Annotated in this window: 42 protein-coding genes and 1 tRNA gene (1 of these 43 running past the window's edge); 13 read left to right on the top strand and 30 right to left on the bottom strand. The window is 65.6% G+C overall.

Features of this window, described 5'->3' with window-relative positions:
• A partial coding sequence (locus CRO22_RS19065) for a hypothetical protein (protein WP_217991909.1) occupies nt 1-474 on the top strand: 474 nt, incomplete at its 5' end.
• Here CRO22_RS19065 and CRO22_RS14960 read toward each other — a convergent pair.
• Both CRO22_RS14960 and CRO22_RS14955 read right to left on the bottom strand, forming a co-directional pair.
• Nucleotides 429-887, bottom strand: a complete 459-nt coding sequence (locus CRO22_RS14960; RefSeq protein WP_097070958.1) for a GNAT family N-acetyltransferase — start codon at nt 885-887, stop codon at nt 429-431. The genes CRO22_RS19065 and CRO22_RS14960 overlap by 46 nt on opposite strands.
• A gap of 82 nt (nt 888-969) precedes the next feature.
• Nucleotides 970-2,436, bottom strand: coding sequence for a hypothetical protein (locus tag CRO22_RS14955; protein ID WP_097070957.1), 1,467 nt, complete (start codon nt 2,434-2,436; stop codon nt 970-972).
• A 242-nt stretch (nt 2,437-2,678) separates the two neighbouring features.
• Between CRO22_RS14955 and CRO22_RS14950 the strand changes: the two genes are divergently transcribed.
• The 5 genes from CRO22_RS14950 (at nt 2,679) to CRO22_RS14930 (ending at nt 6,838) form a co-directional block, all read left to right on the top strand.
• The gene (locus CRO22_RS14950; RefSeq protein WP_097070956.1) at nt 2,679-3,185 is read left to right on the top strand and encodes a DUF1269 domain-containing protein; all 507 of its coding nucleotides are present in this window, start codon (nt 2,679-2,681) and stop codon (nt 3,183-3,185) included.
• 163 nt (nt 3,186-3,348) lie between these two features.
• Nucleotides 3,349-5,454, top strand: coding sequence for a mechanosensitive ion channel family protein (locus CRO22_RS14945; RefSeq protein WP_176518660.1), 2,106 nt, complete (start codon nt 3,349-3,351; stop codon nt 5,452-5,454).
• A gap of 65 nt (nt 5,455-5,519) precedes the next feature.
• Entirely contained in the window at nt 5,520-5,969 is a 450-nt protein-coding gene (locus CRO22_RS14940; protein ID WP_097070954.1) for a YaiI/YqxD family protein, read from the top strand.
• Between the two features lie 226 nt (nt 5,970-6,195).
• Entirely contained in the window at nt 6,196-6,675 is a 480-nt protein-coding gene (locus tag CRO22_RS14935) for a hypothetical protein (RefSeq protein ID WP_141399458.1), read from the top strand.
• Between the two features lie 86 nt (nt 6,676-6,761).
• Nucleotides 6,762-6,838 (top strand) — tRNA-Arg (locus tag CRO22_RS14930).
• Between the two features lie 128 nt (nt 6,839-6,966).
• Here CRO22_RS14930 and CRO22_RS14925 read toward each other — a convergent pair.
• Both CRO22_RS14925 and CRO22_RS14920 read right to left on the bottom strand, forming a co-directional pair.
• Nucleotides 6,967-7,386, bottom strand: a complete 420-nt coding sequence (locus CRO22_RS14925) for an META domain-containing protein (protein ID WP_097070952.1) — start codon at nt 7,384-7,386, stop codon at nt 6,967-6,969.
• Nucleotides 7,387-7,462: 76 nt separating this feature from the next.
• Nucleotides 7,463-8,314, bottom strand: a complete 852-nt coding sequence (locus CRO22_RS14920; protein ID WP_097070969.1) for a MerR family transcriptional regulator — start codon at nt 8,312-8,314, stop codon at nt 7,463-7,465.
• A gap of 113 nt (nt 8,315-8,427) precedes the next feature.
• Between CRO22_RS14920 and CRO22_RS14915 the strand changes: the two genes are divergently transcribed.
• The 3 genes from CRO22_RS14915 (at nt 8,428) to CRO22_RS14905 (ending at nt 10,972) form a co-directional block, all read left to right on the top strand.
• The gene (locus CRO22_RS14915) at nt 8,428-9,711 is read left to right on the top strand and encodes a 4-aminobutyrate--2-oxoglutarate transaminase (protein WP_097070968.1); all 1,284 of its coding nucleotides are present in this window, start codon (nt 8,428-8,430) and stop codon (nt 9,709-9,711) included.
• Nucleotides 9,712-9,714: 3 nt separating this feature from the next.
• The gene (locus CRO22_RS14910) at nt 9,715-10,179 is read left to right on the top strand and encodes an Lrp/AsnC family transcriptional regulator (protein WP_097070951.1); all 465 of its coding nucleotides are present in this window, start codon (nt 9,715-9,717) and stop codon (nt 10,177-10,179) included.
• 133 nt (nt 10,180-10,312) lie between these two features.
• On the top strand, nt 10,313-10,972 hold the full coding sequence (locus tag CRO22_RS14905; RefSeq protein ID WP_097070950.1) for a GcrA family cell cycle regulator: 660 nt from the start codon (nt 10,313-10,315) through the stop codon (nt 10,970-10,972).
• 116 nt (nt 10,973-11,088) lie between these two features.
• Here the strand turns inward: CRO22_RS14905 and CRO22_RS14900 are convergent, their stop codons facing one another.
• From CRO22_RS14900 to CRO22_RS14890, 4 genes are read right to left on the bottom strand one after another with little or no spacing between them, the layout of a single operon-like run.
• On the bottom strand, nt 11,089-11,481 hold the full coding sequence (locus CRO22_RS14900; protein ID WP_097070967.1) for a GFA family protein: 393 nt from the start codon (nt 11,479-11,481) through the stop codon (nt 11,089-11,091).
• Nucleotides 11,482-11,525: 44 nt separating this feature from the next.
• Nucleotides 11,526-13,040 carry a choline-sulfatase gene (betC, locus tag CRO22_RS14895; RefSeq protein WP_097070949.1) on the bottom strand — a complete coding sequence of 505 codons (1,515 nt, stop codon included), beginning with the start codon at nt 13,038-13,040 and terminating at the stop codon, nt 11,526-11,528.
• Between the two features lie 37 nt (nt 13,041-13,077).
• Entirely contained in the window at nt 13,078-13,263 is a 186-nt protein-coding gene (locus tag CRO22_RS19405) for a hypothetical protein (RefSeq protein WP_342745180.1), read from the bottom strand.
• Nucleotides 13,247-14,023 (bottom strand): glycine betaine ABC transporter substrate-binding protein, encoded by a 777-nt coding sequence (locus CRO22_RS14890; protein WP_342745179.1) that lies wholly within the window; start codon nt 14,021-14,023, stop codon nt 13,247-13,249. The genes CRO22_RS19405 and CRO22_RS14890 overlap by 17 nt, the downstream gene beginning before the upstream one ends.
• Before the next feature lie 103 nt (nt 14,024-14,126).
• Between CRO22_RS14890 and CRO22_RS14885 the strand changes: the two genes are divergently transcribed.
• Entirely contained in the window at nt 14,127-15,029 is a 903-nt protein-coding gene (locus tag CRO22_RS14885) for a LysR family transcriptional regulator (protein ID WP_097070966.1), read from the top strand.
• Between the two features lie 24 nt (nt 15,030-15,053).
• Here CRO22_RS14885 and CRO22_RS14880 read toward each other — a convergent pair whose 3' ends face one another.
• The 9 genes from CRO22_RS14880 to glpD all read right to left on the bottom strand — a co-directional run bounded on the left by CRO22_RS14880 (nt 15,054) and on the right by glpD (nt 25,392).
• Complete coding sequence (locus tag CRO22_RS14880) at nt 15,054-16,241, bottom strand: iron-containing alcohol dehydrogenase (protein WP_097070948.1); 1,188 nt, start codon at nt 16,239-16,241, stop codon at nt 15,054-15,056.
• Nucleotides 16,242-16,248: 7 nt separating this feature from the next.
• The gene (glpK, locus tag CRO22_RS14875; RefSeq protein ID WP_097070947.1) at nt 16,249-17,739 is read right to left on the bottom strand and encodes a glycerol kinase GlpK; all 1,491 of its coding nucleotides are present in this window, start codon (nt 17,737-17,739) and stop codon (nt 16,249-16,251) included.
• Nucleotides 17,740-17,858: 119 nt separating this feature from the next.
• Nucleotides 17,859-19,586, bottom strand: coding sequence for an ABC transporter substrate-binding protein (locus CRO22_RS14870; RefSeq protein WP_097070946.1), 1,728 nt, complete (start codon nt 19,584-19,586; stop codon nt 17,859-17,861).
• A gap of 44 nt (nt 19,587-19,630) precedes the next feature.
• Nucleotides 19,631-19,903: a DUF2160 domain-containing protein gene (locus CRO22_RS14865; protein ID WP_097070945.1), complete on the bottom strand. Its 273-nt coding sequence runs from the start codon at nt 19,901-19,903 to the stop codon at nt 19,631-19,633.
• 11 nt (nt 19,904-19,914) lie between these two features.
• The gene (locus CRO22_RS14860; RefSeq protein ID WP_097070965.1) at nt 19,915-20,718 is read right to left on the bottom strand and encodes a carbohydrate ABC transporter permease; all 804 of its coding nucleotides are present in this window, start codon (nt 20,716-20,718) and stop codon (nt 19,915-19,917) included.
• Nucleotides 20,718-21,590: a carbohydrate ABC transporter permease gene (locus tag CRO22_RS14855; protein WP_097070944.1), complete on the bottom strand. Its 873-nt coding sequence runs from the start codon at nt 21,588-21,590 to the stop codon at nt 20,718-20,720. The genes CRO22_RS14860 and CRO22_RS14855 overlap by 1 nt, the downstream gene beginning before the upstream one ends.
• Nucleotides 21,590-22,672, bottom strand: a complete 1,083-nt coding sequence (locus tag CRO22_RS14850) for an ABC transporter ATP-binding protein (protein ID WP_097070943.1) — start codon at nt 22,670-22,672, stop codon at nt 21,590-21,592. The genes CRO22_RS14855 and CRO22_RS14850 overlap by 1 nt, the downstream gene beginning before the upstream one ends.
• 10 nt (nt 22,673-22,682) lie before the next feature.
• A complete protein-coding gene (locus CRO22_RS14845) occupies nt 22,683-23,774 on the bottom strand; it encodes an ABC transporter ATP-binding protein (protein WP_097070942.1) in 1,092 nt (363 codons plus the stop codon).
• Nucleotides 23,775-23,823: 49 nt separating this feature from the next.
• The gene (glpD, locus tag CRO22_RS14840; RefSeq protein ID WP_245860994.1) at nt 23,824-25,392 is read right to left on the bottom strand and encodes a glycerol-3-phosphate dehydrogenase; all 1,569 of its coding nucleotides are present in this window, start codon (nt 25,390-25,392) and stop codon (nt 23,824-23,826) included.
• A 189-nt stretch (nt 25,393-25,581) separates the two neighbouring features.
• Between glpD and CRO22_RS14835 the strand changes: the two genes are divergently transcribed.
• Complete coding sequence (locus tag CRO22_RS14835) at nt 25,582-26,343, top strand: DeoR/GlpR family DNA-binding transcription regulator (RefSeq protein ID WP_097070941.1); 762 nt, start codon at nt 25,582-25,584, stop codon at nt 26,341-26,343.
• Between the two features lie 114 nt (nt 26,344-26,457).
• Here the strand turns inward: CRO22_RS14835 and CRO22_RS14830 are convergent, their stop codons facing one another.
• The 13 genes from CRO22_RS14830 to ptsP all read right to left on the bottom strand — a co-directional run bounded on the left by CRO22_RS14830 (nt 26,458) and on the right by ptsP (nt 41,644).
• Nucleotides 26,458-26,946 carry a helix-turn-helix transcriptional regulator gene (locus CRO22_RS14830; protein ID WP_097070940.1) on the bottom strand — a complete coding sequence of 163 codons (489 nt, stop codon included), beginning with the start codon at nt 26,944-26,946 and terminating at the stop codon, nt 26,458-26,460.
• Nucleotides 26,943-27,653: a cytochrome b/b6 domain-containing protein gene (locus CRO22_RS14825; protein ID WP_097070939.1), complete on the bottom strand. Its 711-nt coding sequence runs from the start codon at nt 27,651-27,653 to the stop codon at nt 26,943-26,945. The genes CRO22_RS14830 and CRO22_RS14825 overlap by 4 nt, the downstream gene beginning before the upstream one ends.
• On the bottom strand, nt 27,653-27,910 hold the full coding sequence (locus CRO22_RS14820) for a PepSY domain-containing protein (RefSeq protein WP_097070938.1): 258 nt from the start codon (nt 27,908-27,910) through the stop codon (nt 27,653-27,655). The genes CRO22_RS14825 and CRO22_RS14820 overlap by 1 nt, the downstream gene beginning before the upstream one ends.
• 256 nt (nt 27,911-28,166) lie before the next feature.
• Nucleotides 28,167-29,666, bottom strand: a complete 1,500-nt coding sequence (locus CRO22_RS14815; protein WP_097070937.1) for an aldehyde dehydrogenase — start codon at nt 29,664-29,666, stop codon at nt 28,167-28,169.
• A 15-nt stretch (nt 29,667-29,681) separates the two neighbouring features.
• On the bottom strand, nt 29,682-30,464 hold the full coding sequence (locus CRO22_RS14810) for an ABC transporter permease (protein ID WP_097070936.1): 783 nt from the start codon (nt 30,462-30,464) through the stop codon (nt 29,682-29,684).
• Between the two features lie 10 nt (nt 30,465-30,474).
• Nucleotides 30,475-31,344 carry an ABC transporter permease gene (locus CRO22_RS14805; protein WP_097070935.1) on the bottom strand — a complete coding sequence of 290 codons (870 nt, stop codon included), beginning with the start codon at nt 31,342-31,344 and terminating at the stop codon, nt 30,475-30,477.
• Nucleotides 31,341-32,441 carry an ABC transporter ATP-binding protein gene (locus tag CRO22_RS14800; RefSeq protein ID WP_097070934.1) on the bottom strand — a complete coding sequence of 367 codons (1,101 nt, stop codon included), beginning with the start codon at nt 32,439-32,441 and terminating at the stop codon, nt 31,341-31,343. The genes CRO22_RS14805 and CRO22_RS14800 overlap by 4 nt, the downstream gene beginning before the upstream one ends.
• 87 nt (nt 32,442-32,528) lie before the next feature.
• A complete protein-coding gene (locus tag CRO22_RS14795) occupies nt 32,529-33,581 on the bottom strand; it encodes an ABC transporter substrate-binding protein (protein WP_097070933.1) in 1,053 nt (350 codons plus the stop codon).
• On the bottom strand, nt 33,578-34,927 hold the full coding sequence (locus CRO22_RS14790; RefSeq protein ID WP_097070932.1) for a sigma 54-interacting transcriptional regulator: 1,350 nt from the start codon (nt 34,925-34,927) through the stop codon (nt 33,578-33,580). The genes CRO22_RS14795 and CRO22_RS14790 overlap by 4 nt, the downstream gene beginning before the upstream one ends.
• Nucleotides 34,924-36,075: a PAS domain-containing protein gene (locus CRO22_RS14785; RefSeq protein WP_097070931.1), complete on the bottom strand. Its 1,152-nt coding sequence runs from the start codon at nt 36,073-36,075 to the stop codon at nt 34,924-34,926. The genes CRO22_RS14790 and CRO22_RS14785 overlap by 4 nt, the downstream gene beginning before the upstream one ends.
• A 377-nt stretch (nt 36,076-36,452) precedes the next feature.
• Nucleotides 36,453-38,183: a PTS fructose-like transporter subunit IIB gene (locus CRO22_RS14780; protein ID WP_097070930.1), complete on the bottom strand. Its 1,731-nt coding sequence runs from the start codon at nt 38,181-38,183 to the stop codon at nt 36,453-36,455.
• 26 nt (nt 38,184-38,209) lie between these two features.
• Nucleotides 38,210-39,154, bottom strand: coding sequence for a 1-phosphofructokinase (pfkB, locus tag CRO22_RS14775; RefSeq protein ID WP_097070929.1), 945 nt, complete (start codon nt 39,152-39,154; stop codon nt 38,210-38,212).
• Between the two features lie 9 nt (nt 39,155-39,163).
• A complete protein-coding gene (ptsP, locus tag CRO22_RS14770) occupies nt 39,164-41,644 on the bottom strand; it encodes a phosphoenolpyruvate--protein phosphotransferase (RefSeq protein ID WP_097070928.1) in 2,481 nt (826 codons plus the stop codon).
• A 67-nt stretch (nt 41,645-41,711) separates the two neighbouring features.
• Between ptsP and CRO22_RS14765 the strand changes: the two genes are divergently transcribed.
• Nucleotides 41,712-43,160 carry an ABC transporter substrate-binding protein gene (locus CRO22_RS14765; protein WP_097070927.1) on the top strand — a complete coding sequence of 483 codons (1,449 nt, stop codon included), beginning with the start codon at nt 41,712-41,714 and terminating at the stop codon, nt 43,158-43,160.
• Nucleotides 43,157-43,640 carry the start of an ATP-binding protein gene (locus tag CRO22_RS14760; protein WP_097070926.1) on the top strand. It continues 2,189 nt past the right edge of the window, so only the first 484 of its 2,673 coding nucleotides appear in the window; the start codon lies at nt 43,157-43,159; its stop codon lies beyond the right edge, outside the window. Before CRO22_RS14765 ends, CRO22_RS14760 begins: the two co-directional genes overlap by 4 nt.

Below are 43,640 nucleotides of genomic sequence, written 5' to 3'. Positions count from 1 at the left end.
GACAAGGCGGCACAGATCCGGGTTGCCGATGAGGTCTTCGGCGGCACCGGCGGCGAGCGCTTCGTCGAAATGCTCGACCGGGGCGAGGCCAGCATCGCCGCGGTGATGAAGCGCGCCTCGGTGCTCACCGAAGAACAGATCGCGCAGGCCGATGAGCTCGACCGGCGCTATACCGCTGCACCTCGGTTAAGGTTTTGTGGCCTGTATAGTCGGACCAAGTCGTCGTGCGATAGCCGGTGGCGGCAGGCTTGCGCATCTCGACAAACTAACCCTATGGACTGCCAAACTGAATCACTCTCACCGACGTGTGCAACAACCCCGATAGGTCGCGGCGATCATGATCGCCTCGTGCTCGGCACGCTCAGCGGCCAGATACGAGTTCCCCCCCGTCCGCGCTGGCCTGGGTTGGTTTCCGGTTGCGTCGCGCGTCAGAGTTCGCGCGTCAAGAAGACCGACATCGGATCGGGGCGATAGCCTTCGAAAGGCGGGCAGGGCATAAAGCCCGCGGCCAGATAGAGCGCCCGGGCGGGGGAGAAGCTGTCCTGTGCGCCGGTTTCGAGACTGAGCCGGGCGAAACCAAGCCGACGCGCTTCGGCGAGCAGATGCGCAAGCATCGCCTGCGCCAGACCGCGCCCGCGCGCCTCGGAGAGCACATGCATCGACTTGATCTCGGCATGGCCCGCATCGATGCGCTTGAGCGCGCCCATGCCAAGCGCCACCCCTGCCTCGCGCAACACGTAAAACCAGATCCCCGGCGCGGCGAGCGCGGAAGCGGGCAACATATGGATCGATTCAGGCGGGGTGTCGGCCTGCATCGCCGCGGTGTGGCGCCGGTGCAGAAGCGCAAGATCCTCCTGCACCGGCGGTTCGAGAGTGATCGCGATCATCTTTGCCTCTGCCTCTGGCCCGGTTCGGGCAGATCATCGCCGCGCGCAGGCGGAAAGGAAAGACCCGCCCGCGCCAATTGGCTCAATGCAGGAGATCGCCCAGCGAGGTACCGTTCACATTCGGGATGCCCTCCGGCCCCATCTCCAGATCCCAGCGGAGCCGGCCCGCCGCCTCACGTCGGGCGATCACCTGCAGCGCAGTCAGCGCCAGCACCGCCGGAGCAACCTGTTCCGGATCCGGCGCCGTGCCGAGAGCAGCGAGCACATGCTCCATGCCGGTCATCTCGGCCGTCCCCTGCACCAGATCAGGTCGGCTTTGCGGGGAGAGCTTGCGCGCGAAAGCGCCCTCAAAATCGAGGCTGTAGGCAGGCCCGGCGATCCGGCTCGGCGCGAGGGTGAGGGCGAGCTTCCCGTTCGGGAAGAGCTGTTCCATCTGCGCGGCATCAGGCACGATGCCCGCCGCGTAATCGTTCAGAACGGCCTTGAGAAAGCCCATCGGATCATAGCCCGCGACGCCGAGATCCAGCCTGACATCGCGCGGCACGAGCGGCCCCGCCCAGGCGGGAACAACTGTGGCGGGAAGGCTCATCCCCTCGACATCGATCCTGTAGGTCAGCGCTGTCTGCGCCCCCGTGCCCGAATACGCGATCTCGAGCCCCGCGCGCGCCGCCCCGGCCGGGCCCTGCGGCAGAGCGAGCACCAGATCGGAAGTCTCACTGCTGGCCGCGAAGCTGTCGAAGAGCGGCATCGCCGCCGCGGCGGTGCTTGCGATCTGCCGCAACGCCGGCTCCTCTGCCGCCCCCGACAACCGCTGTGCCTGTGCCAGAAGCGGCAGGATCGCGGCCCAGCGCAGCCCCTCGATGCGGGTTTCGCTGTGACTTGGTCCGACCCGGAACGGCACCTGCGCGATCCCGGTGCCGATCGGCAACACCATCTCCTGCGTCATCGCCGTGTTGCTTGCGCTCAGGACAAGATCGATCCCTGTCCCGCCCGGCCGCGCAGTGCCGCTGGCATGATAGCCGGTGAGCCGGGTCGGGACGGTGGACGGCGTCTCGGCGCCAAGCGGCGCGGCGCCGCTCTGCACCATCTCGAGGGTTGCGAGATCCGTCTGCCAGTTGCGCAGGAAGCCCAGCGATTCGTCATAAATCCCTGCCAGCGCATAACCCTTGGCGGTGTAGTCGATGCGCAGCGTAGCGAGCGCGTTCGGGGCGACCACGATCCGCCCGGCCAGATCCTGCGGCGGCGCCACCACCTGCCACAGCCCGCCCTCCATCGGTTTGAGTTCGACCTCCCAGGGCGTCATCGTGGCAAAGAAAGGCCGATCCGGCCCTGCTTTGCCAGCCACGCGATCCGGCGCAAATGTCACGATGTAGTGGTCAAAGGCCGGTGTCACCACGATGCCCGGGCTTTTTACGCCAAGTGCTGCGCTGAGTTTCGCCTCAAGCGTCACCGCGCCCGGCCCGCTTGCATGCGGATGGTTCGCCCACCAGATCCCCCAGGCCAGCACCCCTGCGAGCGCCGTCCCCGTCAGCAATATCTTGCCATACATTCCCGAAACTCCCGCCAAAAAATTCAGCGAAATGGTGCGGCAGGCGCCCGGGTCTGTCCATCGCGCAAACTGGCGCGCCCCCGGCGGGGTGGTTCACCCAGGCGTGACCGCGCTGGAGGGAACCGCCCCGCCGCCTTGCGGGTTGAGGAGCCGAAGTTGGCACGCCCGCCGTCACCCTGAGGAGCCGCCAGCTCAGGAACGGAAGAGCGGCGGCGGCGCGGCCTTGGCAAAAGGAGAAAACGATGTCTGAACTGCTCGTGATCGGCTATGACGATGCCGAAACCGCCGAAGCGGCGCGCAAGAAACTTTTCGAACTCTCGAACGATTATTACGCCGATGTGGGCGATGCGGTGGTCGCCGTCGCCGATGCCGAGGGCAAGGTGCATCTGCGCCAGATGGTGAACCCCTGGGCGCTTGGCGCGATGTCGGGCTCGTTCTGGGGGCTGCTGATCGGGGTGATCTTCCTCAACCCGCTCTTTGGCCTGGTGATCGGCGGAGCGGCGGGCGCGGCCGCGGGCGCGCTCACCGATTACGGCATCCGAGACGATTTCATGAAGGAGATCGCGGCAACGCTCTCGCCCGGGCGCGCAGCGCTTTTCATGCTGGCGCGCAACCTCACTTCTGACCGGGTGATCACCCACCTCGCCGAATTTGGCGGTACGGTGCTGCGCACCAACCTCTCCTCGAGCGACGAGGCAAAGCTGCGCGAGATCTTCGTGCAGGCAAACAAGGTTCCGCACGACGCCTGAGCGCGCGAACCATGTTCTAACGCTGTCCCGAACGCGCCGAGGCCTTGCCCCGGCGCGGCTGACCCAAGCTCCGGCAGGAGATTGCATGCCACCATCCGCGCCCCGCCCTCCGCTCAAGTCCTGCTCGAACCTGGTCCCCACCCCCCCGGCAGCAAGACTGGGGATGGCACGCCTTCGGGCGGCAGGACAGCTTTGCGGCCTCCTGTTGCTGCTCAGCTTCGCGAGCGCCTCCCCGGGGGCGGCCCAGACCGTCGCCCAGACCGTCAAGGAGCACACCACCCCTGCCGCCGTTTCAGATCCCGCTTCCGGCAGGTTTGCCGAAAGCACCGGGGCTTCTGCCGCAACGCCTGCGGCCCCACGGGTCGAAGATCCGGTCGAGCCGCTCCTGCTGAACCGGATGCTCGATCTCGGCACCGGGCTTGCCGCGGAAACCCGGGCACAGTTGCACACGCTTGAGCGCGAGGGCAGCCAACTCTTCAGCACCGAGTATCGCGACCGGCTGCGCGCGGCTTTGGCCGCAGCCGATCTGGGGCTTCTGGCGCTCAATATTCTGGTGACGGTCGGCACCGCATTCGGGCTTTCAACCCTGCTGGCACCGTTACGCCGCCGCCCGCTTGCGGCCCCCGGAACGCTGGCGCAGGTCGGCGGCACGCTCGGCGCAACGTTCTGGCGGATTGTCGCGGTGGTGATCGCCTGGGCGGTAGGGCTTGGGCTGGCCACCTGGCTCTCGGCACTGACGGGGCCGCTTTTCGTTCTGCAGACGCTGTACCTCTCGGCCTTCGCCGTCTTTGGCCTCGCCCGCACCGCGCTTGCCATCGTCGCGAGCCCCGAGGCGCAAAGCGGGCGCAGCCTGTCCTGGGTCGATCCGGAACTGCAAAGCACGATCTACCGCGCCGCACTGATCCCGCTCGGCATCGTTACCCAGGGCATGCTTTTCGTGCTGCCCGCCCTGCGCGAGATTGCGGGGCTCGGCGTGGTGCGTCCGACCCGGGTGCTGATCGCCACCGCGGCGCTCCTGACCGCGCTCTGGGGGATCCACCGGGTGCTGCGCGCGATCCGTCGCGCGGCCGCGCCATCGCGGATCGCGCGCAACGCCCTTCTGGCGCGCCACCCCGGCCTCTGGGTCTGGCCCGCGGTTGCCGCCTGCCTTTATGCCTGGCTCGTCACCATCACCATGCCCGCGCTCGCCGGGCAGATCGTGCTGGCCGGGCTCGGCGGCACCGCGGCGGCGCTGATCCTGGCGGCGGCGGCGCTGCGGCTGCTTGCGCAAAGCGGGCTTGGCCGCAGCCTAGAGCCGGCCGCGCCCGCTTTCGGATCCGATCCGGATCAGGTCACGCTGCTGCGGCAGGCCGGGGCGGGGCTTGGCGCGGCGGCGCTCCTGGGGGGGGCGGCTGTTGCGCTCCTTTCCGGGTGGAGGCTGATCGACCCCGCGGCCCTGGTCGCAACCGGCGTGGTGCAGTCCGGGCTGCTGCGGACGCTCTCGGCGCTGCTCGTTCTTGGCGCGGCCTGGGCGCTCTGGCGCGGCCTCTCGACAGTTTTTGATCGCTGGCTCGTCGCCGCGCTGCCCGGGCGGCGCGAATTCAACCGCCGCCGCACCCTTCTGCGCCTCTTCCGCAATGCCTTTGGTCTCACCGTCGCGGTGATCGCGATCATGCTTGCGCTGGCGCAGCTCGGCCTCGATGTGGCGCCCCTTCTGGCCGGTGCCGGGGTCGTAGGTATCGCGGTCGGCTTTGGCGCACAAAAGCTCGTGCAGGACATCATCACCGGCATCTTCATCCAGATCGAGAATGCCGTAAACGAGGGCGATGTGGTCGAGGTCGCGGGGCTATCGGGCGGGGTCGAACGGGTCTCGATCCGCTCGATCCGGTTGCGTGCGCTCGATGGCACGCTCCATGTCGTGCCGTTCTCCGCGGTCACCACAGTCTCCAATATGACGCGCGATTTCTCCGCCCATGTGGCAAGCTTTGATATCGCCTCCGAGGCCGATCCGGAGGCGGTGCGCGCGGCGATCCTCGAAGCTTACGAACGGCTGCGCGCAAGCGATCTCGGCCCCGACTTGCGCGGCGAGATCGAGGTTCAGGGCATCACCGGCATGGCGGAAGGGTTTTACAGCTTCGGCGCCGTGATCCGCACCGCGCCTGCGGCGCAATGGTCCGTCGGGCGGCGATTCACCCAGATCGCGCGTGAGACACTCGCCCGGCGCGGTATCGCGAGCCCGCCCGCACCGCGCCGCATGCTGTTTCGCCCCGAGGGCGAAGCTGCGGCGTGACGCTATCCCTTGCCCCGGCGCGCCGGGCGCGGCAAGCTCGCCCCGAGCCGTGGAAGGAGCCGAAAATGGTGATCTATGTCGATGCAGACGCTTGCCCGGTGAAAGCCGAGGTCGAGCGGGTCGGCTCCCGTCACGGGGTGCGGATGGTGCTCGTTTCGAATGGCGGCCTTCGCCCCTCGGCCCATCCCCTGATCGAGACTGTGGTCGTGTCGGCGGGGCCGGACGAGGCCGACAAATGGATTGCCGCGCGCGTCGGCCCCGGCGATGTGGTGGTGAGCGGCGATATTCCGCTCGCGGCGAAATGCGTCGCCGCGGGGGCGCAGGTGCTCAAACCCGACGGCACCGAGCTGAGCGCCCAGAACATCGGCTCGGTATTGGCGATGCGCGATCTGATGGCGGATCTGCGCGCCGCAGATCCGTTTTTGCAAGGCCGGGGCAAAAGCTTTTCGAAAGCGGACCGCTCCGCCTTCCTTGACGCGCTCGAGCGTGTGCTGCGTCGGGCCGCACGCGGCTGAGAGCGCCTTCCGCCCCTATTTGATGCGTGGGAAACCGCAGCCAACCTTGCCGTCAATGATCGCCGCTCGACCTTCGATGACTGGGAACGCGAGGTGCTGTCACGGGCGCAGCAGAAGCCTGCTTGGCTGTTCGCCATCTTGGTCGGCCTGTCATCTGTGCTGCTTGAGCCGCTGGACATCGAAACGGGCACGGCGTTCAACGCCTACGCGGCTGGTGGACATCGACATGACGCCGTGGTTGCCGATCATCGCGGGCGATGCGGTCAACGAGTTCGAGGCTGTGCTGCGGCTGCACTACGGCACGGCAGGCCCTGAGTTTGTTCGGCGCGTGGCGGGCATGGTTGATCTGAAAGAGCGTCATGCGCGGGCCGCACGGGCGCTCTACGCGGGCGACGATCCGAAGCTGGGCCGGGCCGCGAACGCCTTCGCGCAGTTGAAGCTGACAGGCGAGATCATGGGCATCGACACGGCGGTCGTTGATCAGGTTTGGGCGCAGTGGTCGAGCGAGGTGCGCGAAGTCTTTGACGACGACTTGCGGATTGGCCGGGCGGTCTTGGCCTTCATCGAGCGCAACCTTCGGGTTTCGATCATGCAGTTGGCCGAAGGGGACGGCGACGATGATGGCTCACCGTTCGGCCAAGACGAGGGGGAAATCGGCAACTCCTATAAGGAGCGCGATGGCTGGTTTGACAGAGAGTTCGTCTAAGGGCATCCGCCGCCCAAGGCGAGCGCCCCCCGGCGCCCGGTCTCGACTTGCCCAACCGCGACCGACCGTTTAAACATCAATCTCGTGGCCCCGTAGCTCAGCTGGATAGAGCAGCCGCCTTCTAAGCGGCTGGCCGGGGGTTCGAGTCCTCCCGGGGTCGCCACCCGCAAGAAAATACGTTGTTTTATAATGGTTATTTCAAGCTTTTTACAGAAGGGACGGAACGTTTTACAGAGTTCCAGTCTTGTTCTGTTCCGGTTACCGCGGCGCGGTTGGGCTCTTCCGGCGGGGCTATTTATGGGCACGGATCAGCGGTCTGTTCTCAAGATCAGTGAATTCGAGCACTTCACCCGCAAGCCTGAGCCCACGCGCGCGACTCAGTGTCGAATGGAAGGCCTCTTCCACTGCCATCGTCGCGGGATCACACATCATGCGCGTGCCGACGAGCTCGCCCACATGCAGCAGGTTCTCGCGCATCGCCACCGGCCCCGAATAACGATTGCACCCCGAACTGCCCGCGATCAGCCCCGGCTCGGGGGAGGAGAGCGTCACATTCACCCCCTCGGGCACCGGCGCGCCGTCGATCTCAGTCACATGCCAGCTCACCGCGTGGTCGATGAGGTTGAGCGGGTCATTCGTGGATTTGGCTCCCTCGTCCTTGCATCCGGCAAGGGCAAGCGCGGCACAGGCGGCAATCAGGATCAGGCGCATGGGCTCTCCTTGTCTCGGCGGGACCAGAGTGGCCGGGGCGGGGGCGCATCGCAAGGGCCTCACGCAAAGGTGTGGCTCAGAAGGTGGGGGGCGTGTTGATCCAGATCACCACGGTGCGCCCGTCCGCGGCATTGGCCCAGGCATGCGGGCGGCGGCTCTCGAAATAGACCGAGTCGCCGGGGCCGAGTTCGTGCACCTCGACCCCGTCGAGCGTGATCCGGAAGCGCCCCTCCAGTACGGTGATGAATTCCTCGCCCTCGTGGCCGTAGCCGCCCTCCGAGGCCGCGCCGGACGCCGCCCCGGGGGCGAGGATGAAGCGGTGGCAATCCATCTGTCGCCGCCCCTCGGCCAGCACCTCGACCCGTACCCCCTCGACCGGCATCGGCCAGATCCGCGCCCGCCCGGCCCTCACCACCGGCTGGCCGACCTCTTCCTGCCCCGAGAGGCGCGAGACGGTGGTGCCATAATATTGCGCGAGATCGGCGAGCGTCTTGAAGCTCACCCCTGCCCCGGTGCGCTCAAGCGTGGAAAGGGCAGAGGCGGAAACGCCAAGGTTTTGCGCCACGGCTTCAAGCGTTTCGCTGCGGCTTTGGCGCAATTGGCGCAGCGCATGGCCAAGCGGTTCGTTGATGATTTCGGCCGGGGCGGGGGCGGTGCACTCGGCCTCAAGCGTGGCGCGGATCGCAGCCGGATTGAGCCCCGCCTCGCGGCGCAGGTAGGCGATGCGTTGAAGCTGCGCAACATCCGCTTCCGAATAGAGCCTTTGCCCCGAGGCGCGGCGCTGTGGCGCGATCAGGCCTTGCGTTTCCCACAGTCGCAGCGTCGAGGAGGCGACACCCGCCGCCCGCGCGGCTTCCGCCACCCGAAACATCGGCGCGGCACCGGAGTCCGGCTCCGGGGGGGCGGGGTCTGGGGATGAGTCGGTCATCTTTTCAGCCATAGAGGCAGAAGATGGCGGCAGCCACGGCATTTGCCAAGAATTTTCTTGCAGAAAAAATGCAAAGTGAGGATAGGATGGGCCATCTCGAATCGGAGTCCCTCATGACCGTGCAAACCTCCCCCGACCTCAGCCGCCGCCGCGCAGATGCCATCGCCAAGGGCGTTGGCGTGACGACGCAGATCTATGCCGAACGCGCCGAGAACGCCGAAATCTGGGACAAGAATGGCACCCGTTACATCGACTTTGCGGCCGGGATCGCGGTGGTGAACACCGGGCACCGCCACCCGAAGGTGATCGAGGCGGTGAAGCGCCAGCTCGATGCCTTCACCCACACCTGCCATCAGGTCGTGCCCTACGAGAATTACGTCACGCTCGCCGAGCGGCTCAATGCCGCCGTTCCGGGCGATTTCGCGAAAAAGACGATCTTTGCCACCACCGGCGCCGAAGCCGTTGAAAACGCGGTGAAGATCGCGCGCCATTACACCGGCCGCGCCGGTATCGTCGCTTTTGCCGGCGGTTTTCACGGCCGCACCTTCATGGGCATGACGCTGACCGGCAAGGTCGTCCCTTACAAGACCGGCTTTGGCCCGATGATGAACGATGTCTGGCACCTGCCCTTCCCCTGCCCGCTGCACGGGGTGAGTACCGAGGATGCGGTGGCCGCGCTTGAGCGCCTCTTCAAGGCCGATATCGAGCCCGCCCGCGTGGCGGCGATCATCGTCGAACCGGTGCAGGGCGAGGGCGGCTTCTACCCCGCGCCCGAAGGCTTCATGACGAAGCTGCGCGAGATCTGTGACAGAAACGGCATCGTGCTGATCGCGGACGAGGTGCAGACCGGCTTTGCCCGTACCGGCAAGCTCTTTGCCATGGAGCATCACGGCGTGGCCGCCGATCTCGTGACGATGGCGAAGGGCCTTGGGGGTGGTTTCCCGATCTCTGCGGTGACCGGCAAAGCGGACATCATGGACAGCCCCGGCCCTGGCGGGCTTGGCGGCACCTATGCCGGCGCGCCGATCGCCGTGGCCGCCGCCCATGCCGTCCTTGACGTGATCGAGGAGGAAGAGCTCTGCGCCCGTGCCGAACGCCTTGGCGGGCGGCTCAAGCAGCGCCTCGCCTCGCTCCGCGACGCGGTGCCGGAAATCATCGACATCCGTGGTCCCGGCTTCATGAATGCGGTCGAGTTCAACGTCGCGGGCACCGAGACGCCGAACCCCGATTTCACCAACCGGGTGCGCGAAGAGGCGCTCGCGCGCGGGCTGATCCTGCTCACCTGCGGCGTCTATGGCAATGTGATCCGCTTCCTTGCACCGCTCACGATTCAGGATGCAGTGTTCGAGGAGGCGCTCGACATCCTCGAAGCCGCGATCCTCGCGGCGAAGGGCTGAGCCATGTGGGGCGAGGCGTCGGGGGCGGACCGGCTCGACGAAACCGACCGGCGGCTGATCGCGGCGCTGCGCCGCGACGGTCGGGCGGCGGTTTCCGACCTCGCCGGGCAGCTCTGCCTCTCGCGCGCCACGGTGCGCGCGCGGATCGAACGGCTGATGGCGCGAGGCGAGATCTCGGGGTTCACCGTAATCACGCGCTCCGACATCGCCTCTGCGCCGGTGCGCGGGCTGATGCTGCTCACCGTGGAGGGGCGCGCGACCGAAAAGGTGGTGGCGCGCCTGCTGGGCCTGCCGCCGGTGCAGGCGGTGCATACCACGAACGGGCAATGGGATCTGATCGCCGAGATCGGCGCGCGCTCGCTTTCCGAGCTCGACGAGACGATCCTGCAAATCCGTCGCCTGGAAGGCGTCGGCCGGACCGAGACCAATCTGCAGCTCTCCTCCCGCCGCCCCGCCGCGCGATTCTGAGCCTGTCACCGCCGCGGCGGGCCTTGAATTCCCGCCGCGTTGCTTGTATCTCGCAACGTCCCGGCTAGAATGGGGCAAGACCGCCCGCGGGGCGAGAAGCGAGCCCTGCGGGCGTAAAAGCGAAGGTGTGCCGATGTCCTGGACCGATGAACGCGTCGAACTTCTGAAAAAGATGTGGACCGAGGGGCAATCGGCGAGCCAGATTGCCAAGGAGCTGGGCGGGGTCACCCGCAATGCGGTGATCGGGAAAGTGCACCGGCTGGGGCTTTCGAACCGCGTCGAAGGTGCGCCTGCGGCGGCTCCCGCCGCAAGCCCGGCGCCCAGCGCCCGGCCTGCAGCCGAACCGAGCCCTGTTGCCCCCGCTGCTGCGCCCGCGGCGATGAACGCACCGCGCCCCGAGCCGGAACCCGCCGAGACCGAACCCGAGCTTGAACCGGCCGCTGCGCGCCCCGCTGCGGCTGCGCGCCCCGCCCCCGCACCGCAGCCCGCCGCCCCCGCGCCGGCGATGCGCAAGACCGGTATCGTGCCCGCCGGCCAGCCGCTGCCGCCTCAGCCCTCGCTCAACGAGATCAGCCCCGAGACGCTCGCTTCGGTGCGCGAGGTGGAAAAGCGCTCCCGCAAGATCTCTCTGATGGAGTTGACCGAGCGCACCTGCAAATGGCCGATTGGTGACCCGGCGACCGATCATTTCTATTTCTGCGGCCTGCCGAGCCAGCCCGGCAAACCCTATTGCGAGGCTCATGTCTCGGTCGCCTTCCAGCCGATGAGCGCCCGTCGCGACCGCCGCCGCTGAGAGTCACCGTCTCTGGTCATCGGGGCGGAAAGGCTGTCCCCTCGGAGATGGCGGCCGCTTTGCGTGCTCTGGGCCATGCCCCAACCTGACCGGCAGGACGCCCCGGCCATGCCGCGTCAGCCTTTCTCCACCTCAGATATTGGCCGGTCGCGTTCGAACCCGATCAGGTTTGGAAAGGGCGGCAACCAGGCCTCGCGGCGGATCGTCCAGAGTTCGTAGCTCGGAAGGAACTGATCCGGGGCGTCGAGCGCTCCCAGATTGACCTCGGTTTCATCCCCGCTGCGACCAAAGACCGAACTGCCGCAGACCGGGCAGAAATGGCGGCCCTGATACGCCACCGTGGGCCCGTTCACCATCACCGCCTCTGCCGCGAAGATTGCTGAAGCGTGGAAAAGTGCCCCGTGATGCTTGCGGCAATCGCGGCAATGACAGAGCCCCACGCGCAGCGGTCGCCCTACCGCAACGATCCGCACCGCACCGCACAGACACCCGCCCTCGACTTGTTCCATCCGCCACCCCATTGCCGATGCGCTTTACCGGGCCCAGCCCCCGCTCATTCCCCGCGGGGATAGCGCTGGTTTTCCTCCAGCACGTTCAGGTCCATGTGGTTTCGCATATAACGTTCCGAGGCACGTTGCAGCGGTTGGTAATCCCAGGGGAAATAAGCACCGTTGCGCAACGCCTCATAAACCACCCAGCGCCGCGCCTGGCTTTCGCGCACCGCCGTGTCGAAGGCGGCGAGATCCCAGCGCGCCCGTGCCATGCGCATCAACCGGTCAAGCTCCGGGGCGTAATCCGCATCCGTCGCCAGATTGCACCGCTCGTGCGGATCGCTTTTGAGATCGTGCAGCATTGGCGGGTCGGCTTCGCAAAGCGTCAGCTTCCATCGTTCGTCGCGCAGCGCCACCAAGGGCGCGATCGAGCCCTCGGCGGCATATTCCATTGGCACCGGCCCGCGCCCGCCCGTGCCGGCAACGAGCGGCGCCAGATCCGCGCCATCGGTCCAGCGCGCGAGCGAAGTGATCTCCAGCCCCGCGAGCCCCGCAAGCGTCGGCACCACATCGAGGGTCGAGACCGGCTCGTCGATCCGCGCGGGCGCCCAACCGGGCGCCGCGATCATCATCGGCACCCGCGCCGAGCCCTCGTAAAAGTTCATCTTGAACCACAAGCCGCGCTCGCCCAGCATGTCGCCATGGTCGGAGACAAAGAGGATGATGGTGTTGTCCTCCAGCCGTCCGCGCTTCAGCACGTCAAGAATTTCGCCAATCTTCTCGTCGACGTAAGAGATATTGGCAAAATAGCCCTGACGGGCGCGACGCACGTTTTCGGCGCTGATGTCAAAGGCGCGAAAATCACAAGCCTCCATCAGGCGACGCGAATGCGGGTCCATTTCCTCAAACGGGATCGGCGGCAGTTCGGGGTCGCGCTCGGGGCAATCCTCGTAAAGATCCCAGAACTTGCGCCGCGCCACATAGGGGTCATGCGGATGCGTGAAGCTGACGGTGAGGCACCATGGTCGGTCATCGAGCCGCCGCGACAGGTCATAAAGCTTGCGCGTCGCGTGATAGGCGACCTCGTCGTCATATTCCATCTGGTTGGAAATCTCGGCCACGCCCGCACCGGTGACCGAGCCGAGGTTGTGATACCACCAGTCGATCCGCTCGCCGGGCTTGGTGTAATCCGGCGTCCAGCCGAAATCGGCGGGGTAGATGTCGGTGGTGAGGCGCTCCTCGAAGCCATGCAACTGATCGGGGCCGACGAAATGCATCTTGCCCGAAAGCGCGGTGTGATAGCCCGCCCGGCGCAGATGATGCGCATAGGTCGGAATATCAGAGGCGAATTCGGCGGCATTGTCATAGACCCGCGTGCGTGAGGGCAACTGGCCAGACATGAACGAGGCCCGCCCCGGCGCGCAAAGCGGGCTCGCGGTATAGGTATTGGCAAAGCGCACCGAGCGCGCGGCGAGCGCGCTCAGGTTCGGGGCATGCAGAAACGGGGCCGGACCATCGGGAAACAGCGTGCCATTGCACTGATCCACCATCAGGATGAGAATATTCGGCTGAGTCATGTCTGGTCTGGCCTGTTTGTTGTGTTTATTACCCGGATCAGAGACCGAGCGCCGCCTTCACCGCCGCCGCACCGGGCGCGCCCTCAAGCGTGGTGACCCCCTCAAGCCAGGGCTCGATCGTTTCGGGATGCGCCTTGAGCCACGCGGTCGCGGCGGTTGTCGCCTCGGTGCCCGCGAGAATGTCGCCCATCAGCGCGTTCTCCATCTCAAGCTCGAAGGTCATTTGCGCTAAAGAGCTTTGCCGCATTCGGGCAGGCTTCGGGCCAGCCCTTGCGGGCGAGCGTATAGACCTGCGCACCGCCGTAATCGGGGCCGAAATAGGCGTCCCCGCCCGAGAGGTAGGTCAACGCATGCGCGCTGTTCATCGGATGCGGCGCCCAGGCGAGGAACACGATCCCTTTCTGGTCCTTTTCGGCGCGGTCCACCTGCGCGAGCATCGCCTGTTCACCCGATTCCACGAGCGACCACCCCCCCAGCCCGAAATCATTGGTGTCGATCATCTTCTGGATGTTGGCATTGGCGGGGGCGCCGGATTCGATGCCGTAGATCTTGTGGTCAAAAGCGTCGCCATGCGCCGCGAGATCGGCGAAATCCTTCACTCCTTGCTCGGCCATGTAGCTCGGCACCGCCAGCGTGAACTTGGCCCCCGCAAGGTTCTGCCCCAGCACCTCGACAGCGTCCGCCGCGGTCAGATCGTCGATGAAATGCTGCTGCGCGGGCATCCAGTTGCCCAAAAACACATCCAGATCACCCGTCTTCATCGCCTCATAGCCGATCGGCACCGAGAGCGTGCCCACCTGCGGCGCATACCCCAACGCCTTTGTCACGACGCTCGCCACACCATTGGTGGCAGTAATGTCCGTCCAGCCCGGATCCGAGAGCCGGATCGTTGCGCAGGAGGGTTCGTCGGCCTGGGCAAGGCCCGCGACAGCACAGAGCACAGAGGCGGCCAAAAGGCCTTGCACGGAGAATTTCATGGTCATTTTGGGTCCCTGTTGGCTATTTATAATTTTAAGAAAATGAGGAATGTGCGACCTTGTGAAGCATGATTTCCTTCATGCCTGCCCAAAAGAGGCTTTATGGATCATGCGGCCGGTTGATCTTGGATGGATACGGGTTTTCGTCGAAGTGGCCGCCGTGGGCAGCCTCTCCGCTGCGGCGCGGCGGCTGAGCCTGACCCAGCCCGCCGTCAGCTATCAGATGCGCCGCGCCGAGACCGAACTCGGCACGCCGCTCCTGCGCCGGGTGCATCGCGGCACCGAATTGACCGAGGCCGGGCGCCGCCTTGCCGAGATCCTCGCGCCCGCCGTGGCGCAGGTGGACACGCTTGCCCGCGATCTGCGAGCGGCCCCTGCCCCGCGGGTGCTGCGCCTGCATACCGATTTCGCCTTTTCCGCGCTGTGGCTGATCCCGCGCATGCACCGCTTCCGGGCGCGCCATCCCGACCTTGAGCTGCAGGTGATCGCCACGCAGCATACGGCGCTGCGCGAGCTTGGCCCCGGCGATACGGCGGTTGTCTTTGGCGCCCGGAGCCAGATCGAGGGGCCTGCCGAGCTGCTGTTGCGCGAATGTGTCGTGCCGGTCTGCACCCCCGCCTTTGCGGAGGCGCAGGGGAGCGCGCTGGATCGAGCGCCGCTGATCCATCTCGACAATTCGGGCGCTGCGGAAAGCTGGTTTACCTGGGCGCGCTATCTTGCGGAGACGGGCAGGGCCCGGCCCGCAGCCCCTGATCGCGGGCTCCATTTCAACACCTATTCGCTGGTGATCGAGGCAACGCTCGCCGGGCAGGGCGTGGCTCTGGGCTGGCGCGGGCTGATCGATACGATGCTGAGCCGCAAGATGCTGGTAACGGCCGGGCCGCCGCTGACCAACCCCGAACAGGGCTATTTTCTGGTTCAGCCTGGGCCGGTCACGCCCGCCGCGTCGAACCTGCGGGATTTCCTGCTCGAAGAGAGCGCCTCCCCCGACGTGGCGGGTCTGGCCGGTTGAGACGACAAGCCCTCGCGGAAACGGTCATTTTACGGCATGGGTCGAGAACGAGACTTGGCCCTCGTGCAATTCGGCCTCGGCCAGGATCGCGACAAGCTGCCCGGTCGAGAGCGCGACCGGGTTTGACTTCATCGAGGAGCTGGATTGCGCCGCCTCGGCGCAGGCGGCAAATCGGTCCGGCGTCACGCCAAACGCCCCGAGCCGCGGCAAGCCCCAGGCATTGATCCGGGCCTCAAGGGTGTTGAAGGCCTCTTCGGGGGTGCTGCCCAGCGCGGAAGCGATCCAGACCGCGACCTCGTCAAACCGGACCATGTCCCGCCCCAGCCGATGCATTTCCTGCCGGTTCGCCCGCAAGACCCCGGGCAGAAGGCGCCCGCAGATCGTGCCATGCGGGGCAGTTGACACTCCGCCCAGAACGCCGGCCAGCCCGTGCACGGCCCCAAGACCGGCATTGGCGAGCGCAATACCCCCGAACAGGCTCGTTTTCGAAAGCGCATCGCGCGCGCCCGGGTCTTCGCGGTCCATCAGCGTGACGAGCGCGCCGAGACCAGAGACAATCGCCTCCCGGCACAGCGCATCGGTGAGCGGATTGGCGCGCGAACTGAGGTAGGGTTCGATCACCTGCGTCACCGCATCAAGCCCCGAGGCAAGCGTGATCATCCGTGGGCAGGCGTCGGTCAAGGCCGGGTCCACGATCGCGAGCATGGCCATCATCCGGTCGTCGCGCAGGCTCACCTTGCGGCGATGCTCCGGAATCGCGATGACCGCATTCTTGGTGGCTTCGGCACCGGTGCCCGCGGTTGTCGGGATCGCGATAAAGGGCAGCGGAGCTGTCGCAAGCGGCGCGCCTTCGCCGACGATCTCGAAATGGCGCAGGAGGTTGCCAGTGGCGGGCAAGAGCGCGGCGAGGGCCTTGCCCAGATCCAGCGCGGAACCGCCGCCAAGCCCCACCACGGCTTCAGCCCGGAAATCCGCCAGATCATCCAACGCCGCCAGAAGCTGCGGCAGGCTCGGCTCCCCTTCCGGGTGAACGTGCCGGACCTCGGCCCCTCCGGCCAGAAGCGCGGCCGCCAGCTCCGCGCGCCAGCCAACCGACCGGCTGCTGACCAGTACCACCCTTTTGCCAAGCGCGCAGATCGCGGGCGCAGCGGCCGCGCGCGTGCCGCGGCCGAACATCATGCGGGAGGGGCAGAGAAGTGCAAACGGAGCCATGGCGGATTCAGGCAAATGCAATGGTGGCGGAAACGGCTTTTTTCCAGCGCGCATAGCGCAGGTCACGATCGGCAGCCGTCATCTTCGGCGTGAAAGTGCGCTCCAGCGCCCAGGCCTTGGCGAATTGCGTGGGCTGCGGATAAATTCCGGCGCGGTATCCCGCCAGCCAGGCAACGCCGAGCGCTGTCGTCTCCAGCACTTCGGGGCGGTCCACCGGCGCCCCGATGATATCAGCGAGAAACTGCATCGCCCAATCCGAGGCGGTCATGCCCCCATCCACCCGAAGCGTCGCCTCTGTGCCTTCGGAGGCCCAGTCCATGCGCATCGCCTCAAGAAGGTCGCGGGTCTGGTAGCCGACGCTTTCCAGCGCCGCGCGCGCAATCTCGGCGGGGCCGGTGGCGCGGGTGAGCCCAAACATTGCGCCGCGGCATTCGGCGTTCCAGTAAGGCGCGCCCAGCCCGGTGAAAGCGGGAACCAGCACCACCTGTTGCGTCGGATCGGCGCTTTCCGCCAAGGGCTGGGTTTCCTTCGCCTCGCGGATGAGTTTCACCCCGTCGCGCAGCCATTGCACCACCGCGCCCGCAATGAAGATCGAGCCTTCCAGCGCATAGGTGGGCTGGCCGTCGAGCTGATAGGCGATGGTTGTCAGCATCCGGTTTTGCGAACGCACCATCTGCCCGCCGGTATTCAAAAGCGCAAAACAGCCGGTGCCATAGGTCGATTTCATCATGCCCGGCTCGAAACAGGCCTGCCCCACCGTCGCGGCCTGCTGATCGCCCGCAACGCCCAGAATCGGGATCTCATGGCCGAAGAGATCAGCCCGCGTGGTGCCGAAATCGGCGGCGCAGTCGCGCACTTCGGGCAGCATCGTCATCGGAATGCCGAAGCGTGCGCAGATCGTGCGCGACCAGCGGCCGCGCGCGATGTCGTAAAGCATGGTGCGCGCGGCATTGGTCGCATCAGTGGCATGGACGCGTCCGCCGGTCAGCTTCCAGATCAGCCAGCTGTCGACGGTGCCGAAGAGCAGATCGCCCGCCTCGGCGCGCGCGCGCACCCCTTCGACATGTTCCAAAATCCAGCGCAGCTTCGTGCCCGAAAAATAGGGGTCTGCCAGCAATCCGGTCTTGGCAGTGATCACGTCCTCAAAGCCTTCCGCGCGCAGCTCGGCGCAGAAATCGGCGGTGCGCCGGTCTTGCCAGACGATCGCATTGCAGACCGGATGGCCGGTGTGTCGGTCCCAGACGAGGGTGGTTTCGCGTTGGTTGGTGATGCCGATCCCCACCACGCGATGCGGGTCGATATCTGCCCGTTCGAGCGCGGCGCGGGAGGTGGCGGCGACCGTCGACCACAGGTCGGCCGGGTCGTGCTCCACCCAGCCCGAGCGCGGAAAGATCTGCGGAAATTCCTCCTGCGCCGAGGCGACCGGTTTCAGATCGGCATCGAACAGGATTGCCCGCGAAGATGTGGTGCCCTGATCGATGGCAAGAATATGGCTCATTCTGTCCTCCCCGACGGGATCTCTCGTTAGGATCTCTCGTTCCGGCATTGCCCCGAACCTGCGGGCCATGACGGGAAAGAGCAAGGGGGCAGGACGCGCCCGCCCCCGAGGTTTTCAGATCATTGCCAGGAAGCAACGAGTTCGTCGTACCCCACGGTGATCGGCTTTTCCTTCTCGTCGGCCAGCTTCAGCTGCGGCGCCAGCGAACCATGTTCCGTCGCATAGGCGTTCCACCAGGCGAGGTCATGTTCTTCGGCCAGCTTCGGCCCCATATCGCCCTGCATGCCGGAGCGCTCGAGCCGGCTCAGCACTTGCTCCTGCGCGGCACAGAGTGCGTCCATCGCTTCCTGCACCGACTTCGCCCCCGAGGAAGCATCGCCGATGTTCTGCCACCAGAGTTGCGCCAGCTTGGGGTAATCGGGAACGTTGGTGCCGGTCGGCGTCCACTGCACGCGCGCGGGCGAGCGGTAGAATTCGATCAGCCCGCCCAGTTCCGGCGCCCGTTTGGTGAAGCTTTCGTGACGGATCGTGCTTTCGCGGATGAAGGTCAGGCCAACATGGGCTTTCTTCACATCCACAGTCTTGCTGTCGACGAATTGCGCATAGAGCCAGGCGGCCTTGGCGCGATCGACCGGGGTCGATTTCATCAGCGTCCACGCGCCCACGTCCTGATAGCCAAGCTTCATGCCCTCCTGCCAGTAGGAGCCATGCGGGCTGGGCGCCATGCGCCATTTCGGCGTGCCGTCCTCGTTCACCACCGGCAGGCCGGGCTTCACCATGTCGGCGGTGAAGGCGGTATACCAGAACGCCTGCTGCGCGATCTCGCCCTGCGCGGGCACGGGCCCCGCCTCGCCAAAGGTCATGCCTTCCGCCGCGGGCGGGGCATAATTCTTCAGCCAGTCGACGTATTTCGAAACGGCATAGACCGCCGCCGGGCCGTTCGTGTCGCCGCCACGCGCCACGCAGGAGCCCACCGGACGGTCATTCTCGTCCACCCGGATGCCCCATTCATCGACCGGTTTGCCGTTCGGCAGGCCCTTGTCGCCATTCCCCGCCATCGAGAGCCAGGCATCGGTGAAGCGCCAGCCGAGCGAGGGATCCTTCTTGCCGTAATCCATGTTGCCATAGACCTTCGACGGCCCGCCGATATAGCTCATGTCGCGGCCGGTGAAGAATTTGGCGATGTCCTCATAGGCCGACCAGTTCACCGGCACGCCGAGGTCATAACCGTATTCCGCCTTGAAATCGGCCTTGGTCTTTTCGTCGTTGAACCAGTCGTAACGGAACCAGTAAAGGTTCGCGAATTGCTGGTCCGGCAGTTGGTAGAGCTTGCCATCCGGGGCCGTCGTGAACGACAGGCCGACGAAATCATTCAGGTCAAGCCCCGGGTTCGTGACATCCTTGCCCTCATGGGCCATCCAGTCGGTCAGGTCGCGGACTTGACCATAACGCCAGTGCGTGCCAATGAAATCGCTGTCATTGATATAGGCGTCGTAGATGTTCTCGCCCGTCTGCATCTGGGTCTGGATCTTCTCGACCACATCCCCTTCCTGGATCAGGTCGTGCACCACTTTGATGCCGGTGATCGCGCTGAAGGCGGCCGCCAGCGTCTTCGATTCATAGGCGTGGGTCGTCAGCGATTCCGATACGACGTGAATTTCCATCCCCGCGAAGGGCTTGGCCGCGTCGATGAACCATTGCATCTCCTGTTCCTGCTCTGCGCGCGAGAGCGACGACAGATCGCCGATCTCGCTGTCGAGGAAGGCCTTGGCCTCGTCCAGTCCGGCGAAGGCCGGCGATGTCACGAGCAAGGCCAATCCCACGGCCGTGGTCAGGTGCAGTTTCATGTTCTCCTCCCTTGAGATACGTGAAGCTTTGCTTGGTGCGGGCGTCATACCCAGCGGAACACCGCTGCGGCATAGACGAGGCACAGGGCGAGGGCCCACCAGAGAGTGGGACCGACGAAGGCGAGCCAGATCAGGTTGATGAAGGCCGCGCCGAGAAGGGTGATAAAGAGCCGGTCGCCACGGGTGGTCTCGATCCGCAACACGCCCCGGCGCGGGGTTTCGGGGGCGCGGATCGCGAGCACAGTGAAGAGCACCAGAAGCGTGGCGATCACGCCAAAGAAGATCGCGGTCGGCAGGGTCCAAGCCATCCAGGCCATGACGAAGCTCCTCAGACGCGGCCCAGGGCAAAGCCCTTGGCGATGTAGTTGCGGACGAAATAGATCACGAGCGCGCCGGGGATGATCGTCAGCACCCCTGCCGCGGCCAGCACGCCCCAGTCCATCCCCGAGGCGGAAACCGTGCGCGTCATCGCGGCCGCGATCGGCTTGGCGTTGACCGAGGTCAGGGTGCGGCTCAAGAGCAGCTCCACCCAGGAGAACATGAAGCAGAAGAAGGCGGCGACCCCGATCCCGCTGGCAATGAGCGGCATGAAGATCCGCACGAAGAAACTGCCGAAGGAATGACCGTCGATATAGGCCGTCTCGTCGATTTCCTTGGGCACGCCACGCATGAAGCCCTCGAGGATCCAGACCGCGAGCGGCACGTTGAACAGGCAATGCGCGAGTGCCACCGCGATATGGGTGTCGAAGAGCCCGACCGAGGAGTAAAGCTGGAAGAACGGCAGCGCGAAAACCGCGGGCGGCGCCATCCGGTTGGTGAGCAACCAGAAGAACAGATGCTTGTCGCCCATGAAGCGGTAGCGCGAGAAGGCGTAGGCCGCAGGCAGCGCCACCGCGATCGAGATCACCATGTTCTCGACCACGTAGATCATCGAGTTGACATAGCCCATGTACCAGCTCGGATCGGTGAGGATGGTGCGGTAATTGTCGAGTGTCAGATCGCGCGGCCAGAGCGTGAAGCTGCCGAGGATCTCGGTATTGGTCTTCAGGCTCATGTTGATAAGCCAGTAGATCGGCACCATCAGGAACAGGATGTAGAGCGTCATCACGAGCGCCTGTTTCGGGCTGCGCATCATTTGCCCTCCGCCTTGTCGAGATTGACCATCACTGTGTAGAACACCCAGGAGATCGCGAGGATCACCAGGAAATACATCAGCGAGAAGGCCGCCGCGGGGCCAAGATCGAACTGCCCGATCGCCATTTTCACAAGGTCGATCGACAGGAAGGTGGTCGAATTGCCGGGGCCGCCACCGGTCAGCACGAAGGGCTCGGTGTAGATCATGAAACTGTCCATGAACCGCAGCAGCACCGCGATCAGCAAAACGCCCTGCATCTTCGGCAGTTCGATATAGCGAAACACCGACCAGCGGCTCGCCTGATCGATCTTGGCAGCCTGGTAATAGGCCTCGGGGATCGATTGCAGCCCGGCATAGGCGAGAAGTGCCACAAGCGAGGTCCAGTGCCAGACATCCATCACCACCACGGTGACCCAGGCGTCGAAGGCGTTGGCGGTGTAATTGTAGCCGATGCCGAGCTTTGCCAGCGCATAGCCCAGAAGGCCGATGTCCACCCGGCCGAAGATCTGCCAGATCGTGCCGACCACATTGAACGGTATGAGCAGCGGCAGCGCCATCAACACGAGGCAGACCGAGGCCCAGAAGCCCTTCTTGGGCATGTTCAGCGCCACGAAAATGCCCAGCGGCACCTCGATCGCCAGAATGATCGCGGAGAAGATCGCCTGCCGCCCGAGCGCGGCCCACATCCGCTCCGAATGCAGCATCTGGTCGAACCAGTCGAGACCGGCCCAGAAGAACTGGTTGTTCCCGAACGTGTCCTGAACCGAGTAATTCACCACCGTCATCAAGGGCACGACTGCGGAGAAGGCAACCAGCACCAGCACCGGCGCAACGAGGAACCAGGCCTTGTTGTTGAGCGTTTTGTCCATCACATCTCCTCCCCGAGCGGTGCGACGCGCCAGTCATCGGCATAGACGTTGATTTTCTCCGGCGCGAAGAGGATGCGCGTCGCATCGGCCGCGATCTCGGTGCCTTCGGGAACGGTGATGTTGACCTCGGTGCCCATGACTTCGCCGCGTATGATGCGGTGCCGCCCCACGTCCTCGATCCGGCGGATCTGGAAGGGCAGCCCCCCGGCGCGGTCCAGCACGCAGAACTCGGGGCGGATGCCGATCCGGGTGCGCCCCGGCACCGGCCCGTGCGTCGCCCCCAGCGGCACCTCGACCCCGTTGACGATCGCATGCGCCCCCGCGATTTCGGCCTCGAAGAAATTCATCCCCGGCGAGCCGATGAAATACCCCACGAAGCTGTGCGCTGGTCGTTCGAACAATTCCTCGGGCGTGCCCATCTGCACCACGCGGCCGTCGTGCATCACCACCACCTTGTCGGCGAAGGTCAGCGCCTCGGTCTGATCGTGCGTCACGTAAATCATCGTGTGGCCGAATTCGCGGTGCAGCGATTTGAGCTGCGTGCGCAATTCGAATTTCATATGCGGGTCGATGACCGTGAGGGGCTCGTCGAACAGGATCGCATTCACGTCCTCGCGCACCATGCCCCGTCCAAGCGAGATTTTCTGTTTCGCATCGGCGGTCAGGCCGCGCGCCTTGCGGGAAAGCTCCGCCTCGAGCCCGATCATCGCGGCAATCTGATCGACGCGTGCCTTGATGTAACCCGGGTCCATCTTGCGGTTGCGCAGCGGAAAGGCGAGATTCTCGCGCACCGTCATCGTGTCGTAGACGACCGGGAACTGGAACACCTGTGCGATGTTGCGCGCGGCAGTGGGGGCATCGGTGACATCGGTCTCGCCAAACAGCACCCGCCCGTGCGAAGGGCGCAAAAGCCCCGAAATAATGTTCAAAAGTGTCGATTTTCCACAGCCCGAAGCGCCCAGCAGCGCATAAGCGCCACCGTCTTCCCAGATGTGATCCATCTCCTTGAGCGCGTAATCTGCCTCGGATCGCGGGGTCGGATCGTAGCTGTGCGCGAGGTTCTTGAGCGTGATCTGAGCCATGATCCCCCCGTCAGGCCGCGAAGGCGTAGGAAGCTGGCGCCGCAAGCTGCCCGGCCTCGGTGAACAGGTAGATGAAGCTCGGGTCGACGGCGACGGTCTGGCGCGAGCCATGCGCCAGCCTGTGCACGCCATGCACGAGACCGACCCATTTCTGCCCGGCATGCTGCAAGTGCAAAAAGGTCTCGGAGCCGGTGATCTCCATCCCACTCAGCTCGCAGTCGAACTCGACCGCCGTGCCATTGTGATGACCGGCAAGCGCGATGTGATTGGGGCGGAAACCCGCCAGATAACGCCCGTCCGACAGATCGGCGAGGGCGCCATCTGCGGGCAGGTTCGCGCCCTGCCCGAAACTGAGGCGCCGGCCGCGCTTCTCGACCTTGATGAAATTCATCGGCGGGTCCGAGAAGACGCGCGCCGTCACGATGTCGGCAGGCTTGCGGTAGACCTGCGCGGTGGGGCCGAACTGGGTGACCCGGCCTTCCCAGAGCGTGGCCGTGTTGCCGCCCAGCAGCAGCGCCTCTTCAGGTTCGGTCGTCGCATAAACGAAAATCGCGCCCGAGGCTTCGAAGATCTTCGGGATCTCGACCCGCAACTCTTCGCGCAGCTTGTAATCGAGGTTTGCCAGCGGTTCATCGAGCAACACGAGGCCGGCGCGCTTCACCAGCGCCCGTGCCAGCGCGCAGCGCTGCTGCTGACCGCCCGAAAGCTCCAGAGGTTTGCGCCCCAGCATCGGCGAGAGCTGCATCATCTCCGCCGTCTCGCGCACGCGCCGGTCAATCTCGGGCCTTGCCAGCCCCATCAGCTTCAATGGCGAGGCGATATTGTCGTACACGCTCATCGCCGGGTAATTGATGAACTGCTGGTAGACCATGGCAACACGGCGATCCTGCACGCGCAGCCCGGTCACGTCCGCGCCCTCCCAGCAGATTCGCCCCGCGGTCGGCTCGTCGAGCCCCGCCATCAGCCGCATCAACGAGGTCTTCCCCGCGAGCGTGGGCCCGAGAAGCACGTTCATCGTGCCCTTTTGCAGCGTCAAGGTCGTGGGGTGGATATGCATCCGACCGCCGACAGACCTTGAGACGCCTTTCAACTCAAGTGTCATTCTCTCTCCCTCACTCCGAAGCGGAGCGTTCGTCTGACGCGGTCTCTCCTCACCGCGCGGCCATGAAGGCCTCCAGTGCCGCAACCTCCTCAGCCCTCAGGCGCAGACCAAGCTTGGTCCGGCGCCAGATCACATCCTCCGCCGTGCGTGCCCACTCCCTGTCCATCAGCCACGACACTTCTGCCTCGGTCAAACTCGCCCCGAAGTCGCGCCCCAGGTCACTCCCGCTCCGAGAATGGCCCAGAATCTCCCGCGCGTCCAAACCGTAATGTCGGACGAGGCGCTGCGCCCAGGCCGCATCGAGATAGGGATAGCGGCGCTGCAGATCGGCGATGACGCGCGCGGTCTCCCCCGGGGTAAACCCTCCCCCCGGAAGCGCCACCCGCGCCGTCCAGGCCCCGGGCATGGTCTCGAACCAGGGGCTCAGCTTTTCCAGCGCGCTCTCGGCAAGCCGGCGGTAGGTAGTGATCTTGCCGCCAAAGACGTTCAGCACCGGCACCCCGTCTGTCGCATCGACCGAGAGCACATAATCGCGCGTGGCCGCTGTCGCGGAAGAGGCCCCGTCGTTGTAAAGCGGGCGCACGCCCGAATAGGTCCAGACGATGTCGTCACGGGTGACGGGCTTGCGGAAATACTGCGAGGCAAAGGCGCAAAGATACGCCTGTTCCGCCTCGGTGCAGATGGCTTCGCCTGCCGGACCCTGATGGTCCTGATCGGTCGTGCCGATCAGGGTGAAATCCTGCTCATAGGGGATCGCAAAGATGATCCGCCCGTCTTCGCCCTGAAAAAAGTAGCAGCGGTCATGATCATAAAGCTTGCGGGTCACGATATGGCTGCCCCGCACGAGGCGGATCGACTCGGATTTTCCGAGCCGGATGGTATTGCGGACAACGTCCTCGACCCAGGGGCCGCTCGCGTTGACGAGCGCACGCGCCAGATGGACCCGCCGGCCCTCTGCGCTTTCGGTCAGGACACGCCAGAGCCCGCCCGCCCGCTCGGCCGACATCACCCGGGTGCGCACGAGGATCTGCGCGCCGCGCGCCGCGGCATCGCGCGCGTTCAGCACCACGAGCCGTGCATCCTGCACCCAGCAATCGGAATATTCGTAGGCACGGCGAAACTTTTCCTGCAGCGGGGCCCCCGCCGCATCGTCGGTCAGATCAAGCGTTCGCGTGCCCGGCAGGATGCCGCGCCCGCCCAGATGGTCATAGAGATAGAGCCCGAGCCGGATCAGCCAGGCGGGGCGGCGCCCTTTCATCCATGGCATGAGAAACGACAGCAGCCGCGAAGTGGGCGTGTCGGTTTCAAACCGCATGGCGGGATGCAAGGGCAGCACGAAGCGCATCGGCCAGCTGATATGCGGCATTGCGGCGAGCAGGATCTCGCGCTCGCGCAGGGATTCGCGCACGAGCCGGAACTCGAAGAACTCAAGGTATCGCAACCCGCCGTGGAACAGCTTGGTCGAGGCCGAAGAGGTCGCCTGCGCCAGATCTCCCATCTCGGCCAGCGTCACCGAGAGCCCCCGCCCGGCGGCGTCGCGCGCGATCCCGCAGCCATTGATACCGCCACCGATCACGAAAATATCGACCGGCTTGATGTCGGCGCGCTCCGAAGTCACAGGTGCCCTCCCTTGGCTGTGATCGAAGAAGGCGCGATTTACCGCTAAATGTCAATCATGAGGTTTCGTTTTGTTGCGAAACGATCAATATCGCGCCTTTCGTGGTGACATTCGCGCGCGCGGCGGTACTCTTCGGCACTCTTTCATGACAAGGCTGCGAAGCTGTGGCAGGAAGGCGCAGGAGGGACCATGGCACTCAATTTCAGGCAGACCGAAATCCTCGAAATCGCCCGCAACGAAGGCCGTGTGGTGGTCGAAGACCTCGCCGAACGGCTCAATGTCTCGTTGCAGACGATTCGGCGCGACTTGTCGGACCTGTCGGACGCGGGGCTGATGGACCGCGTGCATGGCGGCGCGGTGATCCGGATCGGGGTGGCGAATTTCGCCTATGAGGAACGGCGCCGGATGCACGAGGCGGCGAAAACCGCGATCGGCCGCGCCTGCGCACAGACGATCCCCGACAATTGCTCGATCATCCTCAACCTCGGCACCACCACCGAGGCCGTCGCACGCGAGTTGCGCAACCATCGCAACATCACAGTGGTGACGAATAACATCAATGTTGCCAATATTCTGCTGGCCAATGAAAGCTGCGAAATCATGGTTGCGGGGGGCACGTTGCGGCGCTCTGACGGCGGGCTCGTCGGCGATCTGACGGCCGATTTCATGTGCCAGTTCAAGGTGGATTATGCCGTCATCGGGGCCTCCGCGCTGGATGAAGACGGCGATCTGCTGGATTTTGATCTGGCCGAGATCCGCGTCAGCCGGACCATCCTGCAACAGGCCCGCAAACGCATCCTGGTGACAGATGCCTCCAAGCTTGCGCGCTCCGCGCCGGTGCGGCTGGCCTCGCTGCAAATGCTCGATACCCTCTTCATCGATCAGCCGCTGCCGGAGGCGCTGGCACAACGGTGCGCCGAATGGGGCACCGACGTTCATGTTGCGCGCTAGCCTCCGGATCGGCGCTTCGGGCGCCCCGAGGACGACGGCCACCGCGCACGCAGCGGTGCTGACACGGCCGTCGCCGCATCCGTGCGATGCGGAAACCGCCGAGGGTTCCGGAGCTCAGCCGAGCAGATCCTCGACGAAGAGCGCGGCGAATTGTGCCCGCCCCGAAACCCCCGATTTTGCATAGACGCGCGCCATCTGTGCGCGCACGGTGCCGGTGGCCGCGCCGCGCAGGTCGGCAATCTCGGCCACGTCGAGCCCTTTCAAGGCGAAAAGCGCCACATCACGCTCGGCGGGCGTTAGACCCCAGCGGGAAAATTGCGCCTCGATCACCTCGGCAAGCGCACCGCGCGCCACATCGAGCGCGCGGGCCTGGGCGCGCTGGGTCTCGAGCGCGCGCCGCAACTGCCAGCCTCCCACCGCCACGCCCGAACTCAGCGCGAAGGCGATGAAGCCCTCGAAGAGCGTTTCGGGTCCGGGCCCGTCGCGCGCGATGTCGGCCGTCGCATCGCCAACGAAAAAAAGCACGGCCACCGCCTGCACCAGCACCACCGCGGCGAGAATGGCGGCATGCCGCCGGTCCGCATCGGGCCGGGACAAGCTCATCCTTGCGGACCTCCGCGTTCGCCCTTCGTCCGGCGCGACCAGAGCATCGCGCGCACGAGATTGCGCCCAAGCGCGCGGCTTTCCACCGCCACACCCGCAACATGGACGGCCGCGAAGATCAGGATCAGGTTTGCCATCAGCTCATGCACGGTCTTCACCGCCTTTCGGATCTCGCTCGAAGCTCCAGTCTCGCCCGCGGTGGCGGTTTGCACAAGCGTCGACCAATCCCCCGAGAGCACCGCCGCCTGATCGGCGGCGATCTGCATCGGCGAGCGGGCATCGGTGAGCCAGAGCCCGGTGAGACAGATCAGCAAAAGCCCGCCCCAGAGCGCATAGACCATCATCGCGCCTGCGGGATTGTGCGAGGGATGTTCCCGCGGCGGATACCGCCGGGCAAGCCCGTGCAGATGCGCGATCGCCGCGCGAGGCGCGGGCGGAAAGGCGGCAAAGCGCGCCTCGGCCGGGCCAAAGAGCCCCCAGCCGAACCGCAGCGCAAGCAGCGCGAGCACCGCCCAGCCGATGCCGACATGGAGCGCCCCGCCGGCCTTGGTGAAGAGCCCGTTCGCCAGCACCGCCGCAGCCACGCTCCAATGGGTGAGCCGGATCAGCGGATCCCAGACGGGGGGCGCGACGGGGGCGGGGGAGACGGAGCCCCCCGCCGTCCGTGCCGCCGGGCTCGCCTTGGTGAGCTTTCGCGGCAACGGCATCAGTCTTTTTCCTTGATCTCGGTGACTGCGCCCGAAGCCGGGTCGATCACCACTTCCCAGACCATCTTGGCCTCATCGCTGCAGACCGCTTCGACCTTGCCATCTTCGGCCTCGAAATCGGACACGGTGCAGCCTTTGGCCCCAAGCGCGGCGGACACGTCGGTCGGGTTGGTGCCCACGACATCGCCCACGGCGGGCATTGCCAGCGCCGCGACGGGCGAGAGGATCAGCGCGGTGGCCAGAAGGGTTTTCTTCATCGGATACTCCTTGGTTGAGGTCAGCCCGGTCGGTCGGGACGCTCGGGCAAGCCGGATCGGCTGGGCAAGGAATGGCCGTGGAAAACGCTCCCGTCGATGCGCAGGACGCTGAAATCGCGGTCCGTAAGCACCTGCTTACGGACCCGGGCGCCGCTGGCGCGCCGGATGTCCACAAGAGTTTGAGAACGGGCCGTAGCCCGTGCCCTCCTGCGGCAGCGCTCGCCCCGTGGCTGCGGGACGAGCGCGAGATGCATCTTCAGCCGAGGTTCACCCAGACCGACTTCGTCTGGGTATATTGCGACAGCGCCTCGAAGCACTTGTCACGGCCGTTGCCGGTCTGCTTGAAGCCGCCCCAAAGCGAGGTCATGTCGCCATGATCGAAGCAATTCACCCAGCACACGCCGGCCTCCATGTCGCGCCCGAAGCTATGCGCCTTGGTCAGATCGCGGGTCCAGATCGAGGCGGCCAGACCATAGGGCGAGTCGTTCGCGATCTCGAGCCCATCCTCGAGCCCGTCAATCGGGATGATCGTGCCGACCGGGCCAAAGATCTCCTCGCGTGCGATGGTCATGGAATTGTTGACCCCGGTGAAGAGCGTCGGCTCGACATAGGCGCCGTTCGAAAGCGTCGCGGGTGTGCCGCCGCCCAGTGCCAGCTTCGCCCCCTCGGCGCGGCCCTTTTCAATGTAACCCAGAACGCGCGTCTGCTGTTCGGTGGTGACGAGCGGCCCCATCGTGGTGGCAGGGTCGAGCGGGTTGCCTACGACGAAATTCTGTTTCGCGGTGGCGATGAACTTTTCGACAAAGGCGTCGTGCAATTCCTTGGCCACAAGGATCCGCGAGCCCGCGTTGCAGACCTCGCCCTGATTGCCATAGATACCGTTCACCGCATAGGTGGCGACGGTGTCGAGATCATCCCAGTCGCCCAGAATGATCTGCGGGGTCTTGCCGCCGCATTCGGTGGTGACGCGTTTCATGTTCGACTGACCGGCGTAGATCATCAAAAGCTTGCCCACTTCGGTCGAGCCGGTGAAGGCGATCTTGTCGACATCCATGTGCAAAGCCAGCGCCCTGCCCGCCTCCTCGCCCAGACCGTGGACGACGTTCAGAACGCCGGGGGGGCCGCCCGCCTCGATGAACAGCTCGGCCAGCAGACAGGCGGAGAGCGGCGATTGCTCAGCCGGTTTCAGCACCACCGAGTTGCCGGTGGCAAGTGCCGGGCCGATCTTCCAGGCAGCCATCATCAGCGGATAGTTCCAGGGCGTGATGATGCCGACGACGCCCAAGGGCTGATTGAGGATGTAATGCAGCGCCGTGCTGGCCGTGGCCGTCACCTGACCGTGGAACTTGTCGATCGATTCCCCGAAGAACTTGATCGTCGTGGCCGAGAACGGCACGTCGATATTCATCATGTCCATCACAGGCTTGCCCATATCGAGGCTGTCGAGGACGGCAAATTCCTCGCCATGAGCTTCGATCAGCGCGGCGAATTTCTCCATCACCGCCATCCGCTCGCGCGGCTCCATTTTCGACCAGACGCCCGAGCGGAACACTTTGCGGGCGACGGATACGGCAAGGTCGATCTCGGCCTGACCGCCGCGCGCCACTTCTGCGAGCACCGCGCCATTCGCCGGGTTGATCGTCTGGAAGCTGCGGCCATCGGTCGAGGCAGCATATTCGCCGCCGATGAAATGGCGGGTGCGCAGCGTCACCTTTTCGGCAAGCCCCTGCCAATAGGCCAAGGTGTAATCGGTCATGGTTTTCTCCCTGGGTTATTTGCGGTCGCGCAGCAGGCCGACCGAGAGGATGATGAGCAGAAGCGAGACCAGAACGATCATCGAGCCGATGGCGTTGATCTCAGGGGTGATGCCACGGCGGAGCGTGGAATAGATGTAGATCGGCAGGGTGATGTCGCGCCCGGTGAGGAAATAGGTCACCGGGATCTCGTCGAAGCTGAGCGTGAAGCTGAGAAGCCCCGCGCCAAGGATCGCCGGCCGGATCGAGGGCAGCGTGATCCGAAAGAAGGTTTCGACAGGGCCCGCGCCAAGATCGGCCGAGGCTTCCAATTGCCGATGATCGGTCTTTGCCAGCCGCGCCATCACCTGACTGACGACCACGCCCAAAAGCGCCGTCGCATGGCCGATCACCACCGCGGTCAGGCTTTGCGGAATGCCGATCTGCTTGTAGAAGTTCAGCATCGCGATCCCGGTCACCAGCCCCGGCAGGCTGAGCGGCAGAAGGATCGCGTTGCGGAAAAGCCCCTTGCCGGGGAACTCGTGCCGATCCAGCACAAGCGCAGCCAGCGTGCCGATGGTCAGCGTCAGGCCGGTAGCGCAGAGGGCCACGATCAGGCTGTTTTTCAGCGCCGTCAGCATCTGGGTATTGGCGAAGACCGCCTGATACCAGTGCCAGGTGAACCCCGCGAGCGGGAAGGAGGTGACCTTGCTGTCGTTGAAGGAAAAGACGACCAGAACGACGATCGGCAGGTAGAGGAACGCCAGCACTCCGAAGACGAAGCCGACCATGCCCTTTTGCCACCACAGAAGCTGTTTCATCGCTGCCCCCTTATCGCAGATTGCGCGCGGAGGCGCGTTCGGCCCAGCCGGTGAGGCCGAGGATCACCAGCACCATGATCAGGACGAGCGTCGCCAGCGCAGACCCCAGCGGCCAGTTCAGCGCCGCACCGAATTGCGTCTGCAAGAGGTTCGCCACCATGATGCCATCGGGTCCGCCGACCAGAACCGGGGCGACGAAATCACCAAAGCTGAGGCAGAAGGTCATCATCGCCCCGGCCACGACCCCGCCGAGCGACAAGGGGGCAATCACATGGCGGAAGGTGCCCAGAGGCCCGATGCCAAGGTCTTCGGAGGCCTCGATCAGCCCCTTGGGAATGTTTTCGAGCACGGCATAGATGGGCATCACCATGAAGGGCACGAAGATATAGGTGAGGGTGATCACCATCGCGGCCTGATTGTAGAGGAAAAGATCGAGCGGCGCGTCGATCACTCCGAGCGACATCAGTGCGGAATTGAGCGCGCCATCGGTGCCCAGAATGATCTTCCAAGTATAGGCCCGCAGCAGATAACTGACCCAGAGTGGCACGATTACCGCCATATAGACGAGATTGCGCAACCGCTCCGAGCGCAGCGTGAAGACGAGGAAATAGGCGAGCGGATAGCCCAGAACGAGCGCCGCGGCCGTGACCATGGCGGCAATCTTCAGCGTGCGCAGGATCACCGTGGTATATTGCGGGTCGGAAAAGAGCTGGACGTAATTGCCAAACTGGAAGTCCGGCACGAAGAGCGGGAATTGCCGGGTCCAGAAACTGACGGCGATCATCATCAGATAGGGCACGATCAGCAAGAGGAGCGTCCAGCCGAGCGGCAGCGAAAAGAGCCCTGCCGTCTTCAGAATCGAGGAGGCCGGGCGTCTCATGCCGCCACCTTGGCGAACAGCATCACATCCTCGGGGGCGACGGCAAAGCGGATCGGCTGCCCCGGCATCAGATCCTCGGCGCCGAGCGATGCGCCGCGGGCCAGCTGTGCGAACGCGGGCTGGTTCGCCCCGTCGGGCAGGAATTCGAGCCGAATGCTGTCGCCGTGGAAAAGCGTGTCAACCACCCTGCCCTGCAGCAGGTTTTCCCCGCCCGCGGGGCGTAGATGCTCTGGGCGGATGCCGATCAGCACCGTGCTGCCGGGATGGAAGCCGCCATTCCCGGCCGCCTTGCGCCGCAAATGCGCACCGCCCGGCAGGGCGATCACGTCAAACTCGGCCTCGCGGCCCAGATAGCGGGCCTCGATCAGATTCGTCGCGCCGATGAAATCGGCGACATAGGGGCTGAAGGGGCGGTCATAAAGATCGTTCGGCGTGCCGATCTGGCGGATCCGGCCCGCCTCCATCACTACGATCCGGTTCGAAAGCGCGAGCGCCTCGGTCTGATCATGCGTGACCATGAGAAAAGTAATGCCCAGTTCGCGATGCAGCCGTTTCAGCTCCACCTGCATCACCTCGCGCAGCTTCACATCAAGCGCCGAGAGCGGTTCATCGAGCAACAGCACCCGTGGCTTGCGAATGAGCGCCCGCGCCATCGCCACGCGTTGCTTCTGCCCGCCCGAGAGCGCACCGGGGCGCTTGCCGCCCATCTGGCTCAGCCCGACCATGTCGAGCACCTCGGCGACTTGCCCGGGAATGTCGGACCGCGCGACGGTGGAGCCGCGGACAGTGAGCCCGTAAGCCACGTTTTCCGCCACTGTCATATGCGGAAAGAGTGCGTAATCCTGAAACACGGTATTGACCGGACGGCGGTAGGGCGGGTTTTGCGTCACATCCTGCCCGGCAATGCCGATCTTGCCGCTCGTCGGCAGTTCAAACCCGCCGATCAACCGCAGCGTCGTGGTCTTGCCGCAGCCCGAGGGGCCAAGCAGCGTGACGAATTCTCCCTCGCCGATGGAAAAGCTGGTTTCGTGCAGCGCCTTGAAGCTGCCGAAGGACTTGGTGACGCCGTCGAGGGTCACGATGGGGCGTGAGGACATGGCCAATCCTGTGCGATGCAGGGAGGGACGACCCCGGGAGAAGACCGGGGCCGCGGATCAAAGGTGCGTGCAGGGCGATACGGCGGCTCAGGGCGCCGCCTTCACCGCGTTCCAGACCTCGAGATACTTGTCGAGCCGAACCGGCTGTTGCCACATCACGAGGCTCTTCACGAAGTCGATGTTGTCGACCTTGCGCTCTTCCTTCATCGCGGCATCCATGCAATCCGCCACCGCGCCGGGGTTCACCGGGAAATAACCGGTGGAGGCGGCAATGCCGCACTGGCCCTGCGCCGATTGCATGTAGGACATGAACTTCGCCGCGCATTCCTGGTTCGGTGTACCGCGCACGAGCATCATCGAATCCATCCAGCCTTCGGCCTTTTCCTTCGGCGAGAACTCGACCACCGAGAAGCCCTTTTCGAGCGCGTTCACATCCTTGCTGGTGAGCCCGGTCCAGGCATTCGAAACCCAGACCTCGTTGTTCGCCATCAGATCCGTCAACTCGCCCGCGCTCGACCAGTACTTGCGGATCAGCGGTTTTTGCTCGATGAGCTTCGCCTTGACCGCCTCAAGCTCCGCGTCGCTCAGATCGAAGACGTTCGGATAACCGAGATAGCGCGCCGTCCAGTAGATCGCCGACTTGTCGTCCCACATCGAGATCTTGCCCTTGTAAGCCGGATCGAAAAGGACGCCGATCGAATCGGGCGTGCCACTGATCTTGTCAGGGCGGTAAATCACCGAGACCGAACCCCAGATCAGCGGAACGGCCCAGGTTTCGCCATCCACAACAATTTCCGGATGTTCTGAAAACTCCGGATATATGCCGGAAATACCGCTGACTGCGGCAGTATCGATCGGATCGACGAAGCCTGCGAGCCGCATCATCCCCACCGTATCGAGCGAGGGGGTGATCACGTCATAAACGCCGCCACCCGCTGCGAGCTTGGCCGCGAAATCGTCGTTCGAGCCAACATAGGTGGCGCTTACGGTGCAGCCCGAGGCCTCCTCGAACGGCGTGATGAAGGCGGGGTCGGCATAGCCTTCCCAGGTCAGGATATTGAGTTCGCCCGCCGCGGCCGCAAACGGCAGGGTGGCAAGGGCAAGCGCGGTCAGGGCCTGCGCAGTCCGTCTCCCAGTCATGTGTCTTCACTCCTTGTTGGTTGTGTGTCGCGTGACCTGTTCATCTTGCGGATCAGGGTCGCGACATCGATGCCGAGTGCCTTTGCGGCACTTCGCTTGCTTCCGTGGTCGGCCACGGAATTCTCGATGGTCCGGATCTCGAAATCTCGGACCAGATCCTTGAGCGGCGCCCCCGCGGGCAATGCCGCGCCGGGCCCTTCCAGCCGTGCTGTATGCTGCGCCGGCGGCAGCACCGCCGGTTCAGCCACGTCTTCGGCGAGCAGGGCGGCACGGCGCAACAATGCGATCATCTCGCGGATGTTGCCGGGCAGCGGGCGCGCGGCCAGCGCCTTGACGAACCGCGCCGAAAGTCGGAGCGGCTGCGGACGGCTGCGGTTGATCTCGGCCAGCCAGACCTCGATCACCGGGGGCAGGAAAGCAGGTTCCTCGCGCAGGGACGGCAGCGAGAGGCTCAAACCGCAGAGCCGGAAATAGAGCGCCTCCGGCAGGGATCCCGACGCACAAAGACGGGCAAGCGGCGCCGAAGCGGTGGAAACGACCCGCGTGCCGCCGCTGTCGAGCACCACATCGAGCGCGCTCAATAGTCGCCCGGCCAGCGCGGGATTCAGCAGATCAACCGCCTCGAACACCAGCGTGCCGCCCGCCGCGGCTTCGATCCGGCCAATCCGGCCCGGCTCCGCAGCGCCAAGGCCAAACAGTTCCGCGTCGAAATTCCCCGGATGCAGTGCGGCGCAAGCAATCGTCACCACCGGCGCGCCATGTCCCGCGCAGAGCCGGGTGACGAGCGTTGTCTTGCCGGTGCCGGTCTCGCCCTGCAGATGCACCGCGAGCCCCTGCGCCAGAGCGCCTTCAAACTGCTGCGCCAGCGCCTGCCGCGCCGGGCTTGCGGCAAAGGGGGCTTGCGGTGCCAGATCGCGCGCAAGGCGGAACTGGCCGCGCACCGGGCTCGCGGCGGGATGTCCCCCCAGTTCGCGCAACGTCACCAGTGCGGCATAGGGCTCGTCGTCCTGCCGCAGGATCGACAGATGCGCGCCCACGGCCCGGCCCGAGGCCAGCGTGCCAGTCGTCTCGGTGCGGCGCAACCGGATCAGCCCTTCGGACAGCTCCGCCGCCAGCCGACCGGTGCCGCGCAACTGCCGCGCCAGGTCGCTGCCCAGCAGATCGGCTCGCGAGACCCGCAACAACCGCTCCATCGGCGCATTCACCAGCCGGATCCGCCCGTCCAGCTCCACCAGCGCGGCACCATCGCTCAAGCCGTTCAAAAAGCTTGGAAAACACGGATCGTCCAAGAACCCCGGACGGCGGCGGCCCGACCCGGCCTGCGGCTCGCTGCGATAAAACCTCATGCCGGTTCTCCCCCGGGACTGCGACGCCGCAACGCCTTGCGGCGACCGCGCAGCACATAGCGAGGCGGTCCTTCGGGCATCAACGTGACCCGAAAGAGCCAGGCCGCTCGCGGCTGGCGGGGCTCGCGCAGCGCGAGTTCGGTTTCTTCCTCGTCGTCGGCAAGCGCGGCAAGGCAGAGCCGCTCGAAAGCATGGCGCGAGGCGGCCAGGCTGTCGAAAGGCTCCCCCAGAAGCCGCACATCGCCCAGCGCGCGTTCGGCGGCCGGGTTGGTGGCGAGGATGATCCCCGCCTCCGACAGCACAAAAATCGGATCGGGCACGGCGCCCAGAATATCGCGCATCACCTCGGCCTCAGCGCTGATTTCGCGCTCGCGGGCACGGCTCGGACCGATGTCACGCGTGGTGCCCCAGAGGCGGATCAGGAAATCATCTCGGATCAGGGCGCGGAAATCGTTTTCCACCAGCATCGCTGTGCCATCGTGGCGCTGGTCGATCGCCTGGGCGCCGTCGAGCCGGTAGCCCATATGCACCAGATCGCGGATCATCGCCCGGTTCACCGGCGTTTCGGGAAAATAGCGGCTGACTGGCTGGGTATTGAAATCCTGATCTTCCGGCACGGCATAAAGCGCCGCCATCGCATCGTTGCAGGCGCGCCAGCGTGAACGGTTGCGAAACACCTGATCGACGATCTCTTCTTCGGTGCGGCGCAGATCGACCGGGTCGAGAAAGTCGATGCACCAGCAGGCATCGCGCGCCGCGCCGATCATCTGCGACAGGATCTCGGCGCGTTCGAGCTGATCGGCGGAGACATTCGGCAAAACCTCGGACAGTCGCATCACGAAGAGCCAGAGCCCCCCCTCGTCGCGACGCATACATTGCGTGACCGCGGGCTGTTCTTCGGCGGCATCAGCCCCCAGAAGCCAGACCGGAAACGCCCGGGGCTCCCAATCCGCCCCCTCGAGAAGGGCACCCAGCCGGTCCGCGCTCGCCTCGGCAAAAAGCGTGTCCAGCCCGCAATCCTGCCCCTTCGTGCCGTGTTCGGCCAACCAGTCCTGCGCGGCGGGATTGACGGCGCGCGCGGTGCCGGGAGCTGAGAGCTCCAGAACCGGCATGGGCAAATCGGCAAAGGCGGAGGGGATGCGTGTCATGAGCCGTCGTTCAGGGTTGCGTCCCCCGAGGATGCGACCTCCCGCCGCACCGGCAATCAAAAATCCACAGATATTGCATATTTAAAAATTTACGCTGCGATTTTGCGCACTATCGCCGTCAAATTCGCAATTATACTTGAGAAAACTTCCGATTTCGGCCCGAAAATCCAGCATTCGGAAGCGCAACTCGCCGAAGCGGGCAGATATTGCAGCGCAGCATATCCGCATGCTGCGGGGCGGTTACCGTGGATTCGGGGCTTGCGGCCTTGCCGCGGCGGGTCCGCATTCCGGGCGCGCCGGGCCATGGCCTGAAACAACAAAGGGCGCGGCAACCGCCGCGCCCCGTCCCGGCTCTGCGGCCGGACGCGTGTTTCCGCTCAGGCGGCCATCGCCTTCCCGTCCCGCAGCGGTTTTTTCAGCACCACGAGGAGCGCCGTAGTCACGAGCGTGCCGGCGAGAACCGAGGCAGCATAGGCCCCCAGATGCGTAACCGCGTTCGGGATCGCGAGCACGAAGATGCCGCCGTGCGGGGCCATGAGCTGGCAGCCAAGTCCCATCGAGAGCGCCCCGGCCACGGCCGAACCGATGATGATCGAGGGAATAACGCGCGCCGGATCCTTGGCGGCAAAGGGGATTGCGCCTTCGGTGATGAAAGAGAGGCCAAGCACCGCGGCCGCGCCCCCCGCTTCGCGCTCTTCCGCGGTGAAGCGGTTCTTCGCAATCAGCGTTGCAAGGGCAAGGCCGAGCGGTGGGGTCATGCCCGCGGCCATGACTGCCGCCATCGGCGCATAGGTGTCCGAGGTCAGCAGGCCGACGCCGAAGGTATAGGCCGCCTTGTTGATCGGCCCGCCCATGTCAACCGCCATCATCGCGCCCAGAATGAGGCCGAGCACCACCGCGTTCGTCGTGCCCAGACCCTGCAGGAAGGAGGTCATCGCCGCGAGTAGCGCCGCGACCGGCTCACCGACCACATAGACCATCACAAGCCCGGTGATCAGTGTGGAGAGGAGCGGCAGGATCAGAACCGGTTTCAGCCCTTCGAGCACGCGCGGCAGCTGGATCGCATCGCGCAGCCAGCGCGCGACATAACCCGCAAGGAAGCCCGCGACGATCCCGCCCAGAAAGCCCGCGTTCAGGTTCACGGCCAGCATGCCGCCGATCAGGCCGGGGGTAAGGCCGGGCCGGTCGGCGATCGAATAGGCGATATAGCCCGCGAGCACCGGCACCATCAGCTTGAAGGCGGCGCCGCCGCCAATCGTCATCAGCGCCGCGGCAAGCGTGCCTTCCTGCTCGAACGCCTTGATGCCGAAAACGAAAGAGAGCGCGATGAGCAAGCCCCCCGCCACCACAAGCGGCAGCATGAAGGAAACGCCCGTGAGCAAGTGCTGATAGGGGCCGGTGCGGCCCGCCGCGCGCTTGGCTTTGAGCGCCTCGACGGTTTCGGCGAGGTTGCGGCCCAGCACTTCGCCCTCGGCCACGGCGTCATCGAGCACCTTGGCGGCGCCCTTCACTGCCGCGCCGACCGAGGTCTTGTAGACCTTCTTGCCGGCAAAGCGCGCGTCATCCACATGGGTATCGGCCGCGATCACCACGAGATCGGCGCCTGCCACCTGCGCATCGGTGAGCGTGTTTTGCGAGCCCACCGAGCCCTGCGTCTCGACTGCAATCTCCCAACCCCGCGCGGCGGCGGCTTTTTTCAGCGCATCGGCCGCCATGAAAGTATGGGCGATGCCGGTCGGGCAGGAGGTGATGGCCACCACCTTCAATCCGCCAGTCTGGGTTGCCATTTGCGAAGTCTCCTCTCCTGACAAGCTCAGAGCCGCGTCGAGTTCCGCCGCCGTTCTGGTGATGGCGCGGCCCGGCGTGGTCCGGTAAACGGGTTTTGCGGCGAAGCGGGTTTCGTCGACATGGATATCGGCTGCGATCATCACGACGTCGGCAGCAGCGATCTCGGCGCCGGAGAGCGCATCCTGCACCCCCTGCGAGGATTGCCGCTCGACACGGATCTGATGACCTTTCTGGGCCGCGGTGGCGCTGAGCGCCTCGGCCGCCATATGGGTATGCGCGATGCCTGTGGGACAGGCCGTCACGGCGACGATCTTAGACATGGAGTCCTCCCGGGTGGCGCGCGGGCTCAGCCGAGCGCGGTGATTTCGACGGCATGCGCAAGGGCCTCGATACGGGCGCGCCCGGGCAAGCGGGGGCCGATCTCGCCCAGTGCACCAAGCGAAAAAGCGGTGGCGATGCGCGCCGTGGCGGCGAGATCGAGGCCCAGCGTGGCAGCATGGATGAGCCCTGCCACCATCGCGTCGCCCGCCCCCACGGTGGAGGCGATGGCGATGTGCGGCGGGCGGGCATGGACCGCCTCGCAGCCGCGCACCAGAACCGCGCCTTCGGCTCCCATCGAGACGGCAACAAGGCCAATCCCCTTCGCCACCAGATCATGCGCAGCAGCCAGCGCATCCGCGGGCGTCGCAATGACACAACCCAGATAGGCACCGAGTTCGGCGGCATTGGGCTTGACGATATCGGGGCGCGCGGCAAGCGCGGGGCCGAGCGCAGCGCCCGAAGTGTCAAGCGCGACTTTCACGCCTTCGGCTTGGGCCTGCGCGATCAGCCGCGCATAAGTGTCGGCCGGGAGCCCCGCGGGCAGGCTGCCGCAAAGCCCGAGCCAGTCGAGCCCGCGCGCCATCAGCCGCGCAAGCGTCTCCGAGACAAGCACCAGATCCGCAGCCCCGGCGACAATGCCCGGGAAGTTCAGATCGGTGACCTGATCCTGCGCCGGATCGACGATTTTCACATTGGTGCGTGTGGCGCCTTCGCAGCGGGTACAGGCGTCCAGAATTCCCGCATGGGCGAAATGGCGCGCAAAAATCGCGTCGTTTTCCTGCCCCAGAAGCCCTGTGGCAACGATCTTGTGACCGAAATGGGCGAGGAAGGAGGCGACATTGACCCCCTTGCCGCCAGCATCGCGCTGCACGGTCTCGACCCGGTTGACGGCATCCAAGGCAAAGCCCGGCACCATCACCGTCTGATCGATTGCGGCATTGAGGGTGAGCGTGGCAATAGTCGGTTGCATGCGGTGCCCTCAGCTCAGCGCGCGCACAGAGGCGGCATCAGCCGCACCGAGCGCACGGGTGGCCAAAGCGCGGTTCTCGGCCATCGGCAGGCGGCGCAGAACGGCCTTCACACCCGCCACCGAGGGGATCGACACGCTCAACTCCTGCACGCCGAGCCCAGCAAGGATGCGCGCGCCGAGCGCATCGCCGGCAATGCCGCCGCAGGCACCAACCCAGATCCCCGCCGCGTCGGCCGCGCGCACGGTCTGGTCGATGAGGCGCAGCACCGCCGGATGGAGCCCGTCGGCCTGCTTGGCAAGCACCGGATGCATCCGGTCCATCGCCAGCGCATATTGAGTGAGGTCATTGGTGCCGATCGAAAAGAAATCGACCCGTTGGGCGAGTTCGGTTGCCATCATCACCGCCGAGGGGATCTCGATCATGATGCCCATCTCGACGGGGGCGGCGCCGGTTTCCACCCGGACCTCTTCGGCGATGCGCAAAGCGTCCTCGAGCTCCGCCACCATCGCGATCATCGGGAACATGATCCGCAGCGGCCCCTTTGCCGCGGCGCGGTAGATCGCGCGCAATTGCGTGCGGAACAGGTTTTCATGCGCGAGGCAGAAGCGGATGCCGCGGAGCCCGAGGAACGGGTTTTCCTCGACCGGCATGCGCAGATAGGGGATTTCCTTGTCGCCGCCCACATCGAGCGTGCGGATGATGATCGGCAAGCCGTTCATCGCTTCGAGCATCGCGGAATAGATCTGCACCTGCTCGTCTTCGCTCGGCGGAGCCTCGCGGTTGACGAACAGGAATTCGGTGCGCAACAAGCCCACGCCCTCGGCGCCCGCCTCGACCGCGGCAAGCGCCTCGGCCACATCGGAAATATTCGCCACCACCTCGACGCGCGCGCCATCGGGGCTCAGCGCGGGCTTGAAGCGCGCGCGTGCCTCGATCTCGCGCTCGGCGGCCAGCGCGGCCAGCGCCGCTTCGGCCGAGGCAATATCGGCAGCGGAGGGATTGACCACGAGCAGGCCCGCGGCACCGTCCAGCAGCACCGCCGTGCCGGTGGGCAGATCGAGCACCGCCGCCCCCGCCCCCACCACGGCCGGAATGTCGAGCGCACGGGCGATGATCGAAGTATGCGAGGTCGGCCCCCCCGCGGCGGTGCAGAGACCCTTCACAAGGGTCGGATCAAGCTGCGCCGTATCCGACGGCGTCAGATCCTCGGCCACAAGAATGCAGGGATCGCTCGGCAGATGCGCTTCGGCCGCCTTCCCCTCCCCCAGCCCCTGCAACACCCGGAGCCCGGCATCGCGCAGATCGATCGCGCGGCCGGCGAGCACCGCATCCTTCATCGCGGCCAGCATATCGGCGCGCGCGCTGTAGGCGGCATGCCAGGCGAAGGCGGCGGTGCGCCCCTCGGCAATGCCCGCCTCGGCGGCGCTGCGCATCTCCGGGTCTTCGAGAAATTCCTGATGCGCGCGGAAGATCGCCGCCCGCGTCGGGCCGGATTTTTTCCAGACCTCGTCGTGAAGCTCCTCAAGCTGCTGCCAGGCGGCCTTCAGCGCCGCTTCGAGTCGCGCTCTTTCCGCCGCCGGATCTTCGGCATCCCGGTCAAAGGTTACCTCGTCGCGGGCAAACCGGAAGACGGGAGCGATGGCGAAACCGGGCGAGGAGGACACGCCGGGGAGGAGGCGGCCCTCATACACGCGCGGGGCAGCAGCCATCGCCCCCGTCAGACCGGGTGCCGCAGCTTCGGGGGCTGCAGCGCCGGTGTCTTCTTCCTCTTCGAGCCCCTCGGCAAAGGCGGCGGCAAGCGCGGCAAGCGCCGCATCCGCATCCGGCCCTTCAGCGCTCACATGCAGGGGCACGCCCTGCGCGGCAGCGAGATTGAGAAGGGAAATCAGGCTTTTGGCATTGGCGGTCTTGGCGCCATGGCGCACGCGGATCTCGGCCGCGAACCCTTTCGCGATCTCGACAAGCGCAGTCGCCGGGCGGGCATGGAGCCCATGCGCGCCCGCAACCACCACATCGAAACCCTGCGCGAAATCTTCGGCCGCGGGGGCCGCCGCGGGCGGCTCGACCCCAGTCAGCCGCGCCACGATCACCTCGGGATTGGTCGTGGTCGCGAGCCGTTCGGCCTCATCGGCATCGCCTAGCACATCGGTAAGGTTGCTCAGAACCTGCAGGTGCTCATCCGATTTCGCGGCAATCGCCACCACGAGACGCGCGCGGTCGCCCGGGCCCCAGTCGACGCCCGCAGGCAGTTGCACCACGGCAATCGCCGTCTCAAGGATCAGGTCGCGGTCCTTGGGCAGCCCATGCGGAATCGCGATACCGTTGCCGAGGAAGGTATTGGCAACCGCCTCCCGGCCCATCATGCTCGCGCCATAGCGCGGGTCGATCTTTCCGGCGGCGGCGAGCAGGTCAACCGCCTGGGCAATGGCATCGGCCTTGTCGCTGGCTGTCTTGCCGATGGCCACGAGATCACTGGTCAGGGGTATCACGGTTCCTCCTCGGCATGCTCTGTGCGATGCTCTGGGCAGGAAGAGACCGGGGCCAGATGAACGGAGTATGTCCAAGATCGTGATGCGGATTGTAACAATTGTCATATTGGCGCTCGCGGCGCTTCGGCTGGAGGCCGCGCCGATCACGGTGCTCACCCGCGACGGCGGGCCGATTGCAAGCCCCGCACGCGCACACGGGGCGGAATTCCTTCAGGCCACCGGGCAGCCGGTCACGGTCGAGACCCGGCCCTTCGACGCGCTTTATGGCGAGATCATGATGGGCTTCGTCACCGGCCAGACCCCGGCCGATGTGCTCCTTTTCCCGGCCGACTGGCTTCCCGATTTCGCCCCCTACCTGCAGCCGGTCCCCGCGCGGCTCGTGCAAAGCCCGCTCGTTCAAGGCATCCATCCCGCCTATCGTGACCGTCAGATGCGCTGGCGCGGACAATGGATGGCGGTGAGCCTTGATGGCGATCTGCACATGGGGGCTTACCGGCGCGATCTGTTCGAGGATCCTGCAACCCGCACCGCCTTCAAGGCCGCAACCGGTATGGCCCTTGCGCCCCCCGCGACCTGGGCCGATTACGCCAAGATCGCCGCCTTCTTTCATGGCCGGAAGGACCCCGCGGGTCAGCCGCTCGCAGGCACGCTCGAGGCCTCGGCGCCAGATGGCCAGCGGCTCTGGTCGCTCTTCAGCCACGCCGCCGCCTATACCGCGCACCCTGATTATCCGGGATATTTCTTCTTTGATCCCGAGACGATGGCGCCCGAAATCGACAATCCGGCCTGGCTGCGGGCCCTGAACGATTACCTTGCTGCGGTGGCCAGCGGAGTTGATGAAACCGGCCCGCTCTCAAGTCATGGCGTGCGCTCCGCCTTCGCCGCCGGGCGTTCCGCGATGGCGCTCGACTGGTCCGATATCGGCGTGCTCGCCACCGATGCGACCGCTTTCACCACCGGGGACAGGGTCGGTTTCTTCGCCCTGCCCGGCGTCGACGACGTCTGGAATCCCGAAACGAAGGCCTGGGACAAGCTCGCGGCCCCGCGCGCGGTGCCTTTTCTTGCTTTCGGCGGCTGGATAGCGGCGGTGCCACGCGAGGCGGTGCAACCCGCCGAGGCGTGGGATTTCATCGCCTTCATGGCGGCACCCGACCGGGCCGCGCGCGATGTGATGTCGGGCGCCTCGGGCTTCAACCCCTATCGCCGCGCCCAGCTGGAAGACCGCACGGGCTGGGCCGCGTTGATGGGCGCCGCCCCCGCGGCGAGCTATCTGGATGTTCTGCACCAGAGCCTCGATGCGCCGCAAGCGGCGCAGGATCTGCGCTTGCCGGGCTATCCGGCCTATATGGCCGCGCTCGAAGCCCGCATCGGCAAGGTTCTCGCCAAAGAGATGACGCCCGAGGCGGCCCTGCAGGCGGCGGCGGCGGATTGGGACCGGATCACCGACCGGCTCGGCCGTGCCAGCCAGCGGCGCCATTATCGCGAGGCGATGGGGCTGGAGGCCGCTTCGCAATGAGAGCGGGCATTCAGGGACGGCTTCTCTTGATCGTCGCACTCTCCACACTGGCGATGGCGCTGGCCGGGATCGCAGCGATCCGCGCGCTCGACCAGATCGGCACGGCGGCGGAAACGGTGACGGGGCACGACATGCCGGCGATGGCGGCGGCGCTCCGGCTCGCGCGGATCGGCGACCGTCTGCAGCAGCGCGGCGCAAGCCTTGCTGCGGCAGGCACGGAAACGGCGCTGGCCGAGGCGCAAGGCGCTGTGGATGCCGATCTCGCGGCCTTTTCCGAGCAGGTCGCGGCACTGCGCACAGGCCCTTCCGAGACGGGCTGGGACAGCGCCGAGATCCTCGCACTTTCGGGCGGACTGGCCGGGCGGTTCACCGAGTTGCGCGAGGCGCTCGAAACGCTGCGCGCGGTCGCGGCCCGGCGCGAGGCAGAGCGCGCACGGATGCTGGCGCAGGAGGATGCGATCCGCCAGATCCTCGGCCCCT

The sequence above is a fragment of the Rhodobacter maris genome (assembly GCF_900217815.1).
GTDB lineage: Bacteria > Pseudomonadota > Alphaproteobacteria > Rhodobacterales > Rhodobacteraceae > Rhodobacter > Rhodobacter maris.
The sequence above is the reverse complement of the archived record's forward strand: the minus strand, read 5'-3'. Positions and strand labels throughout refer to the sequence as shown.

What these genes read in the sequence shown, in the direction of transcription:
- CRO22_RS14960 (WP_097070958.1), bottom strand. Translation starts at nt 887, where the DNA reads ATGATCGCGATCACTCTCGAACCGCCGGTGCAGGAGGATCTTGCGCTT.
- CRO22_RS14955 (WP_097070957.1), bottom strand. Translation starts at nt 2,436, where the DNA reads ATGTATGGCAAGATATTGCTGACGGGGACGGCGCTCGCAGGGGTGCTG.
- CRO22_RS14950 (WP_097070956.1), top strand. Translation starts at nt 2,679, where the DNA reads ATGTCTGAACTGCTCGTGATCGGCTATGACGATGCCGAAACCGCCGAA.
- CRO22_RS14945 (WP_176518660.1), top strand. Translation starts at nt 3,349, where the DNA reads ATGGCACGCCTTCGGGCGGCAGGACAGCTTTGCGGCCTCCTGTTGCTG.
- CRO22_RS14940 (WP_097070954.1), top strand. Translation starts at nt 5,520, where the DNA reads ATGGTGATCTATGTCGATGCAGACGCTTGCCCGGTGAAAGCCGAGGTC.
- CRO22_RS14935 (WP_141399458.1), top strand. Translation starts at nt 6,196, where the DNA reads ATGACGCCGTGGTTGCCGATCATCGCGGGCGATGCGGTCAACGAGTTC.
- CRO22_RS14925 (WP_097070952.1), bottom strand. Translation starts at nt 7,386, where the DNA reads ATGCGCCTGATCCTGATTGCCGCCTGTGCCGCGCTTGCCCTTGCCGGA.
- CRO22_RS14920 (WP_097070969.1), bottom strand. Translation starts at nt 8,314, where the DNA reads ATGACCGACTCATCCCCAGACCCCGCCCCCCCGGAGCCGGACTCCGGT.
- CRO22_RS14915 (WP_097070968.1), top strand. Translation starts at nt 8,428, where the DNA reads ATGACCGTGCAAACCTCCCCCGACCTCAGCCGCCGCCGCGCAGATGCC.
- CRO22_RS14910 (WP_097070951.1), top strand. Translation starts at nt 9,715, where the DNA reads ATGTGGGGCGAGGCGTCGGGGGCGGACCGGCTCGACGAAACCGACCGG.
- CRO22_RS14905 (WP_097070950.1), top strand. Translation starts at nt 10,313, where the DNA reads ATGTCCTGGACCGATGAACGCGTCGAACTTCTGAAAAAGATGTGGACC.
- CRO22_RS14900 (WP_097070967.1), bottom strand. Translation starts at nt 11,481, where the DNA reads ATGGAACAAGTCGAGGGCGGGTGTCTGTGCGGTGCGGTGCGGATCGTT.
- betC (WP_097070949.1), bottom strand. Translation starts at nt 13,040, where the DNA reads ATGACTCAGCCGAATATTCTCATCCTGATGGTGGATCAGTGCAATGGC.
- CRO22_RS19405 (WP_342745180.1), bottom strand. Translation starts at nt 13,263, where the DNA reads ATGACCTTCGAGCTTGAGATGGAGAACGCGCTGATGGGCGACATTCTC.
- CRO22_RS14890 (WP_342745179.1), bottom strand. Translation starts at nt 14,023, where the DNA reads ATGACCATGAAATTCTCCGTGCAAGGCCTTTTGGCCGCCTCTGTGCTC.
- CRO22_RS14885 (WP_097070966.1), top strand. Translation starts at nt 14,127, where the DNA reads ATGCGGCCGGTTGATCTTGGATGGATACGGGTTTTCGTCGAAGTGGCC.
- CRO22_RS14880 (WP_097070948.1), bottom strand. Translation starts at nt 16,241, where the DNA reads ATGGCTCCGTTTGCACTTCTCTGCCCCTCCCGCATGATGTTCGGCCGC.
- glpK (WP_097070947.1), bottom strand. Translation starts at nt 17,739, where the DNA reads ATGAGCCATATTCTTGCCATCGATCAGGGCACCACATCTTCGCGGGCA.
- CRO22_RS14870 (WP_097070946.1), bottom strand. Translation starts at nt 19,586, where the DNA reads ATGAAACTGCACCTGACCACGGCCGTGGGATTGGCCTTGCTCGTGACA.
- CRO22_RS14865 (WP_097070945.1), bottom strand. Translation starts at nt 19,903, where the DNA reads ATGGCCTGGATGGCTTGGACCCTGCCGACCGCGATCTTCTTTGGCGTG.
- CRO22_RS14860 (WP_097070965.1), bottom strand. Translation starts at nt 20,718, where the DNA reads ATGCGCAGCCCGAAACAGGCGCTCGTGATGACGCTCTACATCCTGTTC.
- CRO22_RS14855 (WP_097070944.1), bottom strand. Translation starts at nt 21,590, where the DNA reads ATGGACAAAACGCTCAACAACAAGGCCTGGTTCCTCGTTGCGCCGGTG.
- CRO22_RS14850 (WP_097070943.1), bottom strand. Translation starts at nt 22,672, where the DNA reads ATGGCTCAGATCACGCTCAAGAACCTCGCGCACAGCTACGATCCGACC.
- CRO22_RS14845 (WP_097070942.1), bottom strand. Translation starts at nt 23,774, where the DNA reads ATGACACTTGAGTTGAAAGGCGTCTCAAGGTCTGTCGGCGGTCGGATG.
- CRO22_RS14835 (WP_097070941.1), top strand. Translation starts at nt 25,582, where the DNA reads ATGGCACTCAATTTCAGGCAGACCGAAATCCTCGAAATCGCCCGCAAC.
- CRO22_RS14830 (WP_097070940.1), bottom strand. Translation starts at nt 26,946, where the DNA reads ATGAGCTTGTCCCGGCCCGATGCGGACCGGCGGCATGCCGCCATTCTC.
- CRO22_RS14825 (WP_097070939.1), bottom strand. Translation starts at nt 27,653, where the DNA reads ATGCCGTTGCCGCGAAAGCTCACCAAGGCGAGCCCGGCGGCACGGACG.
- CRO22_RS14820 (WP_097070938.1), bottom strand. Translation starts at nt 27,910, where the DNA reads ATGAAGAAAACCCTTCTGGCCACCGCGCTGATCCTCTCGCCCGTCGCG.
- CRO22_RS14815 (WP_097070937.1), bottom strand. Translation starts at nt 29,666, where the DNA reads ATGACCGATTACACCTTGGCCTATTGGCAGGGGCTTGCCGAAAAGGTG.
- CRO22_RS14810 (WP_097070936.1), bottom strand. Translation starts at nt 30,464, where the DNA reads ATGAAACAGCTTCTGTGGTGGCAAAAGGGCATGGTCGGCTTCGTCTTC.
- CRO22_RS14805 (WP_097070935.1), bottom strand. Translation starts at nt 31,344, where the DNA reads ATGAGACGCCCGGCCTCCTCGATTCTGAAGACGGCAGGGCTCTTTTCG.
- CRO22_RS14800 (WP_097070934.1), bottom strand. Translation starts at nt 32,441, where the DNA reads ATGTCCTCACGCCCCATCGTGACCCTCGACGGCGTCACCAAGTCCTTC.
- CRO22_RS14795 (WP_097070933.1), bottom strand. Translation starts at nt 33,581, where the DNA reads ATGACTGGGAGACGGACTGCGCAGGCCCTGACCGCGCTTGCCCTTGCC.
- CRO22_RS14790 (WP_097070932.1), bottom strand. Translation starts at nt 34,927, where the DNA reads ATGAGGTTTTATCGCAGCGAGCCGCAGGCCGGGTCGGGCCGCCGCCGT.
- CRO22_RS14785 (WP_097070931.1), bottom strand. Translation starts at nt 36,075, where the DNA reads ATGACACGCATCCCCTCCGCCTTTGCCGATTTGCCCATGCCGGTTCTG.
- CRO22_RS14780 (WP_097070930.1), bottom strand. Translation starts at nt 38,183, where the DNA reads ATGTCTAAGATCGTCGCCGTGACGGCCTGTCCCACAGGCATCGCGCAT.
- pfkB (WP_097070929.1), bottom strand. Translation starts at nt 39,154, where the DNA reads ATGCAACCGACTATTGCCACGCTCACCCTCAATGCCGCAATCGATCAG.
- CRO22_RS14765 (WP_097070927.1), top strand. Translation starts at nt 41,712, where the DNA reads ATGTCCAAGATCGTGATGCGGATTGTAACAATTGTCATATTGGCGCTC.